Raw genomic sequence first — 57,671 nt, 5'->3', positions numbered from 1 at the left:
CGCTTTGAGAAGTTTTACCCAATATAAAAAGCGGCGCTGTAACCGCATGACTGATTTTAAAATCAATACTTCTACTTTCTCCTTTTGGTTTAATATCGATATAAATCAATCCGCCAAATGGCGATGTTAAATAGTTTTTACCAATTACTAGTTTTTGCTTTTTAGTGATGATAGGCATACGACGCCAATCTTCTTTACCTGCAACCCAATAGTTTAATCTATCGCTATGCGCACCAATTTGAACCGATAAATCATTTACGTTTGTTCCTTTTGGCACATCAACTTCTATATATTCACCAGCAGCAGCGTATAAACCTGTACTGTACATTACATCACTATCGTAACCAGAATAACCTAAAGTAGATACAACAGATACTAAACTATCGGCTATTTTCTGATGCGTGATCGCTACAGGCTGACTTACAAATTTGTATCCTTCTTTAACCGAGCCTGGGAAATTAGCCGAGGAAGGTTGTGCTTTAATGTTTTTGTAATCTGTGCTTTTTAAAACCTGATCACTCCATTTTGATATTTCTTTTCTAAAAACAGTATCATTTTTAGAAAGCGTTTGTTGGGGTGTAATTAACACCGTTGCGGGGTCTTTTGTCGCATCTTGGGCAAAGGTGGTTAATCCTGTAGCCAGTAAGGCAATTGTAAATAAGTGTTTCATTTGTGTGTTTTATGTGTTTTGTTATATTTTCTTCAATCGGAAAACTTTGGTTTCGTGTGGTGCTACCTGACCAGCCCACTTATTACCTTTTCCTATTACTTTATGTTGCCATAAATCTCTGATTTGATACTTTTCGTTCAGACCTAAATCAGCAAAGTTTATTTTAGCATTTTGTGTATCGCCTGCTTTGTTTAAAATTGCAATTGCATAATCGCCATTGGCTAATGGTCGAACGAAAACATCCCAAATTTCATTCTTTAGTTTACGTTCAGCTTGTTTGCCTAACGCATCTTGGTTTAAGGCAATTACTTCCTCATTTGTGAAAATAGTTTATGCTTCATCATCCATTTTACGAATGTCGCAGCTCGCATACAATGGTGAATTGAGCATGGAATATAAACTCATCTGACTTTGGTATTCTGCCTGTGTGCAACCTTTACCATTAAAGGCAGATGACGGACCTTTCACGCCGTGTAGACCCGCTACCAACATATCGCCATCATTCCATTTTCCTGGCCCTGAGTATTGCGCCAACCCAGCATTTTTATCTACCACATTGTAAATTCCAACACCACCCTTACCTTCACTATCTATCCATTTATCTCTAATATCGTAGGTAGTTCGCCAGCTTTGTCCGCCAACTTCTGCACCCCAATTCCAAGGTTCTCGTGGACCCCATTCGCAAATTCCTAATAAAATTTCTCTACCTGATTTGCGTAATGCTTGAGCCATTTTTCCATAACGGATTTTTGCTGTGGCAACATCTTCAGGGGCATTGCAATAATCGTATTTCAGATAATCTACCCCCCAAGATGCAAATGTTTTGGCATCTTGATTTTCGAAATTAAAACTAGCGGTAAAACCCCCACAAGTTAGTGGTGCAGCATCAGAATAAATACCTAGTTTCATTCCTTTACTATGTAAATAATCTGCTAGTGATTTAATTCCTGACGGGAACTTTTTAGGATCAGCAATGATGTTATTTTTATTATCACGACCTCCTTGCCAACAATCGTCTAAGAAAATATAGTGATAACTGGCTTTCACCATTCCACTTGCAACCATAGCATCAGCCATTTCCTTAATATCTTTTTCATTCGGATTTTCAGACATGATGTTCCAACTCATCCATCCCATTGGTGGCGTTGGTGCTAATTTTACTTTTTGTGCAAAAGTGATTGTACATACTAAAAGCAGAGCAATAACTAACTTCATCTTCATTTTACAATCCTTTAAATAAAGTGGTTGATAAATAGATTTTGTAATCTTTAATTCGCCCATTGGCATTATCTTGTCTTGGCAATAGTTTAATGCTGCCTATTTCGTAGTTTTTACCTAAATCTAATACCAATTGATGTGGTGGTTTTGGCGAACGATTTTCCCATTCGGTGTGCCAAACGCTTGTAAATTGCAAGTCGAAAACATTTACCGCACTTCCATCTTCGCCTCCTATTTCTTCGCTATCTGCAAATACTACTTTCCAATTGGTTCGAGGTATTTCATTGCCATTTTTATCGTATACATTAATTTCGGCAATGGTAGTAAACGGCTGACCTTTTTGTTCTGAAAGTGCATCTAAAGCAATGTATCTTGCTAAAGTTGGTTTTGCGCTTACGGTTTGCCATTTATTGTTATTTTCGAAAGTACCTTCTGCCCAAGCTGTTAAATTGGTTGCATCCCATTTTTGTTTAGCATTTCTGTGTTTTTCTGGCTGTGGCTCATTTACTTGATCTAATATCGGATGATCTAAGAAAGTTAATTCTGGTTTAGCCGAACCATATAAATCAAAAACAATCACTTCGTTAGCTCCTTTTTTCAACCAGCTTTCTGGTACCAGCATGGTTTGCGTTGGTCCAATACTCCAAAAACGACTTAAACAATGGCCATTTACCCAAACCAAACCTTTGTTCCATTTACTTACATCCAAATAAGTGTCTTCGATAGTATTTACGTTAAAAGTGCCTTTGTAAAAACCTGCTTCTGGTTTTTGTTTAGCATATGCCTGATATTTAACTGGAATAGTAACATCTCCCAAGCGAATTGGATAGTTTTTCCAATTTTTGATTTCAGTCTTTTTGTTCGCACCAACTAAAAATACACGCCCATGGATACCTTTTCTATCGTGCATATGTCCGCCGTAATTTACACGACCAGTTGCTTCTACTAAAACGGAAAGTTGTGCGGCTTTTGCCCTTGCTGGGATTTCTAAACTGTATTTGCTTTTTCTTCTATCTAAACTTCCTATTAATTTGTTATCGATATACACCAACGCGTAATCGTGAATTTCATCAAAAGTTAACTTTGTTTTTGCACCTGCCGGGATAGTAGATTTATATAGCACACAACCAAAATCTTGATTCAAATCCTCCATCAACATGGTGGTGTCACTTAACACAGGTTTTGGCAAATTTTGATTTAAACTAGCAAATGCTGTGAATTTTACAGGCGCTAAGGTTTGGAATTTATGTTTTGCAGGAACTTCAGGTAAAGTTTCTCCCTCTTGTAAATACTGTCCAAATAATTCTCGTAGTGCATAAAATTTTTCTGTCGGATTTCCTGCTTCATCAATCGGGGCATCGTAATCGTAGCTACTCGTTTGTGGTAAATACGGTGGTGCATTTGCACCGCTATACGTGCCAAAAGTTGTTCCTCCATGCACCATATAAATACTGAAAGATGCTTTTTGATCTAACATGTACTTCAATTCATTTACAATTCTTTTGGTATCGCCTGTATGGTGTGGGCGACCCCAACTATCAAACCAACCTGGATAATATTCTCCGCTCATTAATGGTCCAGTAGGCTGAATTGCTCTCAATGCTTTAAAATTTGCTTCAGGATTACTACCGAAGTTTACAACCGCAAATAAACCATCAGGATGATCTGCCTTTAATTGAGATGGTCCATCGCAATGAAACAAGGGAACAGTAAATCCAGCTTCTTGTAAATCAGCTTTAATGATGTTCATGTAGGCTTTATCGTTGCCATAACTACCGTACTCATTTTCTACCTGAACCATTAAAATATTGCCGCCTTTATTAATCTGTAATGGGGCTAATTCTTTCCCAACAGCCATTAAGTATTTTTTGCTACGCTCTAAGAAATACGGATGTTGTGTGCGTAATTTTATCGATTTATCTTTCAATAACCACCACGGGAAACCACCAAACTCCCATTCTGCGCAAGAATAAGGTCCAGGTCTTAAAATCACATATAATCCTTCTTCTTGTGCTATTTTGCAAAAGGTTTTCGCATCAGCTTGTCCGCTCCATGTAAATTGATCTTTTTGATTTTCGTGCATATTCCAAAAAAGATACGCACAAACTGTATTTAAGCCCATTGCTTTGGCCATCTTTAAACGGTCACGCCATTCCGCTTTCGGAATACGAGCAAAATGCATCTCACCGCAGCGAATTACATAAGGTTTACCGTTTAGTTCAAAGTTTTCGGTGCCAATTGCAAAAGTCTTTGCTTGTTGGGCTTTTCCTTCGCTACTAAGAAATAGTGCGAGGGCGATTATTAGTAGTTTAAAACTCTTCATTACGCTATAAAGTGATGATCAAAATTAAGGATGAGCAAAAGACACCAGACAATGTCTGATTTAGTATTCTACATGGTAGTCTTTTTTAAATGGCTGACCGCTCCATGCTTTTTTTGCTGTCCAATCCTCTGCAGGTGCAGTCCAAAACACATTATCCGCAGGTAAACCTAAAGGTAAAAATCCAAGTGTTGCCATGTACAAGCTGCCCGTAGACGTATATCCATCGGCGATGCCAGGTTGCGAACCACAAAAACCTAAAACTAACCAGCCATCTTTATCAAAATTATTGCATTGATCGAACATGCGGTGCATTACAGTAGTTACACCACTACGAACTTGTGCAGGGCTAATTTGTGAAGGCAATTTATTCATCAGCGCAACTTGTCCTAATGCTTGAAATACTGCAGTACGATAGGTAACAGATCTTCCCATTGCAGGGTATGTACCCTCTGGACTAATAATTCGCTCAGAAAACTCTGAATAACGCGTCATGCGCTTTACAGCAGTATCGTACATTTCTACATTAATTCTTTTTTTATCTGAAAGTACTTTGAAAAAATCAACTAACATCGGGTGAATTACGTAAGAGTTATAGTAATCCATGCTAAAACTTGGGCCATCACTGTACCAACCATCTCCTTGATACCATTCTAAAATTTTTCTTTTTGCAAATTCTATGCGTACTGGATCTGCTTGTTCACCAATACTCATTAAGAAAACTTCATCAATTCCTGCAAAAAGTAACCAGTTGTTATACGCTCCTGTACGTGTACGTAAAGCCTTAAATTCTTCAACAACTCTTGCTTTAGTTACCGGATCTAAGGGTTCCCATAAGGCTTTTGGTGCTCTTAAAAATGCTTGAGCCATATAGGCTGCATCAACTATTGGTTGACTTTCAGTTCTAAAATTCAGGTAATCTGGGTTTGCTGGATCAACAGCATTTGCAATACCTTTTAAAAGTGCAGTTCGTAGCGTTTTACGCATCTGACCTTCTTTAGTATCATCATCTGGCAACGCTAACCATGGCGCAACACCAGCCATTGTACGTCCAACAGCTTCAAGGTAAGTCACCTTTTTAAAGAAGTCTGGTTTTAGTCCTGGAGGTACTTCTACAGGCATATTCTTTTTTAAGGTGCTGTTTGAAAGGTTTAAGATGACAGGGGAAGACATTTTGTATAGTAAATTTACCCAATACTCACGATCTTGAGCTCCAGTAACTACAGTGTTTTGCTTGGTTTTCTTTTGAGATTGTGCTTGAGTAACAGCTTGAGCGCTAACAAAAATTAGCGTCGTTAAAAACACATGTTTAAGTTTATTCATTTGATGTGGTTCTTTATTTATTTAGTACTGATTTCAAAAAATCTATTTGTTCCTGATGAAATATCAACAGTAAACTTTATTGACTGTGGTGTTTTACCTTTATACACCATAGTAGAAGGAATTAAAGCATGAGTTGCACCATCTCTAACTACCAATTTTTTCTGATTAGCATTCTTTATTTTCTTAGTTATAGTTGTCCATTTCAACTCTACAACTTGTTGTTTTGAGGCAGCAGTTCCGTTGTAAACTGTTTTAATAAACACATTCTTTTTATCATTTAAGTATAAAGGAAGCATTTCACTACCCGCTAAAAGGAAAGCGCCTACGCCATATACATCAGTATCTTCGTAACCCACTTTATCAGGTGCAGCACCTTGAGCTTGTACAAAGCCTAATTTTCCATCTGGGTGTACAGAAGTGGTTAAGGCTAACCAAGCTTTACTCACTACAGGCAGGTATTTCTTTTCAGATATCAATCCGTTGTTAATGCCCCATGCCATCGCATAGCAGATAAATCCTGTTCCACTTGTTTCTTTTGAAGGGTAGCTTTCAGGATCTAGTAAACTAGCATGCCAGCTTCCATCTGGCTGTTGGATAGCTGCTAGTTTAGCAGACATATCAATAAATAAACCTTCTAACTTTTTACGTTCTGGATGATTTTTTGGCAGTACAGAAAGTATTCTTACCAACCCACCTATTACCCATCCGTTACCACGACTCCAAAATACTTTGGTACCATTTTTTTCCTTCTTATTAAAATAACGACTGTCTCTATAATACAAGTTCTCGTCTTTATCATAAAGGTATTCGGTTGTTTTATTCCATAATTGTACAGACTTATCTAAGTATTTAGAATCTCCTGTTGCTTCAGTTAAATAACCCAATGCTGGTGGCCCCATGAATAAGGCATCGCACCAAGCCCATTCTCTTAAATGGATATTTTTTTTCCATTCTAAACCTTCGGTATGCGGCAATTGAGTAATAGTATCTGCTAGCGCTTTAAAATCGGCAATGTACTTTGGATCTTTATAAATCGTATACAATTGAGAATACAGTTGCCCTACGCAATAATCATCTGCAAAATGACGGTACTTTCCTATTTCCCATTTATTGTCTTCTCCAACTTTAATCAATTTGTGATAATAGGTTTCGTCGTTTGCTAATTTAGCCCATGCCATCATGCCAGTGTACATAGCACCACTGGTCCAGTCCTTTTTTGGATTTTTCCATCCTACTGTTTCTAAGCTTTTCCATTGCCAGTCGGCCACTTTTTTCATTTGATAGAAAATTGAGTCGCCATTTAAGGCACTCGGTTGACTTTGAGCAATTGCTACATGAATAGAAAAAACACCTAGAAGAAATAAAATTGTTCGTTTAATCATTTTGGTTTAATTCGGTTATGAGCTTCCAAAATAAACATGTAATTTCTTTTATAAGATTAAATCACAACACAAACGTTTGTTTTTTTCTTCAATTGAACCATTCAATCTTTTACACGTTGAGTAAGATTGCCAATTAAGGGTGTCAATTTATATTATCTATTGTAATTCAATGTTATACAAGAAGTATTTTTCAATTATCAGCTCGCTTTATTAATTTAAATTTACCTAAAATCAAACGTTTGTGTTGATAAAAATTATAACGCCCGATTTTATGATGATATATACACCCAAAGCTACCTAGTTATATCTCCATCGTACCAAGTTCGTGTCTTAGTCGCCCTTTGTCCAGGTAAATCTAGATTTCGAGCATATTGATAGCACTAAAACATAATCATCTGGCGAAGCATGGGTGAAGTATTCTCGAACCAGACTAGAACAAAAGTCGCGGTAAGGTCGCCGTAATGTCGCCATAACGTCGCGGTAATGATTAGGAAATATTTTTGAATTTGGGCAAAATTGGTTGCCAATTGGAGGGGTTTTTTAAAGATACGAATTGCTGAGCAAAAAGGCTAGGTTTTCGAATTATAATGCTCTAGATATGTGAAAAACTATTTGATAAAATTAGTGTAAAGAGCGACCATTGTTTGTTTTAAAACATTATTCATACCATCGGTATATATCGGGTTGCAACCATTTGTGATCACCACAAAACCAAACTTATCCTCTGGCTGAAAAAACATTGCACTATATAAACCGTATGCTGATCCAGTATGACCTTTCATTACTTTTCCAGGAATCAAATCATCAACCGTACGAATAGCTAAGCCATATCCTTCTTCATCAGATAATTTAGTCTGCATAATTTTTGAATACTTTTTTGATATGATTCTTTTGCCTTTGTAATTCCCATAATACATGTGCATGGTCATATACTTAGCTAAATCTGTTGCAGAAATTTTCATACCACCAGTTGGCGAAAAAATTGGTGTACTGTATCCCATAACATAGTTTTTTATTTCTTCTCTACGGGGCGCATAAGCTGTAGGTGAAGCAGTAAATTGCTTTGTTTTTCCATTGTATTCATACAGGGTTGCAAATAAATTAGTATCTAATGAATCGACACAGTAACCTGCATTTAAGTTTAGTGGTTTTAAAATATGATTTTTTACATAGCTATCAAAACGCTCTCCTGATTGTTTTTCGATAATTGTTCCGATTAAATTATAGTTTAAGTTGCAATATTTATAACCTGTACCTGGTTCATAATCGCTGTAACATTTTGCCCAATTAGGATTTTTGTCTGGATTAATAACATCAAGGTTTAAATAACCTTCACTATCGTTTAAGCTTGAGCGGTGCGACATGGCCATTTTAAGTGTGATTATGGTTTCCGGAAATTTTGGGTTTCTGATTTTAAACCCAACAAGCTTACTCATATCATCATCTAAAGAGAGTTTGCCAGCCTTTATTAATTGCATTATAGATGTTGCCGAGAAAGATTTAGATATAGAGGCAATTCTGAAAATATCTTGATCTTGGAGTGGAGTGTTTTGCTCGATATTTTTTAAACCAAAAGAATGTGTATAAATAACTTCGCCCTTTTTTACAACAGCTACGCTCATGCCCACAACTTCAAGTTGCTTCATAATTTGCTGTATTTCGGTTTCTGCCTTCTCTGCTTGGCTAAAACCATTAAAAACGAAGGATATTACGAATAGAAAAGTTAAAAAATAAGGAGAAATTGCTTTTATCATTACTTATAAATTAGTTTAATAAACTTAAACATTTTGGATAAAAGTTAAGTGATATCGTTTAAATGTTACAAGGATTCTAATTATTGTTGGCAATTTTTTTAATGATACCGTCTAGTTCATCGGCTGAGGTTCTCATATGAGCCAAAAGCTCAAGCTGATTAGTATTAGCTTCTGTATTTTCAAGCAATTCTACTAGGGAAATTATTCTAGCAAGAGGTGTACGTACTACATGCGACTGTAACCAACTGATATCCTGAAGCTTTCTGTTCTTCTGCTCAATTTGTTCCACATATTTATGTTGGTCACTAACATCACGTTGGATGCTAATCCACCTGATAAGCTCACCATGCTCGCCGAAAACAGGTGTAAGACTAACGCTTACGTAATAATGCTTTCCATCTTTAGTATAGTTAACTAATTCGACCTTTGCAGAAGTCCGCGTTTCGATAGCTGACTTTAGCTTTAAGAGCTCTACCTGACTAGTATTACTACCGTGAAGAATATCTGGATACTTACCGATTAATTCTTCTCTAGAATAACCAGACATTTCTACCATTGCCTGATTCACATAAATAATAATTGGGGATGGAGTTGAAGCATCTGTAATGAGTACTCCATCTGAGGTATTTACCACCACCGACTCCAATAGCTTAGACCACTCCTCTTCTCTTTTCCTATTTGTAATATCTTGCATTGCCCCAATCATTCTATAAGATTTACCAGCCTCATCAACCATCACAAATCCCCTGTCAAAGATATTCTTATACGTTCCGTCTCCGCATAGGAATCTATACTCATCCGTCCATCTGGAAATCCCTTCCGAGATATGCCGTCTGAATTTTTCATAAACCCTTTCTCGATCTTGTGGATGAATATTTCCCACCCACCAAGTAAAACTAGTTCGCTCTGCAGAAGGATACTTTAAGATTCCGTTGACAGCTTGGTTCCATAAGATAGTTCCTTGAGGGATGTCGTAATCCCAAATCACATCACTTGTGGCTTTAGACACGATATTGAATCGTTCTACATTTTCTGCTACTCTTTGATCAGATATAATCCTCTCGGTAATATCCTTAGATGTACAAACAATTCCAGCAACAGCAGGATCATCAAATAGATTGGTTGCTCTAGTTTCAATCCATAACCACCCTCCAGTAATGTCTTTATAACGATAGGGAGATAACTGAATAGTTTTTTGTTTCCATATCATTGCAGCTTCTCGTTCTATCTTTGCTAAATCGTCTCTATGTATAAAATCAAATGCTCTTTTTCCAATGAAGAATTCTGGCGAAACACCAAACACTCTTTGCGAAGCAGGACTAACATATTTATACTTAAACTCCTTATCTATAATAGTAATCATGTCAGAACCATCTTGCACAAGTGCCTTAAAGCGACGTTCGTTAGTAAGAAGTGCTTGTTGCACTTCAAATTTTTCGGTAACATTCATCGCCAGCACTACTCTTGCAGGAATACCTCGATAAGTAATCGCATTACTAGCTATTTGTACATAGATCATCTTTCCTTGCTTAGTCAGATGTCGAAATACATTTCTAAAAAAAGCTCCTGTCTTTGAATTTTCCTTTACGATATTCCTGACTTCATCTACATCTTCTAGAGGTCGAATCTGCATAATATCCATTGAAAGAAATTCCTCTTTTGTATAACCGTACTCTAAAGTTGCAGCAACATTCACGTCTAAAAAACGTAAACTTTTCACTTCAAATACCCACATAGGCACAGGGGATAATTCAAAAAGGCTGTATAGATCAGTATTATTCATATTCGGCAACTTATCAGAAGAATCAGTCTCTTCTTGTAAGTTAGTGAATGTTCCAGAAATTATCTAAAGAAAACAGGATTAAATCAACAAAAAAGTGAACCAACATGATCTAGTTTAAAAGACCGAATAGGATTTAAACTACACATTACACTAAAAAACCTTCCCATATGAGAAGGTTTCTGTTGTACCCTCGGAGAACTTTATATTGAAAGATTTAATTGACAATTTAGAAGAAATAGCGGGTTTGGACACTCGAGAAGAAGATCGTGAGATACAATGGTAGATTAATCTATAATTATGCTAAATTTTACTTATAAACAAAAAGTTGCTTATTATAGTAAAATATTCTAACAGAAAGATGATATCGAAAAAAAAACAAGCGGAACTAGATCGATACAGATCCATATCATTAGCTACTATAGATTATCTGCTCAAACTTAATGGTGGAATGATTGTATACGACGGGGACGATTTTATGACTGAGTTCTATAACATTCAAAAAATAGAAACAGAAAAATATCATCATGAAGGGAAATTAGATCGTCTTAAAGCTAGGCTTACTCAACAAATCAATTCATTGCAACGTATGGTTGATTTAGATTTCGAAGCCTACATCAAAACAACAACTGGATTCGATATCGACATCTTTGATGCCTTGCGAAAACGGGTTAACATCATTATCGAGAACAAAGCAATTCGCAATGACAAAGAGATGAGTGATATTTTCACAATGCGTAGGTATTACGAACTAACATTGAAAAATAAAAAAGAAAACAAAATATTGAATTCACTTATCATTGAGTATTCTAAAAAGTCGACAAGAAAAAACACGGGACATTCACATGTAATTAATAGAGTAGAAAAAGATGGAATCGAAGAAGTGAGAATGATGTCTTATACTGGTCCAAAGCTTAAACATTATAAAGAACAGGAAGAGCTGTCGCCAGATGGAAAGCTTAAGTTATCAGTGACACAGTGGAGCGCAGGAGGTACTAATTCGACGACAATATCAGTTACGTTTCCCAAGACCCACGGGGAAATTTACAGAGTAGACGATATTTGTCCAGATATAACGGCCTTTTGGAAAGACTATCAAACCGTTGTGATAGAAACCAGAAAAGATTATCTGGCATATCCAAAATTCAAACAATTGCGAAGTTTCGATAACGTAATAAATATCGAATACGTTGAAAGATAAACTAAAAAAACTTCCCATATGGGAAGTTTTGTACCCAAGAGGAGATTCGAACTCCCACACCCGTAAGGGCGCCAGCCCCTCAAGCTGGTGCGTCTACCAATTTCGCCACCTGGGTAAGCGGTTGCAAATATATCAATCTAGTTCAAAACTCAAACCATCATAAGCTAATTTGATGTGATTAGGTAATTCTTTTTCAATATCTGCATGCAGGCCTAAGTTATGGCTCATGTGTGTAAAATAAGTTTTTTCAGCTCCAGCTTTGTTGGCAAAAGCAATTGCCTCATCTAATGTAAAATGAGAAATATGCTCTTCTTTTTGTAAAGCGTTTATAACTAAATATTTACTGCCTTTTATTTTTGTTAATGATTCTTCAGAGATTGTTTTTGCATCCGTGATATACGTAAAATCCTTAAATCGATAACCTAGAACTGGGAGTTTATAATGCAAAACGTCAATTGGAGTTATACTTGTTTCGCCAACTTTAAAAGGTTTATCGTTGACTGTATGCAGATTTATTTGCGGTAATCCATGGTATTTGATATCAGCAAAAATATAAGAAAACTCTCTTTTTAAAGCTTCTTGTACTCTTTCAGCTGCATAAATATCTATTTTCTTTTTAAGGATATAATTAAAAGGTCTAATGTCATCTAAACCCGCAACATGATCTTTATGTTCATGAGTAAATAAAATAGCATCTAAATCTTTAACACCTGCTCTCAGCATTTGGTATCTAAAATCAGGTCCACTATCAATTACTATAATTTTATCGTCAGTTTCTACCAACACCGAAACTCGTAATCTTTTATCACGTTTATCGGCAGATAGACATACCGAACAACTGCATCCAATTACTGGGATGCCTTGTGATGTACCCGTACCTAAAAATGTGATTTTCAAAATAGATGATTATTTACCTAAAACCTCTGCTAATTTTTTATCCATGGCTATACCATCTTCTCCACCATCTCCATATCGACCGATTATTTTACCATCTTTATCAATCAATATTTTTGTTGGTAAGGTATAGATACCAAAGTTTTCACTTATATCATTTGTTCTATCAAAACCTGTTGAAGTTTGTTTCAAGCCTCTTAAAACATGTTTCCACATACCAATTTGATCCTGGTGAACCGCATTTTTCCAAGCTTCAGGCCTTGTATCATCATCAGAAATTCCAATTATTTCAAATCCTCTGTCTTTATATTTAGTATACAAAGTTTTTAAATGAGGATTACCTTCTCTACAAGGCACACACCAACTTGCCCAAAAATCGAGCAGTACATATTTACCCTTAAAGTCAGCTAAACTTAGAGGCTGTCCATTGATATCTATGCTGGTAAAAATTGTTGCGATAGCTCCAGGTGATCCTTTTTTAAGCTTTTCCATTTCTGCTTGAATCTGTTTTCCAAAAGCACTTTCTTTAATTTTTGGTGTAAAACCATTATAAAATAACTGAATAGAGTCTAGCGGCAAACCCGACAGCCTAAATCTCAAGAAATAGACAGAGATGTATGAATTCGGGTTTTTTGTTATAAATGCATAGTCCATTAAATTCTTTCTTGCAGTGAAAGGTTCAAATTGATCCCTAATATCATTTGCTTTTTTATGAAGTGCATCTTGTTGGTCTTGCGGTAATTTTGCTTCTACCGCTTTAATATATGCATCATTTGCCAATCGATAAGCATCAGTATATTTTTTTAATTCTGCATTAATTGGTGCCTTGAGTTTGGTTAATTCATTAAGTTCTTCTTGTGTTTTTGAGCCTTTTAAACTAAAATTCTTATAATCACCTTGGGTAACCTCCAGTTTCATATTGCTTGGTTCTATAAAGAACGTTGCAAAATTAGGGTCATCCATATTCCTAATCTTCAAGGAACTTCTTAAAGAAACACTTTGTGGTTCATTAATTTCTCCTTTAAACAAAAAAGATTGGTTCGCAATTATGCTACTATCGGTTTTTGATTGTCCATTTTTATCTGTGTAGCTGAGATAAATGTAACCATCATTTTTGCCTTTTATTGTTCCTTTTATCATGAATTGTGTGTTTTGTGCAATGGCAGATAAACAATACAAAGCGACAATTAATAACAATCCTATTTTTTTCATGATGTGATTAAGCAATTGGTGGCTAAAAGATTTGGGCGTCAACAATTATACTTAAAATTGATTAAAATAAAAAGGGTCTGAGCACTTGCTCAAACCCTTAACATGTAATCCCGATAGCTATCGAGAGAAATTAAAATTATCTTAAATCTACCACCTCAACACCTGGATACTTTTTGGCATCGAAAGCAAAAGTAGTTTCTGGTACTTTTACATTTGGTGAGAAGGTTTTAACATTATACGTGTAAGTATTTCCGTTTTTTTCGAAAATAACCACATTGGCAATTTGTTTAGACGCTTTATCGATACTTAAACGGATTTTAAATACAGTTTTCTTAGCATCTATTGGAGATAAATCTATCATCTGATATACTTTAGTTCCAACTTTACTTTCTCCAGTATACAGATATTTAAATCCTTTTTCATAGATCGTAAAAATCTTAGCTGGATTAATAGCATCACCACTATTATCTACATTAGATATTTGTACTTCTTTATCGCTTTTTAGATAAGTCCATTGCACTTTACCGTCACTAATCAAATCTTGATTAGTCATAGCTACTTTATACTTATTTGCATTCGCTTTCACATATAAAGTACCTTGTTGAGTTTCTTTAACTTTAGCTTGTGCATTATTCAATGTAAATGTGAAATCTGTTTTCACTACATCATAAGAGCGATATTTTTTACTTACCTCAGCTAAAATAGCTTTTGCTTTCGCATCTGTTTGTGCATTTGCTGTAAAACTAAATGCACTTACCATTACTAATCCTACTATTATCTTTTTCATGTTTTCTTTAATTAGCCACTAACAACACTTCATTAACTGGTTAGCAGCGCCATACATCTATTGTTTGTTATTTAAGGTATTCAAGAACTGTTCCAAAGCGTACTGATCTGGTAATAAAACTTCTCTGGCTTTACTTCCTTCAAACGGACCGACAACTCCAGCTGCTTCTAATTGATCAATAATTCTTCCTGCTCTATTGTACCCTAATTTCATTTTACGTTGAATTAACGAAGTAGAGCCCTGTTGGTGCGTTACAATCAATTGTGCTGCATCTTCAAACAATGGATCTCTATCATCAGGATCAAAATCACCTTTGGTAGATTCTGCGTTTTCATCTATATATTCTGGTAATTGATACGCATCAGGATAGCCGCGTTGGTTGCCAATAAATTCTGAAATACGATCTACTTCGGGTGTATCAACAAAAGCACACTGTAGCCTTATTAAGTCGCTACCGGTTGATAAAAGCATATCTCCTCTACCAATTAATTGATCTGCACCACCACTATCCAAAATAGTTCTTGAATCAATTTTTGATAAAACTCTAAATGCTAACCTAGCAGGGAAATTGGCTTTTATGGTACCTGTAATGATATTTACAGATGGGCGCTGCGTGGCTAGGACTAAATGTATACCGATTGCACGAGCTAATTGAGCTAAACGAGCAATTGGCGCTTCTACTTCTTTACCAGCAGTCATCATTAAATCGGCAAACTCATCTACTACTAAAACAATAAAAGGCAAAAAGCGGTGTCCATTATTTGGGTTAAGCTTACGCTTGATGAATTTATCGTTGTATTCTTTTAAGTTTCTTACTTGTGCATCTTTCAATAAATCATAACGTTGATCCATTTCTATACACAATGAGTTCAAGGTATTTACAACTTTTTTAGTATCAGTGATAATGGCATCTGCTTCGCCTGGTAATTTGGCCAAAAAGTGTCTTTCAATCCTATTAAATAAAGTTAATTCTACTTTTTTCGGGTCAACCAATACAAATTTCAGCTGCGCTGGATGCTTTTTAAATAATAACGAAACCAAAATAGCATTAATACCAACCGACTTACCCTGACCCGTTGCTCCGGCAACTAATAAGTGTGGCATTTTTGCCAAATCTGCGATAAAAACTTCATTACTAATTGTTTTACCCAAAGCAATTGGTAAATCCATAGTATTTGTCGCCCATTTCTCTGTATTTAATATGCTTCGCATCGATACCATTTCTGGATGTTGATTGGGCACTTCGATACCGATTGTACCTTTACCAGGCATTGGAGCAATAATACGAATACCTAACGCTGCTAAACTTAAAGCAATATCATCTTCTAAGTTTTTGATTTTCGAAATACGAACTCCAGGAGCTGGGATAATTTCATACAAAGTTACCGTTGGACCAATTGTCGCTTTAATTTTATCGATTTCAATATTGTAGTGATTCAACGTCTCTACAATTTTATTTTTATTGGCTTCCAATTCTTCGGCATTAACGGAAATTTTATTTGTGCCGTAGTTTTCTAATAAATCTAAATGCGGATGCTGATAACCCGATAAATCTAATTTTTCATCGTAATTACCAAACTGTTCAACTAATCCATCTGCTTTTACTTCATCTTCGCTTTTCTCTATACTAAAAGCTGGTTCTGGTATAACTTCCAAAGGTGTTGCAGCCGCAGCAACTGTTGGCGTTAATAACACGTTTGTACCCAATGGAGCCGCAATAATGTCCTCCTCAGCGTCTTCTCTATTTTCAAATCGATTAGGTGTTAAAACAATATTTTGATCTTTTTTAGGTTCGTTTTTAAATCTATCGTTTAGGGTAAATTCAACTGGTACAGCAAGCTCATCATCCTCTTTATTTTTTGCGGCTTCAGCTCTTATATTATCCACATACTCTGGAACTTCGTTATCTAAATAAACTTCTTTATTTCGCTTTGGGATTTTGAAATCGATGTTATAAGCAATAATTAAAATAGTAAATCCTAAAAAAACGATTAATCCACCAACGCCAACTTGCCCAATTTGAGCAACTAATAATTTATTACTCCAATACCCAAATTCTCCTTCTAAAAAGTGTGGGGTATCTGCAAAAAATGAATGTCCGAAACCAAAAGCTAAAGAAATGAATAGTAAAAAGAAAAATCCATAACCTAATACTTTCTCAATTGCGAATATTTTAACCTTGAACAATAAACGATATCCTATCACAAAAAACACAAAAACGAACAAGAATGAAGCAACGCCAAACCACTCATATATAAATTGATGTGACAATAAAGCGCCCACTTTACCTAGCCAGTTTTGGATAACTGGAGCATCTACTCCGTTATTTTTTAGTTCATCAACCGTTTTAAATAGATTACTCCAACCGCCATTTGCATCAATTACATAGCTCTGATCTTCTTGCCAAGTAAATAAATAAGAGGTAAATGCGACCAAAAAATAGATAGAAATGATAACGAAGAAAAGCCCTATAATTTTTACCAATCTGCCGTTTTGCAAATCAAAAGAAGGTAAAATATCTGCCCTAGCTCGGGGTGCCTTACTTGTAGTTTGTTTCTGACCAACTTTCGAAGGTTCATTATCTTGTTTAAATGAATTTGACCTAAATTGATTCCCCTTTACAGACATCTTTCGTTACTATTTTAATCAACAAATATAAAACATATACTTGTTTGTGATGTATAAAACGAATACGATTTAAACAAATTATTTTGAATTGCCAAAAGCCCTTTTTAAAATTTATATAGCAATATTAAACTTTCCTTAAAAAGAACTGTCTTAATTAAAAGCTGAATAATATCGGTTTGAATAGTTTTGTTTTAGGTTAATCCTGCTTGATTTTATTGAGCAGGATTTTTTTCGTCTTAAAATCTCAATTTATTTTTGTTAATTTAACCTATTAGTTTTAAAGCTACCTTAAAATGGATATTACGCATCTCGAAACGCTTATAGAAAATGATCAAATAGAAGAAGTTACTGCCCTGCTTACGCAAAAGCCAGAGTTGGCATCTAAAACTACTTCTCATCATATATCTCCAGTTTTGTTGGCTTGTTATTATAAAAAACAAGAAATAGCGAATGTAATTGCAGAATTTGTTCAAGAATTAAACTTGTTTGAGGCATGTGCATTAGGGAAATTTGATGAGGTTACGTTGTTAATTTTCAAAGACCCTCAAAGCATAAACTCACATTCTGCAGATGGGTTTACACCCTTGGGATTAGCTTGTTATTTTGGCCACGAAGATATTGCTCGCTTTTTGGTTTTAAAAGGTGCTGAAGTAAATGTTCCTAGTAAAAATGGCTTTAACGTTTTCCCAATTCATTCTGCGGTAGCTGCGAATAATTTTAACATTGCGAAAATGTTATTAAATGCAGGAGCTTATCCAAATGTATGTCAAAAATCAGGTGTTGCACCTTTACATTCTGCAGCTCAATTAGGCAATATTGAGCTAATTATCTTATTGTTAGAACATGGCGCAGAAGTTTCTTTACGCATGGAAGGCGGAAAATTACCAGCCGATTTAGCTGAGGAGAAAGGATTTCATGAAATTGCTGAAATTTTAATGCCTGAGGACTAATCCTTAAATATCCCAAACTCTTAACCTTACTTTTTTCATATAGTTTCTAATATCTAAAACTATGGCGGCCAAAATGTAAAACAGAATTGGAAATCCTACAGCTAAAAAAGACGAATAAATAAAGAATAAACGCACCTTACTTGTGCTCATGTTAAACTTATTTGCCAAATAAGTAGAAACTCCAAAGCTCTGTTGTTCGAAAAAGGTAACAATACGTTGAAACATTTTATTGTTATAAAATTTTAATTCCAATAACACAATTTAAGCATTTTTTTTGATTACAGTATGATTTTTTCAATTGTAATATTGCTTGTGAGTTAAATGCATTTTTAATATTAACTCCTGCGGACACATATTGTTTTATAATTACATTATTTTCTGCAGATAAATTTTCTAATAATGCAAATGACCTGTTAATCAATTTATATTGATCCATTATTTTCCCGTAAGTAAAAAGAAACAAACTCAACGTATTAATAAGGATATTATGAATTGATTTTTGGCCTAATTGTACTCCAACATCTTCAGTTTGTTTATTAAAGTGGTAATGTGTTTTCCAAAATGAATGAACAGGTAGGTTTTCGAAGATTTGTTGTAAATCTCGATGATTTTTAATCAGCAAAATTTTAGAGAACAAATGATTAGAATTTACAATAAGTGCTGCAAATTGAGCTAACCTTAAGGTTGGAAAGTTCTGTGGTCTTGTTCGCATAAACTTCCAAAGCGAAATATCTATGGATATAAGGTTATATTTCTTTTGCAAAAATTGATACTCTCTTTTGAGCTGCTGTGGATATTCATCTTCTAAACTTTGGTTTAAAAAACCAGCCTGACCAAAAATTAAAGCTTCAATTTGTAAAGGATTGTCTTTGTGTTTAGCGAATAAATGTTGAGGTAAGGATTGAGCCAACATTTCCATTGGAATAGCATTTAATTTAAATCCAAAGTTCTTGGCCATAAAATGATAAAATGTTTCGTCCCAATCACCTTTTAAAACACGTAATTTCTCTTTAACTTCTGCAGATTTTTGCTCTAAACGTTCCACCAAAACACGAGATAGAAATCCATTGACTTGAAATTCGTCTACTTCGTGAATTTGTTTTTCGCATGGAAAATTATTGGTTGAAGAAATTAATTGTTCGTAATTATTTAACAGATGGGATGGAAAAAGCCCTTTTAGCAAAAGAACAGGCAATAAAGTCCCATCTTTTCGATAAACAGGTGTATCATCTTCATAAACCACATGTAGAATTACATTTTCATAAGCACTATCAAGTTCATGTTTATGTACTAACCAATCTGATGATTTAATATGAATTTCTACATTACCAACCCATGTGGTGTCATTTATTTTTAGCTTGACATTATTGAAATCTGGCCCTGCATTTTTATTTAAAATACCCTGCTGTATAATTTCAATAGCTTCACCATCTGTAGTGTGTAGTTTTTGGGCACCGTATAATCTAAATTGCCAAATGAAATGCAAAAATTCTTCAGGAAAGTTCATGACTGAATTTATACAATAAAATGCATTCGGGATACTTTATTGCAAAATTTAACTAGTAGATATGAGGAATAAATTTATAAGAAATTAAAATTTACTATTAATTAATAAAATTACTTTTTGAGATAGTCTACACTGCTCCTTCTTGCCTTTTCTTGTAATTAGTAATAAAAACTCCAGTGATAATAAGTGCAGTTGCAATGAGTAAATCGAATGTAATTACTTCATCTAAAACAAGCCAACCCAAAAATATGGCGATAATGGTATTAAAATAGGAAAGTATAGAAACCTCTGTTGCTGTTACTTTTTTAAGCGCATAATTATAACAGAAATAACCAATAACTGAACCAAATAAGCCTAAATAAACTACTGCAGAAAGACTTTCCATGCTCCATGAACTTGGTTGTATTTTTTCTGAAAATAGTAGCGCTAAAATGAGTTGAATAACTGCAGAGAAGACAAATTGATAAAATAAATCGAGAAATATATTTGAAGTTTTATGCGTGTATTTTTTAGTATAAATCGTTCCACTTGCCCAGCCCAAAATAGCAATAGCCAAAAATAGAATTCCTGTTTTATAATTGGGATCTAGCAAATCACTCAATCCATCTCTAAAAATAAAGGCAACTCCTAAGAATCCAATAGTTACACCAATAAAGCCCTTTAAACTTGGCTTTTGTAATCCTATTAGTACACTACCAATAAAAACAATAATTGGTGATAATGCATTTAGCAATGATGTTAAGCCGCTTGGTATACTTTGTTCGGCTACAGTTGTCATTCCATTAGCAATTACAATCATTAAAATAGAAAGTAGCATTTGCCGTCTAAACGCAGGCCAGCCAATCCATTTTAATTCTTGCTTGCGAAGTAAAACGATTAATAAAATAAGAGATGCAATGGTTTGACGCATGGCAGTTACAAACCAAGGTGGTATAGTTTGCACAGCAATGCGGATACCCAAATACGTTGTACCCCAAACAATTGCTACGGCAAGTAAAGCTGCAATTAACTTGAAATCTGGCTTCGATTTCATATCAATTTAGCCGCTATTAAAATTTGTTCCATTTCTTGTTGTAAAGCCAAAGCTTCTTCTCTTGCTTTTTCGGCAAAATCTAAACCATTGCTAGCATATATTATATTTCTGGCCGAATTAACTAACAATCCACATTGTGAGTTTAACCCATTTTGGCAAACAGCTGACAAACTTCCACCTTGTGCGCCAATTCCTGGAACTAATAAAAAGTGGTTAGGCGCCAATCGACGGATATTCTGAAATTCTTCAGGTTTTGTAGCGCCAACAACATACATCATTTGTTCGCTAGTCGCCCATTTTTGCGAAGTGGTAATTACTTGTTCGTATAATTTCTGATCGTCGCTTTGTTTAATTTGAAAATCTTGACTACCTGTATTTGATGTTAATGCCAAAAGGATTACCCATTTATTTGGATGATCTAAAAAAGGAGAAACAGAATCTTTACCCATGTACGGTGCTACCGTAATGGAATCGAAGCTCATTTGTGAACTCTCTTCATTAAAAAAAGCTTCGGCATACATAGCAGATGTATTTCCAATATCTCCGCGTTTAGCATCTGCAATCGTAAAAACATCCTTTGGAAAGTGTTTCCACGTATTTACCAACGTTTCCCAGCCCTTAACTCCCCTACTTTCGTAAAATGCGGTATTAGGTTTATAAGCAACACACAAATCATGCGTAGCATCAATTAACTGTTTGTTAAACTCTAAAATTGGATCATTGTACTTTAACAAATGTTTTGGTAATTTATCTAGCACTGGATCTAGACCAATACATAAAAAAGATTTTTTCTGTTGTATCTGCTCAAAAAGCTGTTCCTTGTTCATTTTAATGGGAGAATTGATGCACAAAGATGTCAATTTTTAGCGATTTTTAGGATTAGAATATTTGCACAAACAAAACTTTTTTTAAACAATTTTCAATTTTAGTTGGTTATTAATTTTCAAATACATACAATTGTGCCATAATTCCCGAATGTTTATCTGAATATCCCAGAAAAATCTCAACCAATATTGTTCTATAAATGTTTTAAAGACATTTTTCCGTAATATTCTTTTGATAAACCCAATTTAAATTTCTCGACAAACACATATAAATGTTTAATAAAACAGAATTAACTGAAAAGCTTACTGCAGAATTACGTGAGTTAGCAAAAAATCAAGGTATAAATAACGCAGACGATTTGCGCAAAACTGACCTAATTGAACAAATTTTACAGCAACAGGCAAGTAAAAGCACTTCTACTGAGGTTGCAACAGAAACTGCAAGACCAATGGTAGCTGCTGCTAAACCTAAAGTGGTTAAAGAAACCGTTGCTGCTTCTGATAAACCATTGGCAAAAAAGAGAGCTCGTATCTCTAAAGATGACAAAAACACTCAGCCACAGCCAGAACGCGAAAGGATAACATTATTTGATGAACCTCAAACGCGTAAACCTGAAGCTGAACCAGAAATTGAGGTGGCTGAAGTTGAACCTCCAGTGGTAACTTTACCTCCAGATTTTGTGAATGATCCGGAACGTTTAGAAACCATTGCAGAGAAGTTGCAAAATCAAGCAAATAAACCAGTTCAGGCTAACCCTAATCAACAAAATAAAAAAGACAGATTGCCAAGAGAAGCAAGACCTGTTAAAGAAGTTGCAGTTGGTGAAGAAAAACCAGCTAGAGAGGAAAGAGCGCCTAGAGAAGATAATAATAACCGTCCGCAAAAAGGGCAAAATAACCCTAATCAAAACGGCGGAAGTCATAAACAAAACGAAACAAGTTATTCTAATCTTGATTTTGACAACACCATTACTAACGAAGGTGTTTTAGAAATAATGCCAGATGGTTATGGCTTTTTACGTTCAGCAGATTACAATTATCTATCCTCACCAGATGATATTTATGTATCGCAATCGCAGATTAAACTATTTGGTTTAAAAACCGGTGATACCGTTAATGGAAGCATTCGCCCGCCAAAAGAAGGTGAAAAGTATTTCCCATTGGTAAAAGTAGTAAGTATTAATGGTCGCATCCCTGCCGATGTGCGTGATCGTGTTCCATTTGATTATTTAACCCCACTTTTCCCTACAGAGAAATTAAACTTATTTACAGATGCATCTAATTATTCTACCCGCATCATGGATTTGTTTACCCCAATTGGTAAAGGTCAACGTGGTTTAATTGTAGCACAGCCGAAAACTGGTAAAACAAATTTATTAAAAGAAGTTGCTAATGCGATTGCTAAAAACCATCCAGAAGTTTATTTAATTATTTTATTAATTGATGAACGCCCTGAAGAGGTTACCGATATGGCTCGTAGTGTAAGAGCTGAGGTTATTGCTTCTACTTTTGATGAGCCAGCAGAACGCCACGTAAAAATTGCCAATATTGTGTTAGAGAAATCTAAGCGTTTGGTAGAATGTGGTCATGATGTGGTTATCCTTTTAGATTCGATTACTCGTTTAGCTAGAGCGTATAATACAACTGCACCTGCATCTGGTAAAATACTATCTGGTGGTGTAGATGCCAATGCATTGCATAAACCAAAACGTTTCTTCGGTGCTGCTCGTAATATCGAAAAAGGAGGTTCATTAACTATTTTAGCGACTGCTTTAACTGATACGGGTTCTAAAATGGATGAGGTAATTTTCGAAGAATTTAAAGGTACTGGTAATATGGAACTTCAGTTAGATCGTAAATTATCCAATAAACGTATTTTCCCTGCTATCGATATCACTGCATCAAGTACTCGTAGAGAAGATTTATTATTGGATAGAGAAAATTTACAACGTATTTGGGTGTTGCGTAATCACTTGGCAGATATGAATTCTCAAGAAGCAATGGAATTGGTGCAAGCACAAATAAAAGGCACAAAAACTAACGAAGAATTTTTACTGGGAATGAACGGATAAGAAATTGAAAGGTTGGAAGGTTAAAAGTTGAAAGGTTAATATGCATCCGACAACATTCGAACCTTCTAACTTTTTAACATAACAACTCTAATGAAAAAACACATTCCTAATGCCATTACCTGTGCCAACCTATTTTCTGGTTGTGTAGGGATTGTTTTCGCTTTTAGAGGTGAATTAGAAATTGCCGCCTATTTCGTTTTACTTTCTGGTATTTTTGATTTTTTCGATGGAATGGTTGCTCGCTTACTTAATGTAAAATCAGCTATTGGAAAAGAATTAGATTCACTTGCGGACATGGTTAGCTTTGGCTTTTTGCCAGGAGTAGTAATGTTTCAACTCCTAAAAACCAGTGATTACAGTTCTGAATATTTACCTTATTTGGGTTTCATCATTACTGTTTTTTCTGCTCTACGTTTAGCTAAATTTAATATTGACGAAAGACAAACGGAAGAATTTATTGGGTTAAACACCCCAATGAACACTTTGTTTATCGTTTCCCTACCTTTTATTGCAAAAGATTATTCTACAGTTATTGGTTCTTCAATTTTACTGTTAGCAATTGTTGCAATCACTAGCTTTTTATTGGTAAGTGAGATCAGAATATTTTCGCTGAAGTTTAGCAATATGGCATGGTCGAAAAATAAATTCAAGTTTATTTTCCTTATTCTATCAGTAATACTTATTGCTTTTTTACAGTTTGTTGCAGTACCATTTGTATTAGTACTTTATATAGCATTATCTGTTCTACATTTTAAGAATGAGAGCTCAAAAAATCTAAAAAAAGGATAAGATTAAAGTTGTTTTTGTAACTCTACTTTGGCGTCATCTAGCTGTTTGTATAAAACAACCATAAAATCTTTCACTTCCTGAAAAGCAGTTGGGATATTTTCTATTTCTTTTAACTCACGAGCATTGCGTTCAATTTCTTGAATATGATCTCTCACATCTTCCCTACCTACATAATAAAAAGTAGGTTTCATTTTATGCGCACATTCTGATGTTGTTTTCCAATCTTCAGCTTCAATCGCTTTTTCTAAATCTGCCAAATAAAGAGGCGTTTGCTTTTTAAAAACATCTAACATTTCAATCATAAAGTCTGCACTATCGCCAGACATATCTCTTAAATAAGATAAATTAAGGGGTTGGTCGTTCTTTTGGTAGTCAATCATTTAAGTAAGGCTAATAATTATCTTTTCGAAACTTTTAAAGTGTCTGTTAAAGTAGTTAATATTTCTGTTATAGTCTTCCCAAAAATGGGATGAATAAAATTCGGTGCAATTTCTGCTAAAGGCTCTAAGACAAATTTTCTATTTTGCATTTCAGTATGTGGAATTTGAAGTTGATCATCAACAGCAATAATTTCATCTCCATATAAAATAATATCGATATCAATTATTCTCGATCCCCACTTCTCATGTCTAATTCTCCCGAGCATTTTTTCAATGTCCAGAACTGTCTCTAGCAATGCTAAAGGTGATAATCGCGTATCAACTGCTAATGCTAAATTTAAAAACCCTGGTTGATTTGCATTACCCCAAGGTTCTGTTTCGTAAACAGCAGATTTAGCAATTACAATACCAACCTTCTCCGATATCAATTGTACAGCCCTTTCTAGATATAATTCACGGTCGCCTAAATTACTACCAAGTAACAAATAAGTTCTATTTATATCTAAATGCATATTAGCTGTTTTTTGGTGACTTTTTGTTAAAAAATCAATTTTTATAATTTACCAATGGCAGCAAATTTACTATAAGATGCCCAATCTGTTTTATATCTTTACAAATTAAATATTTACCTAGCACATGAGAGAATTTTTTAAATATGTTTTTGCAACAGTAGTTGGAATTGTAATTTCTACATTCATTATAGCTTTACTGTTTTTCTTTATTATTATAGGTTTTATAGCCTCAATAGGCGAAGAAAAAGCTATAGTTGTTAAAAATAATTCTGTTCTCTTTTTAGATTTAGATCAGGCAATTACGGAACGTACTCCAGAAAATTCAATTATTGACAAATTTGTTGGAAGTGAGCAAAAAAGTATTGGTTTTTATGATGTAATCAAAGCTTTAAAAGCCGCAAAAACAGATGATAACATAGAATGTGTGTATATCAATGTAAGTGCTCCAAATGCAGGTATGGCTACCATGCTTGAAGTAAGAAATGCGCTAATTGATTTTAAGAAAAGTAAAAAACCAATCATTGCGTATAGCGAAATTTATAGTCAAGGCGCTTATTATTTAGCTTCAGCAGCGAATAAAGTTTATTTAAACCCTCAAGGCGCATTAGAATTTAAAGGTTTCAGTTCTGAACTTACTTTCTTTAAAGGTGCACTTGACAAATTAGGTATTGAAGCGCAAATTATTAGAGTAGGTAATTATAAAAGTGCAGTTGAACCTTTTATCACTACCAAAATGAGCGACTATAACCGTCAACAAGTAACTGCTTATGTAGGTGGATTATACCAAACTTTTTTAGAAGGAATTTCACAAACTAGACACATCAGCACAGATAGTCTGTTTATGTTAGCCAACGATTATAAAATACAGCTACCAAAAGATGCTTTGTCTTATAAAATGGTTGATGGTTTGCGTTATAAAGATGAGATTTTAAATGAGCTAAAAAACATCACTGGTAAAGACAAAAAAAGCAATTTAAACACGATTAGCATTAACGATTACATTACCAATTTACCAGCAGAAATAACTTCAGGTAAAAATAAAATAGCTGTCATTTATGCCAATGGCGATATTGTTGGTGGCGAAGGTTCAGATCAACAAATTGGTTCAGAACGTATTTCCAGAGCAATTAGAAAAGCTCGCTTAGACGATGATATTAAAGCAATTGTTTTACGTGTAAATTCTGGTGGTGGTAGTGCATTAGCCTCTGACGTAATATGGAGAGAAGTTGTACTAAGCAAAAAAGTGAAACCTGTTATTGCTTCTTTTGGAGATGTTGCTGCTTCTGGCGGATATTACATTGGTTGTGCAGCTGATAGTATTTTTGTTCAGCCTAATACTATTACTGGTTCAATTGGTGTGTTTGGTATCATTCCTAACTTCCAAAACCTATTAAATAATAAATTAGGAATTACTTTTGACGGTGTTAAAACTGGCAAATATGCAGATATTATGAGCGTAAATCGTCCATTAACTGCTGGCGAACGTTTTATTATTCAAACTGATGTTAATCACGTTTATGATAGTTTTATCACTCGTGTTGCAGATGGCCGTAAAAAAACAAAAGCACAAGTGGATAGCATAGGAGGCGGTCATGTTTGGATTGGAACAGATGCTGTGAAAAATGGATTAGCAGATCGCTTAGGTAGTTTTAACGATGCTATAAAGGCAGCAGCTAAAAAAGCTAAATTATCAGATTTTAAAGTAGTAGAATATCCTGAAAAAATAGACCCATTGAAAGGTTTTTTATCTAGTGCAAAAGAAAATATTAGTGTGTATTATACTAAAAAAGAATTAGGAGAAAACTATCTTATCTTCAAGCAAATGCAAAAAGCAATTGTAAATTCTGGTGTTCAAGCTAGAATGGATTATGAAGTGAAAATAAAATAGTTTACTGTAATTTTCTCCATTCGGGATAAAGGATGAGATAGGTTTCGTTAACCGTCTCACCTTTTTTATGAACGATAATTGCTCTACTTATATCTCTAATAAATTCTACCGCTATTCCATTGTCTTTTGAATCATACAATAAAATCGTATCCCCTATTCCATCATTTACATACGTAGCAATTTTCTTAAAGTCAGCGTATTTTTCAGTAAAATTAGCGAGGGAATTCTCCGTATTTAAACCAGTAACTGTTGTGAATTTACTTGAATTCACTCTAATTTGTTTTACATCTTTCCCCATCATCGTACTATCAATATAAGAGGAATAAACAGCAATTTCATTCCTTCCATAGTTAGTATTCTTTTTACCATACCAAATACCCCATGCCTTTCCCATTGCTGCGTCGCCAGCATCTGGTTTACCTAAAATACTATCCAATTCATTTACGTTTTGCCCCAAATAAATTCGACCAATAGATTTACCAGGCGTAACCAAAAATTTTGCCTTTACACTATCGACTTCCAAACTATCAGCATTTAGTTTAATCGAATTAGAATTTGAATTGCATGAAAAAAGAGCTGCTAGGCAAGGAATTAAGAGATATTTAAGTTTCATCCTTAAAAAACAAAATAACTATCTTATTGTGTTAAATTTAATTTTAAGGTTTTAGTTTTATAATTTTACAACAATGGAAAACAAAACCATCTCACGTACATTAAGGCTTTTTTCGCAACTAATGGAGTTGAACGATGAAAATCCTTTTAAGATCAGATCTGTAGCTAATGCAGCATTTAAAATAGACAAACTTCCTTTTCCAATTGCTAAAAAACCTTTCGAAGAAATTGATAAAATTGATGGAATTGGCAAAAGCATAGCTGCAAAAATTATAGAACTATTAGAAACTGGATCTATCCAAGAACTAGAAAATAGTTTACAACAAATTCCAACAGGCGTGGTAGAAATGTTAAGCATAAAAGGTATTGGAGCAAAAAAGGTAGGGATAATTTGGCATGATCTGAACATAGAAAATGTCGGTGAACTTTATTACGCTTGCAACGAAAACCGGTTAATTGAAGCTAAAGGTTTTGGACTTAAAACTCAAGAAGAAATTAAACAAAAGATTGAGTTTAGAATGGCAGCCAATGGTAAAATGCTTTATGCACATGTAGAAGGAATTATAACTCAATTATCAACCGAATTATCTCTTTGGTTAAATAAAGTTGATACTTTGCCTTTAATTGGCATTGCCGGAGAATTTAGGCGTTGTGTAGAAATTATTGAGGAAGCTGTATTTATTATTGGATCAGATGATGTAGCTAGTCTTGTAGAAAAAATATATTCATTTGAACTTCTAGAATTTAAAAATACACAAGGAAATATATTTACCGCCTATACAGAAAGTGGTTTGCAAATTAGTTTGTCAATTGTACAAAAATCTGATTTTTATCTTCAGTATTTCAAGCTAACTGGAAATAAAAATCATGTAAATGAAGTTTTAACATTAGCGGGAAATGGTCCATTTGAAAGCGAAGAGGAAATTTACTCAAATGCTGGATTAGATTTCATTGAGCCAGAATTGCGTGAGGGTTTAGATGAAATTGAGTTAGCTAAGAAACATCTATTACCAAATCTAATTACCTATGCAGATTTAAATGGAAGCTTGCATAATCACTCTGATTGGAGTGATGGTGTGCATACGTTGGAAGAAATGGCAGTGTATTGCAAAGATGATTTAAAATTAGAATATTTAGGTATTTGCGACCATTCTAAATCTGCATTTTATGCCAAAGGATTAAATGAACAACGCGTTTATGCTCAGCATCAACAAATTGCGGAGTTAAATATCAAACTTGCTCCTTTTAAAATTTTTAAAGGAATTGAAAGCGATATTTTAAACGATGGTTCTTTAGATTATAGTGATGATATTTTAAAAACATTCGATTTTGTAGTAGCGTCAGTCCATAGTAATTTACGAATGGATGAAGAAAAAGCAACTACTCGATTAATTAAAGCCATAGAAAATCCGTACACGACTATTTTAGGCCATCCAACTGGGAGATTATTATTGAGCCGTAAAGGATATGAAATCGATTATAAAAAGGTAATTGACGCTTGTGCTGCAAATAATGTAGTGATTGAAATTAATGCTAATCCATTACGTTTAGATTTGGATTGGCGCTGGCATCGCTATGCGTTGGAAAAAGGTGTTTTACTTTCTATTAATCCAGATGCGCACCGTAAAGAAGGTTTTCATGACATGCGATTTGGAGTTATGGTAGCTCGCAAAGGTGGGTTAACTGCTGAAAAATGCTTAAATGCCTTTTCTTTAGCTGAGATTACCAACTACTTTAATCAAAAAAAAATATCTTTGTGAGATGATAAGTGAATTAGCCAATACAATTTTCAACCAATCCATTACTGATTATCACAAGTTCGATAATATAGATCAAATTGCCGTTAGCCCACATGACACTTCTAGTTTGGCGCATCTACTCTATTTAAAAAACTGGATTGATACCGCACAATGGCACATGGAAGATGTAGTTAGAAATCCAGAAATTGACCCCGTTGAAGGTTTAAATTGGAAAAGAAGAATTGATGCACAAAATCAGGTCCGTACCGATATGGTTGAATTTATTGACGGCTATTTTTTGGATTTATATAAAAGCATAACTCCTTTACCTAATGCAAAAATAAACACCGAAAGCCCTGCTTGGGCAATAGATCGTTTGTCTATTTTGGCACTTAAAATATATCACATGCGAGAAGAGGCCGAAAGACCTACTGCAACAGAAGAGCATCGCCAACAATGTTTACAAAAACTAACTACCTTATTGGCACAAAGAACCGATTTGTCCACTAGTATTGATGAGCTTTTAGCTGACATTGAAGCGGGTAAAAAGTACATGAAAGTGTACAAGCAAATGAAAATGTATAACGATCCTAGTTTAAATCCTATACTCTACAACAACCCCAAATAATGCCCTTAAAAGGTAAAATCATCATTTTACGTTTTTCTGCCATGGGCGATGTTGCTATGGTAGCATCTGTTTTACGGGAGTTTTCAGTTCAAAATCCAGAAGTTGAGTTGTTCATGATTAGTCGTGCTGCTTTTAAACCTTTTTTTGATGAAATAGAAAACTTAACCTTTCATGCCATTGAGCCGAAAACAACACATAAGGGCATTTTAGGTTTATATAAATTGTATAGCGAATTACGCAAATACAAAGCAACCGCAATAGCAGATTTACACGATAATTTACGCAGTAGAGTACTTTCCACTTTTTTCCGTTTAGCAGCTTATAAAATTGAAAGAATTGATAAAGGAAGAGATGAAAAAAGAGAATTAACTCGCTCAGAAAATAAAATTTTAAAACCCATAAAACAAACTGTAGAACGGTATGCAGATGTTTTTAGAGCTTTAGGCTTTAACCTAAAATTGAGCCATCAATTAGTTAGATTGGTTAAAAAAATTCCAGCAACTGCTGAAGAATTATTTATAAATAAAGCTGTAAAAAGAATAGGTATTTCACCTTTTGCGCAACATATTTATAAAGTCTATCCCTACGATAAAATGAGGGAAGTTATCGAACAATTAGATAACTTAGGTTATGAAATCTTTATTTTTGGCGGTGGAAATGAAGAAAAAGTAATCGCCAATGGCTGGAAAAATCAATTTAAAAATGTTAAAAATTTAATTGGTAAATTTACATTAAGAGAAGAACTTGATATTATTGCTAATCTTGATGTAATGCTAAGCATGGATTCAGCCGGAATGCATATGGCGTCTTTAATGGGTGTACCAATAATTTCTATTTGGGGGCCAACACATCCGTATGCTGGATTTTTGGGCTATGGTCAGTCGCTATCAAATTGCATTCAAATTGATCATCCCAATCGGCCAAATTCTATTTATGGAAACAAACCTTGCTTATGTGGTGTTTACCCTTGTATAGACTTAATTAGTCCTGAAAGCGTTGTAAATAAAGTAAAAGAAAGGGTGGAAAATGGCTAAACAATTACTAATAGTTCGACATGCAAAATCTGATTGGGGCGATGCAAGTTTACATGATTTCGATCGCCCTTTAAATAAAAGAGGACATGCCAATGCTCCGGAAATGGCACAGCGCTTAATTAAACAACAAATTGTTCCAGAATTAATAGTAAGCAGCCCAGCATTAAGAGCCTTAACTACTGCTAAATACTTTGCAGAGGCTTTGCAAATCTCTTCTGATGATATTCAGCAAGAATCCGAGATTTATGAAGCGAATGTAAAAGCTCTTTTATCAGTCATTTCTAATTTCGATGATGAATTGAACCAGATTGCTTTATTTGGGCATAATCCGGGTTTAACAGATTTGGCCAATTATTTAAGTAATGCACATATTTACAACATGCCTACGTGTAGTGTGGTACTTATAGAATTTCCATTTGATGATTGGGAAGAAATAAGTGCAAATACAGGAAAAGTTTTGTTGTTCGATTATCCGAAGAGTTTGGATGATTAAAATAACCCTCATTCATTAAATCAAGCAATTAAATGAGTAATATTCCTTTCCAATCCATAGACTGGAGCAAAATTGAGAAAACTGAACATCAAGGAGAAACTGGAATTTCATACTGGCAAACAATTCAATTTGAAGGTCTCCGCATGCGTTTAGTTGAATATTCTTCGGGTTATTTAGCAGATCATTGGTGTCAGAAAGGACATATCGTACATTGCTTGGAAGGAGAATTTAATAGCGAACTTGAAAATGGAGAAGTGTTTTTCTTAACCAGAGGGATGAGCTATATTGTTTCTGATGATTTAAGTTCTCATCGTTCTATATCGAAAAACGGAGTTAAATTGTTAATTATCGATGGTGATTTTTTGAAGTTAGATGGACATCCCTAATTGCTTATTTCTAGCAAAAAATTTAGTTTATGATCCATGTAAATTTGATTTTTTTGATTTAAAAATAGATAAAGAGAGTATCGAATATGATGCGTGTTCCTTTAAATTAAATGGGAAATCAATTCTACATCGAACAGCAAAAATAACTCCGACTAAAATTGGTCAGTTTGTTACCATTTGGAAAAGAAATAGTAATGGGCAAACTGAGCCATTTAATAGTAGTGATGTTTTTGATTTAATCATCATTAGTGCAAAAAATCAAAATTTATTCGGGCAATTCATATTCCCGAAATTCATTTTATTAGACAAAGGAATAATTTCTGATAGCAATAAGCAAGGTAAAAGGGGAATTAGAGTTTATCCCCCGTGGGATATAACTACTAGCAAACAAGCTCAAACTACACAGCAATGGCAACTAAATTATTTTATTGAAATCTCAGATTCTGAGATTAACTTAGAAAAGATAAAAAATCTGATAAAAATAAAATGATGTCAAAAAGACCTATACCATTCGATTTTGTGCTCGACTATCTATATCCTTTAGAGGTAGAAGTCAAATCTATGTTTGGTGTGTCAACTCTTTATGTGCACCATAAAATTGTATTGGCCTTGCGGGATAAGCCACAAGCTCCAGAAAGTAATGGGATATGGATTGCAACAAGTAAAGATCATCATGAAAGTTTGAGAAAGGATTTGCCATCAATAACCTCGATTCCTATATTGGGAGATGGAGAAACTGGATGGCAAATCTTATCTTCTGCAGATGATTACTTTGAAGAACAAGCGATCAAAATCTGCGAGATGATCAAGAAAAATGATCCTCGGATTGGGAAAATTCCAAAACCTAAAAAGAAAAAAGCCAATTAACTAGCTGTGATGATTAATTAATTGACTTATTCTTAAAATTTCAAATGTTTAACCGTTAAACCACCATTAATTAATTGTTTTAGCGAATCAATTCCTATTTTAAGATGACTTTCTACATAGTTAGTCGTTACAGAACTATCGCTTTCTGCAGTTTTTACACCTTCTGGTATCATCGGTTGATCTGAAACTAATAACAAAGCACCAGTTGGGATTTTGTTTGCAAAACCTGTAGTGAAAATCGTAGCGGTTTCCATATCTACGGCCATTGCACGTAAGGTTTTTAAGTATTTCTTAAATTCCTTATCATGTTCCCAAACTCTGCGGTTAGTGGTATAGCATGTTCCCGTCCAATAATCCCTAGAATGATCTCTAATGGTTGTTGAAATCGCTTTCTGCAAAGCAAAAGATGGTAATGCAGGTACTTCTGCAGGTAAGTAATCGTTTGACGTTCCTTCGCCCCTAATGGCTGCAATTGGCAAAATTAAATCGCCTAATTGATTTTTCTTTTTTAAACCACCGCATTTTCCTAAAAACAAAACTGCTTTTGGTGTAATTGCAGTTAATAAATCCATCATGGTGGCTGCTAGTGGACTTCCCATACCAAAGTTAATAATGGTAATTCCATTTGCTGTACAACTTTGCATTGGCTTATCTAAGCCCATAATTGGGGCATTATCGTTCCATTCAGAAAACATGGTTAAGTATTTACTGAAATTGGTCAATAAAATATATTTACCAAAATCTTCTAAGGGTCTACCTGTATAACGTGGCAACCAGTTTTTAACAATATCTTCTTTAGATTTTAAGCCTGATTTTACGGGAGTTTCTACTTCTTTTACTTTTTTAGCTTTCGCCACAATTTTTGCATCTTGTTTAACTTCTTTTTCTTCGTTCATCTTTTGTACTCCTTTTTATAAATATATCAAAATTAAATTAGTTTGGTTAATGGTCAATGGACTATCTACTAACAAACCAACGGGTTAAAAAAAATCCCCTAGATTTCTAGAGGATTAAATTTATGCTGCTTTTAGCTTCTTAAAATCGGCCTTTTCAAATTTTTCTATGGCGTAATCTAACGTAATGTGTAATTCTTTCACACTTTCATCAGATGGGGTGTCGTACATTGCATCCAACATAATTGCTTCGCAAATTGACCGCAATCCCCTCGCTCCTAGTTTATATTCCATTGCTTTATTTACAATGAAATCCAATACATCATCATCAAATTGAAGATTTACATTTTCATATTCAAATAACTTGGTGTATTGTCGCATTAGTGAGTTTTTAGGCTCTGTTAAAATGTTACGTAGTGCTTGTATATCTAAAGGGTTAAGGTGTGTTAAAACAGGTACACGACCAATTAGCTCTGGTATTAAACCGAAAGCTTTTAAATCTTGTGGTGTGATATACTTGTACAGATTTTTTAAATCTAATTCCGTATCATCCTTTTTAACTTTATAACCAACAGCTTGTGTACGCAAACGGTTTGCAATTTTACGCTCAATTCCATCAAATGCACCACCACAAATAAATAAAATATTGTTCGTGTTTACTGGTATCATCTTCTGGTCTGGATGTTTTCTTCCGCCCTGCGGTGGAACGTTTACAATTGTTCCTTCTAAAATCTTAAGTAACGCTTGTTGCACACCTTCTCCAGATACATCTCTAGTAATGGATGGATTATCGCTCTTACGGGCAACTTTATCCACCTCATCAATATAAACAATACCACGTTCTGCAGATGCTACATCATAATCTGCCGCCTGTAATAAACGAGTTAAAATACTTTCTACGTCTTCTCCAACATAACCAGCTTCTGTTAAAACCGTTGCATCTACAATACAAAACGGTACGTGAAGAATTTTAGCAATTGTTTTAGCTAATAATGTTTTTCCAGTTCCGGTTTCGCCAACTAACATGATGTTAGATTTTTCAATCTCTACTTCATCTTTATCAATTTTTTGACTTAAACGTTTGTAATGATTGTAAACTGCTACAGAAAGTACTTTTTTAGCATCATCCTGGCCAATTACATATTGATCAATGTGTGCTTTAATTTCTGCTGGCTTTAATAAAGTAAATGACTGATTAAATGAACCACCTTTTTTATTTCCTAGCTCTTGGGCTAATAAAACATTAGCCTGTGTTACACATTTGTCGCAAATGTATGCATCTAAGCCCTCAATAAGCATTAACGTTTCTTGCTTCGGAGAGTTACAAAAAGAGCAACGCGATTCTTTATTTTGTTTAGCCATTTTCTTTTTTTGTTGTGAGTTGTATGTTGCGTGTTTTGGGTTTGCAAGTCTAAACCTTCAACCTATAACTCGCAACCCGCAACTATTTTTATTTCGTCGATCCTAACACTTCATCAATCATACCAAAACTTTTAGCCTCGTCAGCTTTCATCCAGTAATCACGATCTGAAGCCTTTTCTACCCATTCGTAATTTTGTCCAGAATGAGTTGAAATGATATCATATAATTCTTTTTTCAATTTTAACATCTCTCTCAAGTTAATCTCCATATCTGAAGCTACACCTTGTGCGCCACCAGATGGTTGATGTATCATTACTCTTGAGTGTGTTAAGGCAGCACGTTTTCCTTTTGCGCCTGCTACCAATAAAACTGCACCCATTGATGCTGCCATACCTGTACAAATTGTTGCCACATCTGGTGTGATGTATTGCATGGTATCATAAATACCTAAACCTGCATATACCGAACCACCTGGCGAATTGATGTAAATTTGAATATCACGGTTGGCATCAGTTGATTGTAAGAACAACAATTGAGCTTGAATGATATTTGCATTTTGATCATAAATTGCATCTCCTAAAAAGATGATGCGATCCATCATTAAACGAGAGAAAACGTCCATTTGTGCAACATTTAACTGACGCTCTTCAATGATATAAGGTGTCATTGATTTTGGCGAATTGTTAGTTGCTCCAATATAACGATCTACATTTAATCCGTTAATTCTATGATGTTTAACTGCGTATTTTCTAAATTCTTCTTTATCTATTTTCATGATATTTATTATTTCTTTTTAATTGTCATGAAGCTATCTTACGATGGTTTCATAATATGGTGAAATATTTCTTTTTATATGTATCTAATTTGGTGTACTAAAAACGATTATCGTTAATGCTAAATTATTTAAATCTTCGAATAAATGAACAAATATTGGTCAGTTATATGCAATCTTCTTTTAAAGCTAGCATTTGAGTATACTGACACTGATTAATCAGCCAATTAGATAAAGCAAGAGCAGCTAAAAAAGCTGCTCTTAAAAAGATATCTTAATAGTGTTTGTCATGCTGAGCTTGCGAAGCATCTAATCTGGAAATTCTTCACTACGTTCTGAATGACAAGCCTTAGAAAATTATTTCAATGCTATAAACTTGTTATAATCAATGTCTTTTTTGTCTAAAGTTGCTACCGATTGTATGTATTCGAATACTTTTAACGCTTTAACCTCATCAAAAATACGATTAGCATTTTCTTTTTCTTGCAAGAAGGTAGTGGTGTATTGCGCTAACTGATCTTCAGGCATTGGTTGTGGGCTGTACATTCTAAACTGTGCATCTAAACGTTGTTTAGCAGTTTCGAAAACATCTTTATACTCAATTTTAATTCCGTTATCAGTAATGATTTTGTTTTCAATCAAAGTCCATTTAAGGTTCTTTGCAAAATCAGCATAACCTTGTTCTAACTCTTCGTCAGTTAATTTTTCGTTTGTAGCTTTTAACCATTTACGTAAAAATTCATCTGGCAATTGCATTTTAGTTTGTTCAGTCAATTGCGTATAAATATCGTTTTGTAATTTACGATCTGCATCTTGCTTAAACATGCTTTCAATTTCTTCAGTAATTTTAGCTCTAAAACCGGCTTCATCAGTTACTAAACCTGCACCAAATATTTTATCAAAGAACTCTTGATTTAAATCTGATTCTTCTAAACGATTAACATTTTTAACCGTTACTTGAAATTTCGATTTCAAATCTTTTGCATCCTCTTCGCCAATGTTTAACAATTTTGCAATTACTGTTTCATTGTTATCAAAAGCTTTTTGGATGTCTAACTCCAACACATCATCTTTCTTTAAACCTACTAACGATTTTAAAATCTTTTTATCAGTTACTAAATCTAAACGAATAGAGCCTGTGCTTGTAATACCGCCTTCAAAAATTGCTCCATCTGGAGAAAGTTGTGCCAAATCAGCATAAAGCACATCTCCTTCTGCCGAAACTTCAGGGTTTGTCATTTTGCCATAGCTTTTACGGATGTTTTTGATACGAGCTTCTAACGTTTCGTTATCTGCTTTTACATTGTATGCTAAGAATTTATCTTTCGAAGTAATTTCAACATCCACCTTTGGTGCTAACCCTAATTCGTAATTGAATTCAAATTCGTCTGTGTTATCCCATTTAAATTCTTTGGTGTCATCCATTACTGGTAAAGGTTGCCCTAAAACTTCAACTTTGTTATCTGTTAAGTGTTTAGATAAGTTTTCGCTTAACATATTGTTGATTTCTTCAACTAAAATGCTTTTGCCATACATTCTTTTCATGTGGGCAACTGGAACCATTCCTTTACGAAAACCAGGTAGATTTGCTTTTTTTGCTTGCTCTTTAAGTGCTTTTTCTACTCTTGGACTATAATCTTCAGGTGCGATAGTAATTTTTACTACTGCGTTTAAATCGTCAACTTTTTCCTGTGTGATATTCATTTCTTAATTTGAGTATGGAGATATGAGATTGAGATTTGAACTCAAAACACACATCGATTTACATTTAATTTCTTATCAATGTCTTTATAAAATTAAAACCGTTCTGACTTACATCGGAACGGCTTCATTTGTTTGTGCGGATGAAGGGACTCGAACCCCCACGCCGTGAAGCGCCAGATCCTAAGTCTGGTGCGGCTACCAATTACGCCACATCCGCAGTTAGGATTTATTTTGGATTGCAAAGATAGCGTTTTGCATCAATAAACAAAATTAAGATGATTTATTTTAACAAAAAAACTAGTCTAAATATTTAATTTTTAACAACCAATAGTTAATAAAACCTATATAGCTAATATACAGCGATTAAGGATTTAGGAAAGCAGTTGCAGTAAATTATTTGAAGATAGTCGGGCTTTCTAGCTTTACTTCGTGCTCGCTTCAATCCCGTTTAGTTAACGCAGGTTTTTGCTATTATTTAGGACTGCAAAGCGCCAAGAAAATGAACTTTTTCTACATGCTATCCTCCACGTTTGCAACGCGGATACGTGAATAAAGCATTTTCAATGCTTATTAATAATATAAAGCGATAAAATCACTTAACTCAAACATCCTCGTTACAAACGAGAACGATTTATGGAATGAGTTGCTAAAATCAAAGGCTAGCTAAACTAATGGTATCAGCAAAAAAACAATGAACATCCTTCGTTCATCTTACGTTCATCTTTCGTTTATCTTACGTTATTAATGTACTGCTTAACCTATATAATACCGTTACATAAATGAAGATAAAATTTGTTTGTTTGAAAAAACCCAATTTATCAAGAGAATTTAGTGAGGTTTGATTGCATAAACGCTTACCGTACATGTTTGCAAAACTGATGGTTTACAAATGATGAACTTTTAATTCATCCTGTAAATGAAAAAGATAATTTACCGCTTTAACTAGCCTACTTCCATACCAAGAAAACATTTCTCCATCTACTAATTTAACTTTTGCATTTGGTAGAGCTGACTCAATTTCTTTTAGATGTTTTTCTTTAAAAGGATAAGGTTCTGAAGAAAGGAATACCAGTTGGCAGTTGGTATTTTTCAGTTGTGAGAGACTAATTTCTGGATATCTACTTTGTTCAATCACATTGTTCAAGCCAATTTTTCGTAAAATATCATCAATGAAAGTATGTTGGCCGGCAAACATATAGGGATCTTTCCAAATTAAATAGGCAACGCTTTGATGGATGTTTTTTGTAACTGCTAGGGCTTGTAAATCTGTGAAGCCAGCATGAATGAGGTGATTTAAATAGGCTGCTTCAGGTTCTCGATTAACTAATTCTCCTATTTCGGTAATGGTTTTCATTGATTCTTCCAAGTTATGGATATCGCTCATCCAAACGGGAAATTCTTCCATTAATTCTTCTATTTCACTCTGTGTATTTTCTTCTTTATTACCGATAATTAGATCTGGTTTTAAATCTCTAATTTTTTCTATGAGCAGTTTTTTTGTTCCGCCAATTTTAGTTTTAGCTGCAAATTTTTCTATCGGGTGAATGCAAAATTTGGTTATACCAACAACTTCCTCATCGAGACCTAAATCAAATAACAATTCGGTTTGTGACGGCACAATGGAAACAATCCTTTTAGGTGGATAATTGATTATTATTTCATTACCTAGCTGATCTGTGAAGGTTCTTTGCATTTGGTAAAGTTATGGGTTTAATTGCATACTTGCAGTTGTTAGGTTCTTACTTGCAGGTGCTAGGTTCTTACTTGCAGGTGCTAGCTTCCTTCTTGCAGTTGCTAGGTTCTTACTTGCAGGCGCTAGGTTCCTACTTGCAGTTGTTAGGTTCTTACTTGCAGGCGCTAGGTTCTTACTTGCAGTTGCTAGGTTCCTACTTGCAGGTGCCAGGTTCCTACTTGCAGATGCTAGCTTCCTTCTTGCAGGTGCTAGATTCCTTCTTGCAGGCGCTAGGTTCCTACTTGCAGGTGCTAGGTTCTTACTTGCAGATTCGTATTAACTTTGTTTCTTACTCGTATTTAAGTGCCTTCACTGGATTTTCTTTAACTGCTCTGATGCTTTGTAAGCTCACGGTTAAAATGGTTAGGAGAATAATTGATAGGTTAACTACTATAAAAATACCAAAGGGCATATTAATGCGATAAGCAAAGCTATTGAACCATTTTTGCATATAGATATATGCTAAAATATCTGCCAATAGCATAGATACGAGTACTAATTTTACAAAATCTAAATTCAGTAATTTAAGTAAAGAGGCAGTTGTGGCGCCTAAAATTCTTCGCACTGCGATTTCTTTTATTCTCATTTTAGCGTTGAATGCGGCAAAACCAATTAATCCGAAAATTGAAACAATAAGTGTTACCATTCCGAAAGAGAAGATTATTTTTTCGCTGACTTCGTAACTGTTATTCATTTTTTCAAAAACCTCATCGGCATATACAAATTTTGGTTGAGCACCTGGATCTATAACTGCCCAAGCGGCTTTAATATCGGCCGTTGTTTGTTGTATATTTTGTGTACTTAAACGGAAAATAACATTGGCTCTCCAATGTGTTGGATAATCATTTACTAAATAAACAGTTGGCATAATTGCTTTGTCAAAACCATAGGCCTGAATGTCTTTTACTACGCCAACTACATTAATTTTTACTTTTTCACCGTTTCTATCGATGGCAATTTGATTATCATTTTTTGATAGCCCTAATTGTTTAAAAGCAGTTTCATTTAACACTATGCTTTGGATGGAATCTGTAGCTAATAATGTATAGTTATAGGATCTGCCTTGAATTATTTTTGCCCCAATAGCTTCAAAATAATTTGGATCAATATATCTAGATTCTACGCTTAGCGTTGTATTGTTAAATGTAATTTCATCAGAAAAACCAGAATCGTTAATTGGTTGTTCGGTTGCTCTTGTTACATCTTCAACCCCTTTTATAGCCAATAATCTATTTTTAATTCCTTCAAAACCTGCCGGATTTAAATGTCTTGTTTCGTATTTTGCTACTCGAATAGACATGAGCTGGTTTTTCTTTAGGCCCAAATCGCTCTGCTTCATGAAGTTTAATTGCGCATAGATTACTCCGAAACTTATCACTAAGGCAATAGCTACTGTAAATTGAAATACCACTAAAACTTTCCTTAAGCTTCCTATATGGGCTGATGTAGAAAAATTCCCTTTTAACACCTTAGCTGGTAAAAAACCTGCCAATACCATGGCTGGATAGGCTCCAGATAAAAATATAATACCAATTAAAATAAGGGTTACTTGACCCAGAATTAACCACACATCTGCGGAACTAAATAAGGTGAGATTATCTGATAAAATTTGATTGACTTGAGGTAGGATCAATTCGGCAAAGATTAAGGCCAATAGAAATGAAATGATGCATTGAATACCTGTTTCTGAGAAAAATTGTTGGATTAAACTCGATTTAAAAGCACCCAAAACTTTCTTTACGCCTACTTCTTTGGCTCTGGTTTGTGCTAATACCAAAGCTAAGTTTGTGTAATTAATGCAAGAAATGATAATTAGAAAAGAGGCAAGTGCGCATAAAATATAAATGGTGGTTTGCTTAGGATTGGTTGTATAAAAACTGCTTAAATTAAGGTTAGAAATAGGTTCTGTAATTAATTTAATTGCTGTGATACCTTCTTTTTCGTTTAAAATTTTAAGTGCTTGACTTTTTGTTGGGTTAAAATTAACATCGCTATTGCCGCTTTGCATTTTTGCGAAGGCGATGATATAGGCATCATTAATTTTTTGGATAGTTTTCTCTTGATTTACTCCATCTCTTAATTTAAAAATGGTGGTAAACGGAGTCATTGCTAATTGGTTGCCATATTCTTCTAGGTTCTCTTTAAAAATTAAATCAAAACCGAATGATGAGGGTTGTTTTCTATCGTCCCAAACAGCTTTGATCACTAACGGAACTTCTGGAAAATTTACTCCTCTATTATTGAATAGCACTTTGTTTAGCACATCTGCTGTTCCAAACATTTTTTCGGCGGCGGTGTAACTAATGGCAATGAACGTTTCACCTAAATAAATATCTTCCAATTTGCCATACACTGCTTGCAATGGATAAACCTTGAAGAAATTACTATCTACACTGGCAGATTCAAGTAATGTGTTATTTTCTTTATCTTCTTTTTTAACTCTAACCTCTTCTTTTCTTCCATTTATATTTCCAATACTTACTGCTTCTGCTTCATTAATTTGTTCGCTAATCACGTTAGAAAGCAAGCCTTTTATTTTGGAACCTTTGTTTTCCGAACCATTTTTTGTGAAATCTGCCGCTACAATATATGTTCTTTTTAAATCTGGATTCCACTTATCATATCCTGTTTCCTTATTAATATAAAGCAGGATAATCATAAATCCGGCTAAGCCAGCTGCTAAACCAAAGATATTAATGGCGCTATACGCTTTGTTTTTCCAAAGATTTCGCCAAGCGATTTTCAGGTTAAGTTTGAACATATATTTAGTTGGTTAGTTGTTGGTTGTTTGGTTGATTAGTTTTACATCTCTACTCGTATTTTATTGGTTAGTTTGTTTGTTATTTGGTTGATTAGCTTTACAGCTCTACTCGTATTTTATTGGTTAGTTTGTTGGTTGTTTGGTTGATTAGTTTTACATCTCTACTCGTATTTTATTGGTTAGTTTGTTGGTTATTTGGTTGATTAGCTTTACAGCTCTACTCGTATTTTATTGGTTAGTTTGTTGGTTGTTTGGTTGATTAGCTTTACATCTCTACTCGTATTTTATTGGTTAGTTTGTTGGTTGTTTGGTTTATTAGTTTACATCTCTATTCATATTTTAATGCATCTACTGGATTATTTACCGCAGCTTTTCTGGCTTGTAAACTCACTGTAAATACGGCGATAATTATGGATGTTAATGTTGCTATTGCAAAAGGCCAAAACGGCATATCAATTCTATAGGCAAATCCTTCTAGCCATTTACGTGTTAAAATAAAGGCTATGGGCCAACTTATTAAGTTTGCGATAATGACTAAGATTAGAAATGATTTATTAAGCATATTGATAATTTGGATATCTGATGCGCCTAATATTTTTCTGATAGCGATTTCTTTTGTTCTTCGCTTTGCCATGAATGTTGAGAGTGCGAACAAACCAAGTAGTGATAAGATAACAGAAATAATGCTAAAAAGAACTACTATTTGCATTAATCGCAGGGATGGCTTTAGCTCCTTTTGAAAGGAATCTTCTACTGAAGTATACATCATAGGGAAATCTGGATATACTTTTTTCCATTCTGCTGCTATGGTTTTTATTGCCGATTGATAATGGTCGTTATCAAACCGAATTAGTAAATTATTAGTATTGGAAGAGCCGCCTAAGTGGGTAACTTTGTAGATGGTTGGTAGCACTGCTTTTTCGAAACTTTCGTTGTTGTAGTCTTTAATTACACCAACAATTTGAAATGCTGAGGTGCCCGGACCGTTATTAAACGTTTTGCCTACCACATTTTTGCCCAGTAAATTTGCTGCCGATTGGTTTAAAACGACTGTGTTAATGGTATCCTGTGCATATTCTTTGGCAAAAATTCTTCCGCTTACTACTTTTACTCCCAGTGCAGGAAATGCATCCATGGTAACTGTTACGGTATTTATATCAAACTTTTGATTGTTATAAGTGATTTCTCTAGGTGTATTGAATGTATTGCCCATTACTTGGGTGGTGGTTGCCACATATTTTACTCCAGCAATCCGCTTCACAGTTTCTACAAAGGGATAGTCGGTATCGTAGTTTGTAGATATATTAATCAGTTTATCTCTATCGAAACCTAAATCTTTATTGGCCATGTAATTGTTTTGCTTGTACATTACGCCAATTCCAATTATAAAGGTTACGGCAATTATAAATTGTAATACAACTAAACCGTTTCTTAAAGCCATGCCACTAAAACCACTTTCGTAATTACCTTTTAATACTTTAACAGGATTGTATTTGGCTAAGATTATTGCTGGATAAAAACCTGCTAAGAAGGTGATGAATATAAATAAGCCAAATAATTGAGCTATAATAGGGAGTAGATGATTGCTATGCCAAAAGCTAAGTTGCACATCGAAATGCCTGCTAAATGAGGGCAATAATAACTCTACTAATATGATGGTTATAAATAAAGCAGTAAGTGTTTGGATGGCTGATTCGATTAAAAACTGTAGTACTAACTGCTTTTTGTAGGCTCCCAATACCTTTTTTACTCCAACTTCTTTAGCACGCTGAACAGATTGAGCTGTAGCTAAATTTACAAAGTTGATGACCGAAATAATTAGCAAAAAGATAGAAAGTGCTATAATGGGTTTTATTTTATCTAACCAATTTTCTGAAAATGACGGCGTTGAATATACCTCACTTAATGGAAGTGCTTTTAAGCCTGGTTTTCTGCTTTTTGCTTTATAAAAATCGTTGAAAGTTTCACCTCTAGCTTTTAATAGTGCTTTTTTATAATCTATGTATACATTTAACAGTGTTTTGTTTAACACGTTGGTGTCTATTTGTTTTTCTGTTTTAACGTAAATTCCAGTATAATTAGAGTTACCAATTTGGTCTGGATCTTTTTCTCTTTCTCCAGTATGTATAATGGCATTAAATGCTAAACTCTCTGAAGTTGATGGATCTTTAACTACGCCTGTAACAGTCATCAAGTTTCCTTCGTCGCTTCTCCATCTTACTAACTTTAACTGCCTACCTACTACTTTATCGGTACCAAATAACTGAATGGCTACGCTTTGTTTTAATACAATGGTATTAGGTGCATTGAGGGCTGTTAATCCGTCTCCATTAACGAATTGATAAGGAAACACCTTGAAGAATAGCGAATCTGCATCAACAATATCCTTCACGATCACAGGAGCATTTCTATCAATTTTTATCGAATACCCGTCTCCCCAACCTTTACTTGCTTTGGTTACATATTTGAACTGAGGCACCTTTTCTTTTAACACTCCGGCAATTCTGGATTCATTTATTTGCTGCCAGTATTGTTTATTATCAGGTGTAAAAAAATCATGGTACTCTCTTACCTGATATACATTTTTTAATTCCGGGCTCCATTTATCATAATTTGCTTCGTGATTTACAAATAATAATAAAAGAACGAAAGCGGTCAGTCCAACGGCTAACCCACCGATATTTATTGCTGCATAAACCTTGTTTTTAAATAAATTACGCAGAGCGATTTTTAAGTTAAGTTTGAACATAGCTGGTTGGTTAGTTTTTTGGATGTTTGGTTGGTTAGTTAACTACTGTTAATTTTTAACTGAAATGTCTTCTTTAATTACTCCATCTTCGATGGTTAATATTCTATTTCCGTATTGAGCATTCTTTTCAGAGTGTGTTACCTGAAGAATGGTGATGTTTTCTTCTTGATTTAATTTTCTAAATAAATCCATAATCTGTTCTGCTTGGGCAGACTGTAAATTTCCAGTTGGTTCATCGGCTAAAATTATTGATGGTTGTGCTACTAATGCTCTTGCAATGCCAACCAGTTGCTGTTGCCCGCCAGAAAGTTGATTAGGGAACAAATCCTTTTTTGCTACCATGTTAAATCTATCCAATACATCCGCTATGCGGCTTTTACGTTCTGCTCCAGGAATTTTCTTGTATAATAATGGTGCTTCAATATTTTCGGCAACTGTCATTTCATCAATTAAATGATAGGCTTGGAATACAAAACCAATGTGATTACGATATAACTCTATTCTTTTGCGTTCGTTCATTGCGGTTACATCTTCTCCCATAAAATGATATTCACCATAGGTTGGTTCTTCGAGCATTCCGAGAATATTTAACAAAGTCGATTTTCCAGCACCCGATGGGCCCATAATGGAAACAAATTCGCCTTGTTTTATACTAGTTGTTACGTGACGAAGGATGTAGCTTTTTACACCTTTATTAGCGTAATATTTTTCTATGTTTTTTAATTCGATCATCTTTTTAAGGTTAAAGGTGGAAAGCGGAAGGTAAAAGGTCATAGCGTACTTTACGCTGTACAACCTTCTACCTTCAACCTTTATTCATATTTCAACGCATCTATGGTATTTGCTTTGGCTGCTCTGTAGGATCTTAATGTTACTGTAATTAATGTAATCGTCATTGAAATAATCATGGCAACTATAAATGGCCAAACACTTAAGTCAATTCTATATTGGAAACCTGACAACCATTCTTTTACAAAGATATAAGCCACTGGCCATGCTATCATATTGGCGATTAAAACCATCCACATAAATGAACTGTTTAACATTTTGATAAGCTCCATATTAGATGCGCCTAAAACTTTACGAATAGCAATTTCACGCGTTCTTTGTGTTGCAACGAATGAAATCAGACCGAACAAACCAATAAATGAAATGAAGATGACTACACCTGCAAATACCTTGAATAGTGTACCCGTTACTTGTTCAGTGTGGTAATAGTTTGTGATTTCATCGTCTAAGAATTTCGCATCATAAACGTAATCTGGGAAATTAGCATTGAATGTTGCTTCGATCTCTTTCATGGTATTTACCAAATCTTTAGCTTCGAGTTTCACGGCGATAGAATTGTATCTATTCTTGCGAGAAAAAATGGCTATAGGAGCAATCGCATCATGTAATGAATAATTATTAAAATCTTTTACAACTCCAACAATTGGCCCTTTAGATCCCCATAAGTTTAATATTTTGCCTATGGCTTCATTTGGATTTTTAACATTCAGTTTTTTAAGGAGGGTCTCGTTAACTACAAACTCCTTAACAGTATCGCTTTTAGCCAATATTCTGCCTGCCACAATGGATAAGCCAAACGTATCAAAATATTTTTCGTCAGCTACTTTTACATTGACTTGGAAATCGGCACTTTTAGAACTATTATATGTAAAACTTGTTTCATTGTTACTTTGTGATGAAGGAGAAGCGCTATTGAACGATACATTTTTCACTCCTTTTTTTGCGAGGATTTGGTTTTTAATCGTTTCAAATTTTAGTTGGCTAACACTATCTCTAGGTATTTCTATGATAGCAATTGCTTTTGTATCGAACCCCAACGATTTATCACGGATGTAACTCATCTGTTTGATAATGATGAGAGTGCTCACGATTAATATTGCTGTAATTGCAAATTGCACCACTACTAAGGTTTTACGTAAACCAACTCCGCCAGCGTTTGCTGTGCTTACTCTATTTTTAATGGCTAATGCTGGGCTAAAACCAGACATTACTAGTGCTGGATATAAGCCTGCAAGAAAACTTACCAGGATTAACATCGACAATAAGAACACAAAAACGATAGGATGACTAAATAATTCGAACGTAACGTTTGCTCCGAAGAGGCTTTCCATTCCTGGAAGCGCCAACTCCGTTAATACACATGCAATTAATAATGCTATTAGTGTAATTAAAGAGGTTTCGCTTAAAAATTGTGTGATTAACTGTTTGCGTCTGCTGCCCATTACTTTACGAACACCTACTTCTTTTGAGCGACTAACAGCTTGTGCTGTGGCTAAATTAATAAAATTGATGCATGCTGTAAGTAGCAAGAAAAGTCCGATTATACTGATACCCCATAATTGCTTATATGGTGTAGTTACATCTGCAAAGTTGCCATATTTATCGTTATGGTGAATATCACTTAAAGCTTGAAATTGGTGACCAACTTGACCTGGTGCATTAGGGTCATGTTCGTATTTTCTACTAAATTGTTTGAGCTGAGCCGTTACTTGATTAACTGTAACACTAGGTTTTAGCAATACATAACATTCCGAATTTGATGCTACTGATCCCCATTCTTTCAAATTTCTATTTTGATAGCTTGCATAGCTAAATATGATATTAATCGGGAAGCTACTGTTAGGTCCATTTTCTTTGATGATACCTGTTACTTTAAAATCTGTTTTATTATTAAGTGTAATGCTTTTTCCTACAGCTTTGTGCCAATCGCCAAAGTAATCAGTTGCTGTTTTTTCTGTTAACACCACCTGATTAGGTGCGTTTAAAGATTGGTTAGGGTTTCCGTAAAGCCATTTATGCTTGAAAATTTCGAAAAAGCTTGGTTCTGCATAATACACATCTTCAGATTTCTTTATTTCTGATTTTCCAGCTTCAGCTTTAATTTTTATTGTTCCACCATCGCGTTGTATAGATGCTACTTTTTCGAATTGAGAAAAATCATTGCGTAATGCTGGACCCATGGGAAGTGGAACTCCTTGAGAAAAGAATTCATTTCCATCTGTATATTTCCATTCGGTAACTGCTCTATAAATGCGATCGCTATTTGCAAAATCTTTATCGTAGCTAGTTTCATACCTCACAAAAATAAAGATGAGAATACAACTAGCTAAACCTATAGAAAGGCCAAAAACGTTTATTGCTGTGTACCCTTTATATTTCCATAGGTTTCTAAGGGCAATTTTTAGGTTTAATTTAAACATCTTGTATATTGTGGTTAAATAGTTTGTTTGGTTTATTATTCGTATTTCAGGGCATCTACAGGGTTTGATTTTACCGCTTTTTGCGCTTGAATACTTACTGTAATTACTGTTAGAAGAATTGTTATTATCGCACTCAGAACAAAAGGAAGTATGGGCATATCTATCCGATAAGCAAAAGTTGCTAACCATTTCTTTGTTAAAATATAGGCTAATGGCCAAGCAATTAAATTGGCTATTATTACCATTACAAAAAACGAAGTATTGATTAGTTTAAAAATTTGCAGGTTATCTGCGCCAAGTATTTTTCGAACTGCTATTTCTTTTATTCTGCCATTGGTGATATATTTCGCAAAAGCATATAAGCCCAGTATAGCAATGAAAATAGTGATTAATGCCGCTACAAAAAACACCGATTGTAGTTGTTCTTGTTTTTTAAAAAGTTTACCATAAAGTTCATCTAAAAACTCGTATCTAAAATTTTCGCCATCTAGTTTATTTATTGTAGGCCATTGCGATTTTAAAGTGGCTAAGGCGGTTGACATGTGTTGTGCTTCTATTTTAAGTAAAATTTGTGTTTTACTATTTCCACATGGATTTTTCATGGCATATATTGTTGGTTTTACAGCTTCTTGAAATCCTTGTGTTTTAAAATCTTTAATAACACCAACAATTTTATAGTCGGTATTACAACCTCTAATTACTTTTCCAATTGGATCTTTTAAGTTGTATTTTGCTATGGCGCTTTCATTTAAAATTGCAGAATTCGCTGTATCTGCATTAAAGGTTTTTGAAAATAATCTACCTTCTTTTAATTTAATACTTAGCGTTTCAAAGTAATCAAAATCGACATCTAGAAACTCAATGTTTGCTTCATTACCATCAATACTATACCCATTAGATCCATTTTCTGCACCCACAGGAATTTCTGAAGCTACAGTTGCCGATTTTACACCTTCAATTTTTAACATCTTTTCACGTACTGGTTCGAAATCTTTTGCTGTATTAAAATAAGTAAGGTTCTTTATGTTAACCACTTGATTGGTGTTAAAACCAACATCTTCTGTACGCATGTATTTTAATTGAGAATTGATGGTTAACAATCCTATAATAAAAATAACAGCAATGGTAAATTGCATTACCAATAGCCCATTTCTTAACCAATAACTTTTTTTAGTTGTAGAGAAGTTACCTTTTAAAACTGCCGCAGGATTGAATTTTGATAATACCATGGATGGATATAATCCTGCAACAATGGTAATAAAGAGTAGCACTAAAATTAATTGCCAAAACAAGTTGTTTTCAAATCTCCATATAGTTAAATCGACCATAAAAAGGGAGTTAAACTTAGGCAAAACAATCTCTGCTAATATTAACCCTAATAGGGTGGCAATAAAACATTGCATAAAAATTTCCAATAAAAACTGAATAGTTAATTGAAAACGATAGGCGCCCATCACTTTTTTTACACCAACTTCTTTCGCTCTTTTAGTAGCTTGAGCAATGCTTAAATTAGTAAAATTGATACCAGCAATAACTAAAATTAAAAACCCTAAAACCGAGATAGCAATCAATATTTTATAGTTAGCATCACTCCCTGCCTTTGGTTTAAGGTGAAGGTTTTTTAAAGGATCTAAAAAAACACTTATTGCTTTAATTTCATTAATAGTTGTTTGGTCAGTTTCTCCTTTTAATAATTCCTTTCTATATAAGGATGTTATTTTTGCTTGAAGGTTTTCAATGTCTGTTCCATCTTTTACTTGTATATAGGTGTTGTAATTGTTGTAACCATAATTAAGATAGGTATCCAATTCTTTGGCAATAGCCACACCATCATATATTAAATTAGATTGCGGGTTAGTTGAAATAGTACCACTTATAGTTGCAGTATGCCCTGAAGATTTACCTCCAACTGCTACAATCTCTGGTTTGTTATCTTTCTTATTAGGAAATAGGGTTTTCATGCCCTCATTATTAACATACATTAGTCTGTTATCTGCATGTGGCTCGGTTAAGCCTCCGCTTGGTTTAAGATCAAACATTTGCGCTGCATTATAATCAAGGATCAGACAGTTCTTCATGAAAAACACTTGAGCATCTTTTGATAATGCAAATTCGAAACCAGCAGCCTTTGTAACACCTACTTTTTCTACCTCACCAAAATTTTGCTTAATTGCTTTAGCTAATGGTGGAGCAGTAAAATTTGTTTTAAAATCTGGGTATATTCTACCTACCAAATAAATATTTTTATAATTTGGGATCTTCTTGTCAAAGCTAGTTTCATAAGTAGCATATAACATTACTAGGATAAATGCTGCTAAGGCAATTGCCAATCCCCCAATATTTATTGCTGTAATTCCTTTATTCTTCCAAAGGTTTCGCAGTGCGATTTTAAAATTTAATTTGAACATATTTTTGGGTATAAATTATTCGTATTTAAGTGCGTCTATTGGGTTTGCCCTAGCCACTTTTATAGATTGGATGCTTACTGTTAAAACTGCAATTAAAATGGATATTACAATGGCTAATGCAAAAGGCAAGAATGAAATAGGTACTCGGTATTCGAAAGCAGAAAGCCAGCGATTAATAATGATATAAGCTAATGGGAAGGCAATAACATTTGCGATGGCTACTAATTTTATGAAATCTTTATTTAACAAGGTGAGGATATTTCCTGTACTTGCTCCTAAAACTTTACGAATGCTAATTTCTTTTTTACGTTGTTCTGCCATAAATAAGGCTAAACCAAGCAAACCTAAACAAGAAATAAAGATGGCAAAACCACCGAACCAGTTAGATAGCGTTCCTAAAAGTTTCTCGTCTTGGAACTTAATAGCGAATGATGCATTTACAAATTTTCGATTTACAGGGTAATTTGGTTCGATCCTTTTAACCAATTCATCTATTTTTTCCAATGATGAACTGATATTTTGATTAGGGTTTAAACGTGCAATAATTACCTTAACATCGCTATTACTTTGATAAAAAATCATGGGTGCCACTTTTTGGTATGCACTTTCTACTACAAAATCTTTTACCACACCAACATTAGTAACTTTTGTATCTCCCCATGAAATTACAGCACCAACAGGATTTTTTAATCGCATCATTTTTACAGCTGCTTCATTTAAAAGAACGCTACTGGTATCATTAGGAAATTTTGAAGAAAATTCTCTACCACTAATTATTTCCGTTCCAATAGTTTCAGTAAAATCATACCCTATTGCTCTATGGTTAAATAAAATGCTTTCATTAGGGTTTTTGCCTGGCCATGATATGTTTGTGGTATTGTTACCATTTTCGGTAATATCTTTACTAAAAAAAGTAACATGAGATGCTGCGCCCGATTTTAAAAGTTGAGTTTTAAGTAATTCTAGTTTATTTGCCTCAGCCATTTTACCTTCTACTGCAATTTGAATCAAATTAGATTGATCATAACCAATCGGCTTATTTTTAACATAATTTAATTGCTGATAAATTACCGCAGTACATACAATTAAGCAGGCAGCAAAAACAAATTGTCCTACCACTAATACTTTCCTTACAGAAACGGATGAATCTGTTTTAATTTTAAAGCCTTTTAATACTTTAATTGGTTCAAAAGAAGACAAGTATAACGCAGGATAACTTCCAGCAATAAACCCAGTGAAAATCATTAAGACTAAAAGCGTTATCCAAAATCCACCATTCGTGTAATCGATTGTTAACTCAATATTTAATAAATTATTAAAGTATGGTAAACTGATTTCGACAAGAATAAAGGCTAAAACCGTTGAAATAAACGTAATAAGAACAGATTCTAGTAAGAATTGATTGATTAATGATTTACGTGTAGAGCCAATTGCTTTTCGAACCCCAACTTCTTTTGCCCTACCTTCAGAACGAGCAGTAGATAAATTCATGAAGTTTACACAAGCAATTAACAAGATACAAACTGCCAATAATAGAAATATTTTAAGTTGATCTATTTTACCGCCAACAGACTTACCATTTTCAAAATCAGCATATAAATGCCATTTAGTTATAGGATGCAATAAGGCCTCTGCTTTGTTTCCATTCTGATTACGTTTATAAATTCCCTGCATTGCAGCATTCGCTTGTCCGAAGAATTTATTATCCTTTAACTGAACCATGGTTAGACACATGTTGTTACCCCAATTGTTATCTTTTGCCCAAGTTTCTCTCTTTACAAAAAGTTCCCAAGGCATTAAACACTCGAAGTTTATGCTGTTATTAGCTGGCACATCTTCAATAACTGCTTCTACTTTTAAAACATCTTGATTTTCCAGCTTTACAGTTTTATTTATAGGGTCTTCATCACCAAATAGCTTTTTAGCAAAAGATTTAGTAAGGATAATTGTATTTACATCTTTTAAAACCTGCTTTGGATTACCTTTAATAAATTTATAATCCAATATTTTGGTAAATGATGGATCAGCAAAGACTGCCTTAGCACTCAATTTAGTGTCGCCAACAGTAATTAAATTTGGCCTTGGATAGGTAGAATGTGATGCATATTTAACTCCGGGGATTTTCTCTTGCACCTCACTAGCCATCACATTAGGTGTCCATGCCCAGCTAAAAGTTTTACCATTTGCAACTGCATTTTGATAAACTACATAAGTTTTATCATGATTAGAAAATTGCTTATCGTAACTCCATTCATAAGCAACATAAATCAATAATATCATGCAACTAGCCAACCCAATCGCTAACCCACCAATATTAATCAATGAAAAGCCTTTATTCTTCCAAAGGTTTCGCAGTGCGATTTTAAAATTTAATTTGAACATATTTTTGAGTTTTAAAGGCAATCAATTATTCATATTTTAAAGCATCTACCGGATTAGCCTTAGCCGATTTATAGGCTTGAAAACTAACCGTAAACAATGCTATTAGTAAAGTTCCAATTGCTGCTATTAACATAATCCACCAGCTTATTTCGGTATGGTATTCGAAATTTGTTAGCCATTTTCCCATTGCATAATAGCTTAGCGGAACGGCAATAATAATTGCTACTACAATCATTTTGATAAAGGATAAGGATAGTAATTGCATCAAATTAGTAACTGATGCACCAAGTACTTTACGAACTCCAAATTCTTTTGTGCGCTGTTCTGCGCTATAGGCAACTAAGCCGAATAAACCCAAACAAGAAACAAAAATTGCCAATCCACCGAAAAGGTTTGATAAAATGCCAAGTGTTTTTTCTTTTTCTAACAAAGTCGAATAGGTTTCATCTAAAAAATTAATTTCTACCGGATATGCTGGATTTATTTCCTTTGTAATCGCTGTAATTGTTGACACATTATCTTGCAAATTATTAGCAGGATTTAATTTCATAGTAATGAAACTTGTATACTTATCATTAAAGTAAAGTATCATTGGATTATTTGATTTATAAGGCGAATCGAATATGTAATCATCAAAAACACCAACAATATTGCGTTTATCTCCAAAAATGGTCAAGTTTTGTCCAACAGGATTTTTCAAATTCATTACTTTAGCAGCAGATGCACTGATTAATACAGCTGCAGTATCAGAAGCAAATTTCTCTGAGAAATCTCGTCCGCTTATTAATTTTACGCCATTGGTTTTAATAAAATCATAACCGGCTTCAACCTTGTTAAACATGGTGAGGTTATTTTCCTGCACCATGCCTGGCCAACGCACATCGATAAAATTTGAACCGTGATGAGCTAATTTAGTAGACGATTTATTAATGCTAGTGATAGCGCCAGATCTCAATAATTTTTCTTTGTAAACTTCAAATTGAGGTCGCAATTGACCATCTTGAGGGATTTCGATTAGTGCATTAATATCTACACCAAGCGGTCTGTTTTTAATGTATTGGATTTGGCGATAAATAACTAATGTTGAAATAATTAGAATAATTGCAAAGCAAAATTGGCCTACTACTAATACTTGTCTTAAACTAATTGAGAAAATGGAATTTGAACTTACTTTCTTCTTTAATGTTTGAATAGGGTTAAAAGATGAAAGATAAAATGCAGGATAACTGCCCGCTAATAATCCTGTTGCTAAAACGATCGCTATAATCCCAATCCAACTTGATGTGTTAAAATATCCAATGCTTAATTTTATATGAAGCAATTCGTTAAAAGTTGGCAATAAGATTTCTAACAAAGCAATGGCTAAAATGATGGCTAGTACAGTAAGCACCATCGATTCGGTTAAAAATTGCATAATTAATGAGCTGCGATTTGCGCCGATAGTCTTTTTTATCCCAACTTCCTTGGCTCTTTTTTCTGACTTAGCCGTAGCCATATTCATAAAATTGATACAAGCGATAAGTAGAATACCAAAAGCTAGGCCCATAAACAGCCAAATTTGTTCAATATCACCACCTACACTTTTTCCGTTTTCAAATTTTCCATACAAATGAAGTTTTGCGTAAGGAAATGCCATAAAAGGCTGTGCAGTTGTTTTATTATTCGCTTTAACCGCTTCTTCAATTTTCTTATTAACTACATTAATATCAACACCTGGATCAAGTGAAAACATCGTTACATAGCTATAATTACCCCATCCTAAAGTTTTAGCATCTCCATCAACCATCTCATAAAATGACCAAGGCATTAAAAAATCAAACTTCATTGAAGTATTGTCTGGCATATCTTTAATTACACCAGTAACAGTTAAGTCTTCTTGATCTTGGTAGCGCACCGTTTTATTTAGTGCATTTGAGGTACCAAATAAAATCTTAGCCATAGTTTCGGTAAGAATAACCGATTTTGGATTTTGCATTGCTGTAGCAGCATTTCCAACTATAAACTCGTAATCGAATAATCTTAAGATGTTTGGCTCGGCAAATTTTGCGTCTTTTTTAAAAGCATTTTCACCATTGGCAATTAAACTCCTTTTGATGTAGTTCATTCGTGCCAAATTTTTAATTTCTGGAACTCTTTCTTTCAGTAATGGTCCTAAAGCAGTTGTTGTGCCTTCAAATGTTTTTGCAATGTTTCCACTATCATCTGGAATATTTGTCATTACAGTATATACATTTGCCGAGTTTTTAGCTTGCTTATCAAAACCCCACTCATAAGTAACATATACCAATAACATTAAACATGCGGCTAAACCAATAGCTAAGCCTATTAAATTTATAAATGAAGAAGTTTTGTTCTTCCACAAGTTGCGCAAAGCGATTTTTAAGTTTAGTTTAAACATAATTGTGTTGCAGGTTATGGGTTACGTGTTGTGAGCCCAGACTTTCACCTGCAACTCGAAACTTGTAACTTAATTAAATCAATTCTTCTGTTCTTCCTTTATTAATTTTTTCAGAAATTACATGACCGTCTTTTAGGTTGATAATTCTGTTTGAGAAACTCGCATCATGACTAGAGTGCGTAACCATCACGATAGTTGTTCCAGTTTCATTTAACTCACAAAGCAATTCCATAACTTCGTTACCGTGTGTACTATCCAAATTTCCTGTTGGCTCATCGGCTAAAACTAATTTTGGTTTAGTAACCAAGGCACGAGCAACAGCAACACGTTGTTGCTGACCACCTGATAACTGTTGTGGGAAATGACCTGAACGATTTACAATATTCATTCTGCCGATAATTTCATTCACTAATTTTTTGCGCTCACCTGCAGGAACTTTGTTATAAATTAAAGGCAATTCGATGTTTTCAAATACAGTCAATTCATCAATTAAGTTGAAGTTTTGAAATACGAAACCCATATTTCGTTTTCTAAAATTTGAACGTTCTCTATCATTTAAGGTTAAGAGCTCAGTTTCTACAAATTTATAACTACCGCTTTCAGGCTTATCCAAAAGACCCATTACGTTCAACAAAGTTGATTTTCCGCAACCTGAAGGGCCCATAATAGAAACAAATTCGCCTTCTTTTACATGAAGGTTAATTCCATTTAACGCAGTAGTTTCGATTTCTTCTGTTTTGTAAACTTTTTCCAGATTTTCAATTTTTATCATTGCTGTATTTTTATCGGTTTATATTTTTAAAGGTTGGTGCTCCGATCAACGCACCTGATACAGAGCTTAACCAACCTAAATTTTTCTTTACTTAAATTCTACTTATTAATTTCTATCACATCGTATTGACTAAACTGATCATATGATGATGTGATTACGTCTTCATCTTTTTGTAATCCTTCTAAAACTTCATAATACAAATAGTTTTTCCGTCCAATTTTCACATTTCTCTTAGTTGCTTTTCCATCTTTTATTACAAATACCCAACTTCCGCCAGTACTTTGGAAGAACTGTCCTTGGGCTAATAAAAGCGATTTACTATTGTCTGATAAAGTCAATTTTACCTGCATCGATAATCCGCGTCTTAATTCATCTGGCGATTTGTCTTCAAATGATAATTCTACTTGAAACTGACCTGAAATAACCTCTGGAATTACCTTTCTAACAGTAAGTGAATATGTTTTACCATTGAACTCACATTGAGCAGTTTGTCCTTCTTTTACACGATTCAGATAATATTCATCAACACCTGCTTGTAATTTATACCCTTGTAGAACATCAATTTTTCCAAGCATCTCATTTGCTCCATAAGATTTACCAATGATAGGATCATAAGATGATAACCGACCTGAAACTGGCGCTTTAATCGTCATATTTTCAATATTTTGTCGGATAGTTTGCAAACTTTCATTCATTCTCGAAATAGAAACCTCAATTTGCTGTAATTGCATTACACGACTTTGATTTTCTTGCTTAACAGCTTGCTTTAATAAAGTTTTTCTGCCTTGATAATATTCATAGTCTTGGCTTGAAGTATTAAATTCTTCTTTCGTAATTACCTTTTTAGAAAATAAGGCGCTATCAATTTTATATTTACGCGTAGCAGTCCTTAAGCTATTTTCAATATCCATCATATCTTGACTCATCACTCGCTGGTTTTGTTCCAAATCCAATCTCAACTTACGCAATTGATTAATTTGCTCTGTAATACTGGTTTCGCTAGCCGTATAATTAGATAATGCATTTGGATTTGCAATGCGTAGCAATGGAGTTCCCGCCATAACGGTGGCGCCATTCTCAGTAAAAATCTGCGCAACAGTTCCACCTTCAGATGAACTTACAATTACTGAAGTTAGCGGTACTACACTAGCGTTCAATAAAACCACATCTTCAAAATCTCCATATTGTACTTTACTGATAGTAATTTTATCAGCATCAGCTTTATAAACTTTGTTTAAGGATAAACTGTACCCGTACGCTACTAAGCCTATAAAAATCACAACGCCAACAATAATTAATATTGACTTCTTATTAAATTTCTTTTTCTGTATTACTTTGTCCATTTAGCTATATACTATTATTGCTAAGCCATTTGCCAAGTTTATGCCAAGAGCGAAATAAATTTTAATCACCTGTAAATCAATTAATTAAAATTAATATATAAAATTCAATGTTCAATATCGAACAGTAATTGTACATGATCGAACAGTTTCAATTAATTTTGAATATGATAGATGCCTATATATTAGTAATTGATGATGACGATGACATCCTATTAAGTGCTAGGCTTTTTTTAAAACAGCATTTTAATCAAATTCTTACGTGTAAATCGCCACGAGAAATTAATGTCTTATTAAGTAAAAATG

At 34.2% G+C, this 57,671-nt stretch carries 45 protein-coding genes, 2 tRNA genes and 1 pseudogene (1 of these 48 running past the window's edge); 13 read left to right on the top strand and 35 right to left on the bottom strand.

Translation table 11 applies throughout. From position 1 onward, the window contains the following. The 8 genes from WC622_RS01105 to WC622_RS01070 all read right to left on the bottom strand — a co-directional run. Positions 1-670, bottom strand: the beginning of a protein-coding gene (locus WC622_RS01105; protein WP_372816448.1) for a M60 family metallopeptidase. Its footprint begins 839 nt before the window's first position; the window shows 670 of its 1,509 coding nt (coding positions 1-670); its start codon is at positions 668-670; its stop codon lies beyond the left edge, outside the window. A gap of 21 nt (positions 671-691) precedes the next feature. Next, complete coding sequence (locus WC622_RS01100; protein ID WP_372816599.1) at positions 692-976, bottom strand: hypothetical protein; 285 nt, start codon at positions 974-976, stop codon at positions 692-694. 24 nt (positions 977-1,000) lie between these two features. Then, a complete protein-coding gene (locus WC622_RS01095) occupies positions 1,001-1,891 on the bottom strand; it encodes a glycoside hydrolase family 27 protein (RefSeq protein WP_372816446.1) in 891 nt (296 codons plus the stop codon). 1 nt (position 1,892) lies between these two features. Continuing rightward, complete coding sequence (locus WC622_RS01090; RefSeq protein ID WP_372816444.1) at positions 1,893-4,211, bottom strand: beta-galactosidase; 2,319 nt, start codon at positions 4,209-4,211, stop codon at positions 1,893-1,895. Between the two features lie 60 nt (positions 4,212-4,271). Beyond that, positions 4,272-5,531 (bottom strand): DUF2264 domain-containing protein, encoded by a 1,260-nt coding sequence (locus WC622_RS01085; protein ID WP_372816442.1) that lies wholly within the window; start codon positions 5,529-5,531, stop codon positions 4,272-4,274. 17 nt (positions 5,532-5,548) lie between these two features. Then, positions 5,549-6,913, bottom strand: coding sequence for a glycoside hydrolase family 105 protein (locus tag WC622_RS01080; RefSeq protein WP_372816440.1), 1,365 nt, complete (start codon positions 6,911-6,913; stop codon positions 5,549-5,551). Positions 6,914-7,521: 608 nt separating this feature from the next. After that, positions 7,522-8,667, bottom strand: coding sequence for a serine hydrolase domain-containing protein (locus tag WC622_RS01075; RefSeq protein ID WP_372816438.1), 1,146 nt, complete (start codon positions 8,665-8,667; stop codon positions 7,522-7,524). A gap of 76 nt (positions 8,668-8,743) precedes the next feature. Then, positions 8,744-10,450: a PAS domain S-box protein gene (locus WC622_RS01070; RefSeq protein ID WP_372816436.1), complete on the bottom strand. Its 1,707-nt coding sequence runs from the start codon at positions 10,448-10,450 to the stop codon at positions 8,744-8,746. Between the two features lie 358 nt (positions 10,451-10,808). Between WC622_RS01070 and WC622_RS01065 the strand changes: the two genes are divergently transcribed. After that, positions 10,809-11,648 carry a hypothetical protein gene (locus tag WC622_RS01065; protein WP_372816435.1) on the top strand — a complete coding sequence of 280 codons (840 nt, stop codon included), beginning with the start codon at positions 10,809-10,811 and terminating at the stop codon, positions 11,646-11,648. A 31-nt stretch (positions 11,649-11,679) separates the two neighbouring features. Here the strand turns inward: WC622_RS01065 and WC622_RS01060 are convergent. The 5 genes from WC622_RS01060 to WC622_RS01040 form a co-directional block, all read right to left on the bottom strand. Next, a tRNA-Leu gene (locus WC622_RS01060) sits at positions 11,680-11,763 on the bottom strand. 17 nt (positions 11,764-11,780) lie between these two features. Next, the gene (locus tag WC622_RS01055) at positions 11,781-12,545 is read right to left on the bottom strand and encodes an MBL fold metallo-hydrolase (protein ID WP_372816433.1); all 765 of its coding nucleotides are present in this window, start codon (positions 12,543-12,545) and stop codon (positions 11,781-11,783) included. Positions 12,546-12,554: 9 nt separating this feature from the next. Beyond that, complete coding sequence (locus WC622_RS01050) at positions 12,555-13,754, bottom strand: redoxin domain-containing protein (RefSeq protein WP_372816431.1); 1,200 nt, start codon at positions 13,752-13,754, stop codon at positions 12,555-12,557. A gap of 136 nt (positions 13,755-13,890) precedes the next feature. Then, the gene (locus tag WC622_RS01045; RefSeq protein WP_372816429.1) at positions 13,891-14,541 is read right to left on the bottom strand and encodes an outer membrane lipoprotein carrier protein LolA; all 651 of its coding nucleotides are present in this window, start codon (positions 14,539-14,541) and stop codon (positions 13,891-13,893) included. 57 nt (positions 14,542-14,598) lie between these two features. Then, complete coding sequence (locus WC622_RS01040; RefSeq protein ID WP_372816427.1) at positions 14,599-17,169, bottom strand: DNA translocase FtsK 4TM domain-containing protein; 2,571 nt, start codon at positions 17,167-17,169, stop codon at positions 14,599-14,601. A 293-nt stretch (positions 17,170-17,462) separates the two neighbouring features. Here WC622_RS01040 and WC622_RS01035 point away from each other — a divergent pair, with 293 nt between their 5' ends. Further along, positions 17,463-18,119, top strand: coding sequence for an ankyrin repeat domain-containing protein (locus WC622_RS01035; RefSeq protein WP_372816425.1), 657 nt, complete (start codon positions 17,463-17,465; stop codon positions 18,117-18,119). A 3-nt stretch (positions 18,120-18,122) separates the two neighbouring features. Here WC622_RS01035 and WC622_RS01030 read toward each other — a convergent pair whose 3' ends face one another. From WC622_RS01030 to pyrF, 4 genes are all read right to left on the bottom strand, one after another. Beyond that, positions 18,123-18,344, bottom strand: coding sequence for a PspC domain-containing protein (locus tag WC622_RS01030; protein WP_173268611.1), 222 nt, complete (start codon positions 18,342-18,344; stop codon positions 18,123-18,125). A gap of 7 nt (positions 18,345-18,351) precedes the next feature. Continuing rightward, positions 18,352-19,626, bottom strand: coding sequence for a DUF2851 family protein (locus WC622_RS01025; RefSeq protein ID WP_372816422.1), 1,275 nt, complete (start codon positions 19,624-19,626; stop codon positions 18,352-18,354). A 127-nt stretch (positions 19,627-19,753) separates the two neighbouring features. Then, positions 19,754-20,659 (bottom strand): DMT family transporter, encoded by a 906-nt coding sequence (locus tag WC622_RS01020; RefSeq protein WP_372816420.1) that lies wholly within the window; start codon positions 20,657-20,659, stop codon positions 19,754-19,756. Then, positions 20,656-21,486 (bottom strand): orotidine-5'-phosphate decarboxylase, encoded by an 831-nt coding sequence (gene pyrF, locus WC622_RS01015; protein ID WP_372816418.1) that lies wholly within the window; start codon positions 21,484-21,486, stop codon positions 20,656-20,658. The genes WC622_RS01020 and pyrF overlap by 4 nt, the downstream gene beginning before the upstream one ends. 269 nt (positions 21,487-21,755) lie before the next feature. Here pyrF and rho point away from each other — a divergent pair, with 269 nt between their 5' ends. Together rho and pssA are read left to right on the top strand one after the other, a co-directional pair. Further along, a complete protein-coding gene (rho, locus tag WC622_RS01010; RefSeq protein ID WP_372816416.1) occupies positions 21,756-23,555 on the top strand; it encodes a transcription termination factor Rho in 1,800 nt (599 codons plus the stop codon). Between the two features lie 90 nt (positions 23,556-23,645). Next, positions 23,646-24,344, top strand: coding sequence for a CDP-diacylglycerol--serine O-phosphatidyltransferase (pssA, locus tag WC622_RS01005; protein WP_372816414.1), 699 nt, complete (start codon positions 23,646-23,648; stop codon positions 24,342-24,344). 2 nt (positions 24,345-24,346) lie between these two features. Here the strand turns inward: pssA and WC622_RS01000 are convergent, their stop codons facing one another. After that, on the bottom strand, positions 24,347-24,724 hold the full coding sequence (locus tag WC622_RS01000; protein WP_372816412.1) for an Hpt domain-containing protein: 378 nt from the start codon (positions 24,722-24,724) through the stop codon (positions 24,347-24,349). Positions 24,725-24,741: 17 nt separating this feature from the next. Continuing rightward, the gene (gene folK, locus WC622_RS00995) at positions 24,742-25,236 is read right to left on the bottom strand and encodes a 2-amino-4-hydroxy-6-hydroxymethyldihydropteridine diphosphokinase (protein WP_372816410.1); all 495 of its coding nucleotides are present in this window, start codon (positions 25,234-25,236) and stop codon (positions 24,742-24,744) included. A gap of 124 nt (positions 25,237-25,360) precedes the next feature. On the opposite strand from folK, the gene sppA reads away from it, so the two are divergent. Then, the gene (gene sppA / locus WC622_RS00990) at positions 25,361-27,124 is read left to right on the top strand and encodes a signal peptide peptidase SppA (RefSeq protein ID WP_372816408.1); all 1,764 of its coding nucleotides are present in this window, start codon (positions 25,361-25,363) and stop codon (positions 27,122-27,124) included. Position 27,125: 1 nt separating this feature from the next. Here sppA and WC622_RS00985 read toward each other — a convergent pair whose 3' ends face one another. Further along, the gene (locus WC622_RS00985) at positions 27,126-27,647 is read right to left on the bottom strand and encodes a hypothetical protein (RefSeq protein WP_372816406.1); all 522 of its coding nucleotides are present in this window, start codon (positions 27,645-27,647) and stop codon (positions 27,126-27,128) included. A gap of 163 nt (positions 27,648-27,810) precedes the next feature. Here WC622_RS00985 and WC622_RS00980 point away from each other — a divergent pair, with 163 nt between their 5' ends. From WC622_RS00980 to WC622_RS00950, 7 genes are read left to right on the top strand one after another with little or no spacing between them, the layout of a single operon-like run. Next, the gene (locus WC622_RS00980) at positions 27,811-29,496 is read left to right on the top strand and encodes a helix-hairpin-helix domain-containing protein (protein ID WP_372816405.1); all 1,686 of its coding nucleotides are present in this window, start codon (positions 27,811-27,813) and stop codon (positions 29,494-29,496) included. A 1-nt stretch (position 29,497) separates the two neighbouring features. Next, positions 29,498-30,103 (top strand): DUF4254 domain-containing protein, encoded by a 606-nt coding sequence (locus WC622_RS00975; RefSeq protein ID WP_372816403.1) that lies wholly within the window; start codon positions 29,498-29,500, stop codon positions 30,101-30,103. After that, positions 30,103-31,137, top strand: a complete 1,035-nt coding sequence (locus WC622_RS00970) for a glycosyltransferase family 9 protein (RefSeq protein ID WP_372816402.1) — start codon at positions 30,103-30,105, stop codon at positions 31,135-31,137. Before WC622_RS00975 ends, WC622_RS00970 begins: the two co-directional genes overlap by 1 nt. After that, positions 31,130-31,630 carry a histidine phosphatase family protein gene (locus tag WC622_RS00965; protein WP_372816400.1) on the top strand — a complete coding sequence of 167 codons (501 nt, stop codon included), beginning with the start codon at positions 31,130-31,132 and terminating at the stop codon, positions 31,628-31,630. Before WC622_RS00970 ends, WC622_RS00965 begins: the two co-directional genes overlap by 8 nt. 32 nt (positions 31,631-31,662) lie before the next feature. Then, a complete protein-coding gene (locus WC622_RS00960) occupies positions 31,663-32,016 on the top strand; it encodes a DHCW motif cupin fold protein (protein ID WP_372816398.1) in 354 nt (117 codons plus the stop codon). Next, positions 32,003-32,506 (top strand): MepB family protein, encoded by a 504-nt coding sequence (locus WC622_RS00955; protein ID WP_372816397.1) that lies wholly within the window; start codon positions 32,003-32,005, stop codon positions 32,504-32,506. The genes WC622_RS00960 and WC622_RS00955 overlap by 14 nt, the downstream gene beginning before the upstream one ends. Then, positions 32,506-32,883 (top strand): hypothetical protein, encoded by a 378-nt coding sequence (locus WC622_RS00950; protein WP_372816396.1) that lies wholly within the window; start codon positions 32,506-32,508, stop codon positions 32,881-32,883. The genes WC622_RS00955 and WC622_RS00950 overlap by 1 nt, the downstream gene beginning before the upstream one ends. 32 nt (positions 32,884-32,915) lie before the next feature. On the opposite strand, the gene WC622_RS00945 is transcribed toward WC622_RS00950, so the two are convergent. The 6 genes from WC622_RS00945 to WC622_RS00920 form a co-directional block, all read right to left on the bottom strand. Further along, on the bottom strand, positions 32,916-33,779 hold the full coding sequence (locus WC622_RS00945; RefSeq protein ID WP_372816394.1) for an AMP nucleosidase: 864 nt from the start codon (positions 33,777-33,779) through the stop codon (positions 32,916-32,918). A 120-nt stretch (positions 33,780-33,899) separates the two neighbouring features. Beyond that, positions 33,900-35,138 (bottom strand): ATP-dependent Clp protease ATP-binding subunit ClpX, encoded by a 1,239-nt coding sequence (gene clpX, locus WC622_RS00940; RefSeq protein ID WP_372816392.1) that lies wholly within the window; start codon positions 35,136-35,138, stop codon positions 33,900-33,902. Positions 35,139-35,226: 88 nt separating this feature from the next. Then, a complete protein-coding gene (gene clpP, locus WC622_RS00935) occupies positions 35,227-35,913 on the bottom strand; it encodes an ATP-dependent Clp endopeptidase proteolytic subunit ClpP (protein ID WP_372816390.1) in 687 nt (228 codons plus the stop codon). Between the two features lie 354 nt (positions 35,914-36,267). Next, positions 36,268-37,614 (bottom strand): trigger factor, encoded by a 1,347-nt coding sequence (gene tig, locus WC622_RS00930; RefSeq protein ID WP_372816389.1) that lies wholly within the window; start codon positions 37,612-37,614, stop codon positions 36,268-36,270. A gap of 135 nt (positions 37,615-37,749) precedes the next feature. Then, a tRNA-Leu gene (locus WC622_RS00925) sits at positions 37,750-37,831 on the bottom strand. Positions 37,832-38,497: 666 nt separating this feature from the next. Then, a complete protein-coding gene (locus tag WC622_RS00920; protein ID WP_372816387.1) occupies positions 38,498-39,307 on the bottom strand; it encodes an ABC transporter substrate-binding protein in 810 nt (269 codons plus the stop codon). Between the two features lie 11 nt (positions 39,308-39,318). Here WC622_RS00920 and WC622_RS00915 point away from each other — a divergent pair. After that, a pseudogene (locus tag WC622_RS00915) lies at positions 39,319-39,603 on the top strand (DUF6944 family repetitive protein); the annotation flags it as partial. A gap of 32 nt (positions 39,604-39,635) precedes the next feature. Here WC622_RS00915 and WC622_RS00910 read toward each other — a convergent pair. The 9 genes from WC622_RS00910 to WC622_RS00870 form a co-directional block, all read right to left on the bottom strand. Further along, positions 39,636-42,107: an ABC transporter permease gene (locus tag WC622_RS00910; protein ID WP_372816385.1), complete on the bottom strand. Its 2,472-nt coding sequence runs from the start codon at positions 42,105-42,107 to the stop codon at positions 39,636-39,638. Between the two features lie 328 nt (positions 42,108-42,435). Further along, on the bottom strand, positions 42,436-44,856 hold the full coding sequence (locus tag WC622_RS00905) for an ABC transporter permease (RefSeq protein WP_372816383.1): 2,421 nt from the start codon (positions 44,854-44,856) through the stop codon (positions 42,436-42,438). 48 nt (positions 44,857-44,904) lie between these two features. Continuing rightward, positions 44,905-45,588, bottom strand: a complete 684-nt coding sequence (locus WC622_RS00900) for an ABC transporter ATP-binding protein (RefSeq protein ID WP_372816381.1) — start codon at positions 45,586-45,588, stop codon at positions 44,905-44,907. Positions 45,589-45,668: 80 nt separating this feature from the next. Next, positions 45,669-48,065, bottom strand: coding sequence for an ABC transporter permease (locus WC622_RS00895; protein WP_372816379.1), 2,397 nt, complete (start codon positions 48,063-48,065; stop codon positions 45,669-45,671). A 35-nt stretch (positions 48,066-48,100) separates the two neighbouring features. Beyond that, positions 48,101-50,473 (bottom strand): FtsX-like permease family protein, encoded by a 2,373-nt coding sequence (locus tag WC622_RS00890; protein WP_372816377.1) that lies wholly within the window; start codon positions 50,471-50,473, stop codon positions 48,101-48,103. A gap of 15 nt (positions 50,474-50,488) precedes the next feature. Beyond that, entirely contained in the window at positions 50,489-52,855 is a 2,367-nt protein-coding gene (locus WC622_RS00885; RefSeq protein WP_372816375.1) for an FtsX-like permease family protein, read from the bottom strand. Between the two features lie 25 nt (positions 52,856-52,880). After that, positions 52,881-55,253, bottom strand: a complete 2,373-nt coding sequence (locus WC622_RS00880; protein WP_372816373.1) for an ABC transporter permease — start codon at positions 55,251-55,253, stop codon at positions 52,881-52,883. A gap of 73 nt (positions 55,254-55,326) precedes the next feature. Then, on the bottom strand, positions 55,327-56,025 hold the full coding sequence (locus WC622_RS00875; protein WP_372816371.1) for an ABC transporter ATP-binding protein: 699 nt from the start codon (positions 56,023-56,025) through the stop codon (positions 55,327-55,329). A gap of 98 nt (positions 56,026-56,123) precedes the next feature. Next, a complete protein-coding gene (locus WC622_RS00870) occupies positions 56,124-57,368 on the bottom strand; it encodes an efflux RND transporter periplasmic adaptor subunit (protein ID WP_372816369.1) in 1,245 nt (414 codons plus the stop codon). Between the last annotated feature and the right edge of the window lie 303 nt (positions 57,369-57,671).

Origin of the sequence: Pedobacter sp. (genome assembly GCF_041662865.1) — a bacterium.
Taxonomy (GTDB): domain Bacteria; phylum Bacteroidota; class Bacteroidia; order Sphingobacteriales; family Sphingobacteriaceae; genus Pedobacter.
The sequence above is the reverse complement of the archived record's forward strand: the minus strand, read 5'-3'. Positions and strand labels throughout refer to the sequence as shown.

What these genes read in the sequence shown, in the direction of transcription:
- WC622_RS00890 (WP_372816377.1), bottom strand. Translation starts at nt 50,473, where the DNA reads ATGTTCAAATTAAATTTTAAAATCGCACTGCGAAACCTTTGGAAGAAT.
- WC622_RS01085 (WP_372816442.1), bottom strand. Translation starts at nt 5,531, where the DNA reads ATGAATAAACTTAAACATGTGTTTTTAACGACGCTAATTTTTGTTAGC.
- WC622_RS01020 (WP_372816420.1), bottom strand. Translation starts at nt 20,659, where the DNA reads ATGAAATCGAAGCCAGATTTCAAGTTAATTGCAGCTTTACTTGCCGTA.
- WC622_RS01065 (WP_372816435.1), top strand. Translation starts at nt 10,809, where the DNA reads ATGATATCGAAAAAAAAACAAGCGGAACTAGATCGATACAGATCCATA.
- WC622_RS01025 (WP_372816422.1), bottom strand. Translation starts at nt 19,626, where the DNA reads ATGAACTTTCCTGAAGAATTTTTGCATTTCATTTGGCAATTTAGATTA.
- WC622_RS01090 (WP_372816444.1), bottom strand. Translation starts at nt 4,211, where the DNA reads ATGAAGAGTTTTAAACTACTAATAATCGCCCTCGCACTATTTCTTAGT.
- WC622_RS00900 (WP_372816381.1), bottom strand. Translation starts at nt 45,588, where the DNA reads ATGATCGAATTAAAAAACATAGAAAAATATTACGCTAATAAAGGTGTA.
- clpP (WP_372816390.1), bottom strand. Translation starts at nt 35,913, where the DNA reads ATGAAAATAGATAAAGAAGAATTTAGAAAATACGCAGTTAAACATCAT.
- WC622_RS00870 (WP_372816369.1), bottom strand. Translation starts at nt 57,368, where the DNA reads ATGGACAAAGTAATACAGAAAAAGAAATTTAATAAGAAGTCAATATTA.
- pssA (WP_372816414.1), top strand. Translation starts at nt 23,646, where the DNA reads ATGAAAAAACACATTCCTAATGCCATTACCTGTGCCAACCTATTTTCT.
- WC622_RS01030 (WP_173268611.1), bottom strand. Translation starts at nt 18,344, where the DNA reads ATGTTTCAACGTATTGTTACCTTTTTCGAACAACAGAGCTTTGGAGTT.
- WC622_RS00970 (WP_372816402.1), top strand. Translation starts at nt 30,103, where the DNA reads ATGCCCTTAAAAGGTAAAATCATCATTTTACGTTTTTCTGCCATGGGC.
- WC622_RS00875 (WP_372816371.1), bottom strand. Translation starts at nt 56,025, where the DNA reads ATGATAAAAATTGAAAATCTGGAAAAAGTTTACAAAACAGAAGAAATC.
- folK (WP_372816410.1), bottom strand. Translation starts at nt 25,236, where the DNA reads ATGCATTTAGATATAAATAGAACTTATTTGTTACTTGGTAGTAATTTA.
- WC622_RS01000 (WP_372816412.1), bottom strand. Translation starts at nt 24,724, where the DNA reads ATGATTGACTACCAAAAGAACGACCAACCCCTTAATTTATCTTATTTA.
- WC622_RS01075 (WP_372816438.1), bottom strand. Translation starts at nt 8,667, where the DNA reads ATGATAAAAGCAATTTCTCCTTATTTTTTAACTTTTCTATTCGTAATA.
- tig (WP_372816389.1), bottom strand. Translation starts at nt 37,614, where the DNA reads ATGAATATCACACAGGAAAAAGTTGACGATTTAAACGCAGTAGTAAAA.
- WC622_RS00950 (WP_372816396.1), top strand. Translation starts at nt 32,506, where the DNA reads ATGTCAAAAAGACCTATACCATTCGATTTTGTGCTCGACTATCTATAT.
- WC622_RS01045 (WP_372816429.1), bottom strand. Translation starts at nt 14,541, where the DNA reads ATGAAAAAGATAATAGTAGGATTAGTAATGGTAAGTGCATTTAGTTTT.
- WC622_RS01040 (WP_372816427.1), bottom strand. Translation starts at nt 17,169, where the DNA reads ATGTCTGTAAAGGGGAATCAATTTAGGTCAAATTCATTTAAACAAGAT.
- WC622_RS01035 (WP_372816425.1), top strand. Translation starts at nt 17,463, where the DNA reads ATGGATATTACGCATCTCGAAACGCTTATAGAAAATGATCAAATAGAA.
- clpX (WP_372816392.1), bottom strand. Translation starts at nt 35,138, where the DNA reads ATGGCTAAACAAAATAAAGAATCGCGTTGCTCTTTTTGTAACTCTCCG.
- pyrF (WP_372816418.1), bottom strand. Translation starts at nt 21,486, where the DNA reads ATGAACAAGGAACAGCTTTTTGAGCAGATACAACAGAAAAAATCTTTT.
- WC622_RS00945 (WP_372816394.1), bottom strand. Translation starts at nt 33,779, where the DNA reads ATGAACGAAGAAAAAGAAGTTAAACAAGATGCAAAAATTGTGGCGAAA.
- WC622_RS00910 (WP_372816385.1), bottom strand. Translation starts at nt 42,107, where the DNA reads ATGTTCAAACTTAACCTGAAAATCGCTTGGCGAAATCTTTGGAAAAAC.
- WC622_RS01080 (WP_372816440.1), bottom strand. Translation starts at nt 6,913, where the DNA reads ATGATTAAACGAACAATTTTATTTCTTCTAGGTGTTTTTTCTATTCAT.
- WC622_RS00960 (WP_372816398.1), top strand. Translation starts at nt 31,663, where the DNA reads ATGAGTAATATTCCTTTCCAATCCATAGACTGGAGCAAAATTGAGAAA.
- WC622_RS00955 (WP_372816397.1), top strand. Translation starts at nt 32,003, where the DNA reads ATGGACATCCCTAATTGCTTATTTCTAGCAAAAAATTTAGTTTATGAT.
- rho (WP_372816416.1), top strand. Translation starts at nt 21,756, where the DNA reads ATGTTTAATAAAACAGAATTAACTGAAAAGCTTACTGCAGAATTACGT.
- WC622_RS00980 (WP_372816405.1), top strand. Translation starts at nt 27,811, where the DNA reads ATGGAAAACAAAACCATCTCACGTACATTAAGGCTTTTTTCGCAACTA.
- WC622_RS00905 (WP_372816383.1), bottom strand. Translation starts at nt 44,856, where the DNA reads ATGTTCAAACTTAACTTAAAAATCGCTCTGCGTAATTTATTTAAAAAC.
- WC622_RS01050 (WP_372816431.1), bottom strand. Translation starts at nt 13,754, where the DNA reads ATGAAAAAAATAGGATTGTTATTAATTGTCGCTTTGTATTGTTTATCT.
- WC622_RS00965 (WP_372816400.1), top strand. Translation starts at nt 31,130, where the DNA reads ATGGCTAAACAATTACTAATAGTTCGACATGCAAAATCTGATTGGGGC.
- WC622_RS00895 (WP_372816379.1), bottom strand. Translation starts at nt 48,065, where the DNA reads ATGTTTAAATTAAACCTAAAAATTGCCCTTAGAAACCTATGGAAATAT.
- sppA (WP_372816408.1), top strand. Translation starts at nt 25,361, where the DNA reads ATGAGAGAATTTTTTAAATATGTTTTTGCAACAGTAGTTGGAATTGTA.
- WC622_RS00880 (WP_372816373.1), bottom strand. Translation starts at nt 55,253, where the DNA reads ATGTTTAAACTAAACTTAAAAATCGCTTTGCGCAACTTGTGGAAGAAC.
- WC622_RS00885 (WP_372816375.1), bottom strand. Translation starts at nt 52,855, where the DNA reads ATGTTCAAATTAAATTTTAAAATCGCACTGCGAAACCTTTGGAAGAAT.
- WC622_RS00920 (WP_372816387.1), bottom strand. Translation starts at nt 39,307, where the DNA reads ATGCAAAGAACCTTCACAGATCAGCTAGGTAATGAAATAATAATCAAT.
- WC622_RS01095 (WP_372816446.1), bottom strand. Translation starts at nt 1,891, where the DNA reads ATGAAGATGAAGTTAGTTATTGCTCTGCTTTTAGTATGTACAATCACT.
- WC622_RS01070 (WP_372816436.1), bottom strand. Translation starts at nt 10,450, where the DNA reads ATGAATAATACTGATCTATACAGCCTTTTTGAATTATCCCCTGTGCCT.
- WC622_RS00975 (WP_372816403.1), top strand. Translation starts at nt 29,498, where the DNA reads ATGATAAGTGAATTAGCCAATACAATTTTCAACCAATCCATTACTGAT.